The sequence below is a fragment of the Amycolatopsis marina genome (assembly GCF_900111885.1).
Lineage (GTDB): Bacteria > Actinomycetota > Actinomycetes > Mycobacteriales > Pseudonocardiaceae > Amycolatopsis > Amycolatopsis marina.
This window is the reverse complement of record NZ_FOKG01000014.1, coordinates 169,317-217,028: the sequence shown is the minus strand read 5'-3', so window position 1 is coordinate 217,028 and position 47,712 is coordinate 169,317. Positions and strand designations below refer to the sequence as shown.

The window sequence follows — 47,712 nt, the reverse complement described above, 5'->3', positions numbered from 1 at the left end:
GGCCGCACCCGCTACCGACCCCCCGCCGCCCTCGACGAGTTCGTCCGCATCCGGGATCGAGAGTGCCGCACACCGGGGTGTTACCGGCCCTCGCAATCCTGTGAACTCGACCACAGCCTCGACTGGCACAAGCACGGCACCACCACCGAAAAACGCCTCATCAGCCTCTGCAAAAGACACCACCGTCTGAAGGACCAACCCGGCTGGAACTACACCGTCAACCCCGCCGACAACACCCTCACCATCACCACACCCACCAGCCACCCACACACCACCCGACCACCCCGCCTCCACCAACCCGTCAAGTACAACCCACCGTCAAGAGACTCATGAAGTCGGTTGTCCGAAGACGCTGTCGACATAGTCCTTGAACTGAATCGTGACCGAGTCGCGTTCGGACGGCCAGCTCCCGGCGACGACGGTTCTCGTCGCGCCGCCCGTCCCTCGGATCCTCTGGGTGACGGTGATCGGCGCGCCACCGCCGATCTGGGCGGGCATCTTCAGGTCGACGCCGGTCAGGAACGGCAGCACACTGAAGGGAAACAGCGGCTCGTCCAGGTGTGTTGCGCCGTCGCAGTCCTTGTCGAACACGAACGCCCCGATGATCTGCCGAGCGCGTGGCGCCGTGGCCGCGTTCAACACGTTCACGCCATCGAACTCGAGTCGGTCATCTGCCGAGTGGCCCGGTTGATCGGCCCACCATTCCCGATTGCGCACCACTGTGATCGCCGTCGAGTCTGAACACTTGTCGACGTAGTCGGCGATCCCGCCCGGTCCCGACACCTGCAGCCGCAGGAATCGGTCACTACGTTCGAACTTCTCGAAATAGTAGTGGTAGGTCTGCTGTCCTTCGCGAACGAGCACCAGCTCGTAATGCTTCCGTCCATTGACCCTGATGGGCCCGAACGAACCACTCTCGTCCACCTGCGCCACGTACCGGGGACCCCCCGGCTTCCGGGCTCCGCTGTGCGGGTTCAGCTCCCACACCTGCAGCGTGCCCTCGGCTCCCGAGTTCTGCGGGAAGAAGACGGCCCTCCCTGCGATCTGGACCGAGCCGGGCGGCTCAGGCACCACCCGTGACGTCAGTGGTCTCCTGCCGACAAGGAACCTGTAGATCTCCGCGAACCCCTCGGCCGAAGTGGCTGTCTCGGTGTGCCCCAGCTCCGTCTGGTAGACGTTGATCGCGCCACCGATCGAGCCAGTGGGCTGCAAGCTCCCCCACAACGCGAGTGTCCGAACGCCTCCGGGCGGGGTGCTGCTCGACCGGCCGTCGATGTTCACGTACTTTCCGCACCTCGGCGGCCCGCTCGGACGACGCCAGGTAGGAGTGCATGACCGTCGTACCACGGGAATGCGCGAGAACGTCCACTCGCGACGCTCCGGTCCGGCCGCGGACCTCGGCGACGAAGCGCTCGAGACCCGCTATCGCTTCTTCGTTGCTCGGCACGCTGGTGTCGTACTCGTAGGCGTAAAGGTGGTCATCACGAAAACCGTTGCTGGAGAAGCGCTTGGCGTTGGACTGCCACTGTTGCGCAGACCCCTGCTGCCCGTGCACGAAGATCACCGGCACGCGGAGATCCGCCACAGCGGAAGGTGGCAGCACGATCAGCGCGGCCACGAGAGCCAGGATCGCCGAGAGGACCGCCGCCAGCGGCCGCATCAGCGCCTTCCGATTTCGCTCGACAATGCCGTGCGCCAGTTCTCCCTGGCGTCGGGCCGCAGCAGATAGCCGCTGCGCACGTTGTCTCGGTCGACGGCTTTCACCTGTCGGAGATAGCCACCCCGGTGCGGGTACAGCTGGGAAAGAGTCTCCTCATCGAAGGGCACGTGCGCACCGAAAAGACGGCAGAAGGACTCGCCGGTGTTGTCCCCCGAGTTCAACGCCGTCGGCACCGCTGCCTGGGACAACCGGATCCCGCCCAGTGCGATCCCCAGCGGGTCCCGCTTCTTGGTCACCCCGTCGGCTTCGAACTCCAACGGCGCCGCCGTCGGTGGCGGCATCCCCCGCTCGACCCACCCTGCCAGGTGCTTGTAGGCCGCGGCGGTGACATGGTGCATCGGGATCCGGCTGAACGGCGGCCGGTCGCAGTCGTATTCCGGAGCACCGCCGAGGTCGCGTTCGGAGATCGGAGCACGGTAGACCTGCCCCGCATATCCGGAGTGCGCGGCACCCGCCACCTCCCACCGGCGGAACTGCCGCGTGTCCGCCGGCCGGGCCGCCGAGCGGACATCGGTCTCGGACAGCACCTGGAACACCGGTTCGGCGCCCACCCTGGAAGGCGCCGAACCGACGACGAAGGCGTAGCCGTCGAACACCGGCTGGACCTGCGGCAGCACCCTGTCGTACAGCACCGTCATCCGGCCCGCCGACTGCGAGGCCCCCACAGCCAGCAGCGATTCGACCTCCAGCCCGCCCATCGGCGACCCAGGGCCCCGCGCGTCGATCGCGGCACCCGCCTGCGTGAAGATGTCGTAGGACAACTCGTCCCCGGTGTACGCGCCGCCGCCGGTCACATCGAGGTGCCCGTAACGGGCCGGGCTCCACCCGCGCAACTGGTCCACGCCAACGCGCTGTGCGGAGACACCGATCCACGCGGAGCCCGACCGGGTCACCGAATCCGCGTTCCAGAGCGCGTCCAGGTCGTAGCCCGCCGTCACGTTCTGCCACTCGACAAGGGCGGTGCCGTTGAACTTCCCCGGATTCGCCGGTCTCCGTACCACGATCCGAGTCGTGTACGGCACGTCCGTCGCCACCCGCGCACCGTCGATCCCCCACCCGTCCGCGAGCCCCGAAAGGTAGAACTCCTCCTCGACATATCCCCTTGCGGCGAGATCAGCTGTGGTGGAGAAGAACGGGTAGGTGTCCTCAACCCGGTCGGCAAGCGGGTCGCCAGGCACGGCTCCCGGCACCGGGCCGACGACCACAGCAGGCGCGGCGGAGTCGGCGGGCACGGCTGCGGCCACTGGCGCCAACACCCCGCCGGCCAGGCCGAACAAGAGGGTGATCGCAGCTGCACGCCGCGAAGGACTGCTGTTCATACCGGCTCCCACGGGTGAAGTGAGTGTGCGGAATTCGCAACCTAGCCGGGAACCTGCTCGAGAGACCACATCGTGCGGAAACCGTGAGACCGCCGTCGCACAATGTGAATTCGTCACCCGGCCGGTCGCAGCACCGCTCTGGCCGCACGTTCCGCCAGATCGCCGTCGATCCGCAGGCAGTTCAGGAGTTCGGCGTACAGCGCGGATTCGACGATACGGACGTAGAGGAATGCCAGTTGGTCGAGATTGTCCGGGGACCATTCACGCGCGTCGTCCGCCTCGATCAGAATGTCCTTCTGCATTCGCACCACCCGGCGATGCACTCCGTCCGGTGCGATGAACAGAACTCTTGCCGCCGTTTCCGGCTCCCCACTGAGGAACGCGCGGAACGCCCGGGACCGGCGCAGGCTGCCGGTGAAGTGCCGGGTCACCTCGATGACGCCGTCGACCCCGCCGCGGCTGCGCTGCCTGCGGGCCCGCATCAGCAGCCGCTCCCCCAACCGCCAGAGCACGTCAGCGAGCAGGGCGTCCCTGCTGTGCACGACCCGGTACAGCGTGGCGCGGCTGATGGCCAGGTGTTCCGCGAGCGGGTCCATGTCCACGGTGCCGTACAGCAGGAAGTACCTGCAGGCCCCCCGCACGACGTGCTCCCTGCTCACCACCCGGCGCGGACCTATTTGCCCCGCCATCGCGATCCTCCGCTTCCGCCCGGCGGCGCCGCCGGGCCCGGCTATATCGTCGCCCGAACGGTCGCCACGTGGCGACCGTTTCGGTCCCGGTTTTTTGTCGGCCCCCGCTGCGACACTCCTGCCAACCAGCAAACGAGGGGGAACGATGAACGAAGTGCCCAGCACCTTCGCGCCGAGATGGCCCCGAGACACCCGCAGCGAACCGCCCGCTGTCGGAGACGAGCGGGAGGTGCTGACCTCGTTCCTCGACTGGCACCGGGAGACGTTCGCGCTCAAATGTTCCGGCCTTTCCGCCGACCAGCTGTCCGAGCGGAGCGTGCCCCCGTCGACGATGTCCCTGCACGGCCTCCTCCGGCACCTGGCCGGCGTCGAGCGCTGGTGGTTCCGGCTGCAGTTCGCCGGGGAGGACCTGCCGCTGCTGCACTACTCCGACGACGATCCCGAACAGGACTTCGACGACCTGGCCGGTGACGTCACCGAAGCATTCGGCATCTGGCGTGCCGAGTGCCTTCGGTCCAGGGAGATCGTGGCCGCGGCCGCACTCGACGACACCGGTATTCGGCGGGCCACCGGAGAGCCGATCTCGCTGCGCACGATCCTGGTCAAGCTGATCGCCGAGTACGCACGGCACAACGGGCACGCGGACCTGCTTCGCGAACGGATCGACGGCAGCACCGGTATGTAGCCGACACGGCACCTCAGCCGCCGCACCAAACCCCGGTGCCGTAACCTTGACCTCGGTTGGTTGAGCCAGCAGCCGCCTGGAGCCCGAGTTCAGGCCGGCGGCGTGCGCCACGACCGTTCGCCCTGGGTGGCTCCTCGACACAGCATCCAGGTGTGAAGGAGACACACGATGAGCGCGACCACTGGCGAGACCGGCCGCCCACCAACCTCTCAGGACAGCGCATTGCGGGTACGAACCCGTCATGCCGGTGCGATTCCGGTGATCGCGGTCGAGGGTGAGGTCGACCTGAGCACGGTCGAATCGGTGCGGGATGCGGTGCACTGTGAACTGAAGGCCACGCAGCCGCAGGGGCTGATCCTGGACCTGACGGGCGTCACATTCCTGTGCTCGACCGGTTTGCAGCTGCTGGTCGACGCCGACCGGCGGATGCAGGACAACGGAGGCGCCCTGTGCGTGGTCGGCGCCCGGCGCGAGGTACTACGGCCACTCCAGCTCACGGGGCTCGACGAGCACCTGCACGTGTATCCGACGCTGGAGGAGGCGCTCGCCCAGCTCCCGACTACGGAGTGAGCGGCCGCCGTCCTTCGACGGGCACCGCTACGTCAGGGTGTTGCCGCCGTTGACGGCGAACTTCTGTCCGGTGACGAATCCGGCACGGTCCGAGGCGAGGAACGCGACGGCCTCGGCAACGTCGGCGGGGACACCGAGATGCCCCAGTGGCACGCCCGCGGCGTACGCGGCCTTGTCCGTTGCCGGGGTCCCGTCGTGCCGTTCGGTCGGTATCCAGCCGGGAGCGACGAGGTTGACCGTGATCCCGTCGCCGCCCAGTTCCCGTGCCCAGGAGCGGGTGAGGCCGAGCTGGGCGGCCTTGGCCGCGACGTAGGCGCTGGAGTGCGGAACGCCCAGTTCGACCACTTCCGAACCAATGTTGATGATCCGGCCGTGCCTCCGCCGCCGCATCTCCGGAAGGACCCGCTGCAGCAGTAGCAGCGGGCTCTTGACGAAGAACTCCAGTTGGTCGAGCACGTCCTGCCAGCGCAGGTCCTCGACCGGAAGCAGTGGCTGCGGGCCGGTCGCGTTCAGCACCAGAACGTCGATCGGCCCGAAGGTGGCCCGCACTCGCTCGTGCAGGTTCCCGACCTCCGCCTCGTCGGTGACATCTGCCCGGAAGACCTCGGCCCGACCGCCGCCATCAGTGATCTCCTGCCGAAGCGTTTCGGCCGAAGCGGTGTCACGAAAGCAGTTGACCGCCACGGCGAAGCCGTCGCGGGCGAGCGCGCGGACGATGTCCGCGCCAAGGCCCCTGGAGGCACCGGTCACCAGTGCCACGGCAGAGTCGGTCATCGAGATCCTCCAGGGACGCGGGGCGTCCAGGATATCTGGAGCGATTCAGTCCGACCTCGTGCCACCTCCGGGTGGTGCCAGGATCGGAAGGTCGTCCTTCCAGTCCATACCTGTGGCAAACATGGCTCGCATTGCCTGGGTACGGCCGAGCCAGGCGTGGAAGAAGGCATGCTGCTGACCGTCGGAGCCGGTCGTGATATCGGCTCCCCCCGGCCCGTCCAGGGTCTCGTCGAACGACGTGCGGTCGAGCCACCGCCCGCCGGTTTTGGTGTACGGCCCGGCCAGTGCGGACGCGGTCGCGTAGGAGGTGTGGTAGTCGGAATTGGTGTAGCTCTTGACCGAGTAGAACAGCACGTAGTGCGAGGGCCGCCGGATCAGCACCGGAGCCTCGATCACGTCGTCCTCCTCCGGCAGATCACTGCGCAGCAGTTCTCGCCGATCACCGGTGAGTGTGACGCCGTCCGGCGCGACGGGCTGCAGCCAGATGATCGACGGTTGATCACCCGGGCCGTTGCTCTTGTACAGCAGGTAGAGTCGCTCGTCGTCGTCGACAAAACTGACCGGGTCGATATCGCCTCCCTCCTCCGGCTTGCACACCAGTGGCTCCTCACCAAGCGGGGCGAAGGGACCCACCGGGTTTTCTGACAGCGCCGCCCCAAGGCACCTCGTGCCGTCCGAGGCACGACGCCCCGTCAGGTACATCAGGTACTTCCCGTCAGGCCGCCGGAAGACGTCGGGGGCCCAGACGCCCGCTTTCTCGTCCATCCATGCGGCGGGCTCGGGCATTGCCTCGCCGATGATCGTCCATTCGCCGGTCGGCGACAACGCCGTGGCGACGGGCACCCTGGTCTCGTGCGAGCCGGTCCCGTAGGCGTAGTAGCGATCGGCGAACTGATTGACCTCGGGGTCGGGGAAGTCCTTTCGCAACAGTAGTTTCGGCGCGAGTGGGGCAGCGTGCGCACTCGGAACGGCGGAGAACGGGACGGCCAGCACAACCACCAGGAGCACGCACAGTCTCTTTCTCATCACACAGCGGTACCCCTGCTGTTCGACGTGCACACTCCTGCTCGCGCGTTTAACCCACTCCGGTGACAACTGGTGCCCTGCGCGAACCTATGGTTGCACCGCGAACCTACGATCATCAGGACCCACAACAATAAGTTGATCTTGACCGGACCGGTGGATCAGGCCGGGGACAACACTGGGGATGCTGTGATTGAAGGCCGGAGCGCCGCACTCGCGATCGTGTCGGCGTTGGTGCTGGTGGTCGCCGGATCGGGCCCCGCATTCGCCGGTGAACGGGCGCTGCCGCCGAAGCTCGACGTGGCCGCGGCCATCCAGGCGCTGGAGCGCGAACAGATCCACCGCGCACCGGGTGCGATAGCGACGTACGACGAGGAACTGATCCGCGCAGAACTGACCCCCGACGTCCGGGTGTTGGTGAGCCCGTACTCCGGAGAGATCGACGCCGCAGGCAACTACGCCACGCACGACGAGCACTCGGAACAGGTCACCCGCCCGCTGCGGAAGTGGGCCGAGGAGTCCGGGGTCACCCTCGTCCACGTGGAGGGACTCTCGGTCAGGTCCAGGAAGGGCATGGCGGTACCGGACACGGGCGAGGAGCTACGCCAGTTCCTGGGCCACCTCGACGTCACCGATGCGCTCTGGACGATGCTCCGGTACATCAAAGACGGTACCGAGCCGGACGAGAACGTGGCGGCGATCGATCCCGTCGTCGAGCCGACCCGGCAACAGGTCGACGAGCTGGCCGTCCGTCTCGAACGCGAACGTGTCCACAACGCAGCCGACCGCGCCGACCCCATCGATCTTCCGCTGGCACTGATCGAGGAGAAGACCGGCTTCACGCTTCGGGTAGCAGCGCTGCCCGCGGTGCCCCGCGGCGAACCGCTCGTCGATTATGCTCCCGCCCTCGCGGAGCGGTTCCCCCACGACGTCGTCCTCGTCGCTCACGGCCCATGGCTGGAGGTCGCCGGCCCGCAGCAAATCGCCCTGAGTGCGGCTCGCGACTACGCATATGGCCGCTACCAACGAGCGACGTTGCGGTTGGGCATCGTCATGAGAGACCGGATCGGCACAGTGCTACTGCGAGCGGAGGAGCTGCTCGAGAACCGCGCGTTCAGCCGCCCGCAGCCCAAGCCACTGCGTCAGGTGATCATGGACATCGCGCCGTGGGTGCTGCTCGGCTCGACCCTCCTGATCGGTGGCGCCTCGCTGTTGAGGTGGGGTGTCCGACGCGTCGAGCTCGCACGCACCGAGCGTGCCGACGTGCGCGACGCCAGTGCCGAGACCTACGCCGATATCGCGAGGCTGGGCGATCTTTTGCTGAGGTCCGAGGGCGATGCCGCGGCAGCCGAGCGGCACAGTACGGCCGTCACGCTCTTCGAGCAGGCTCGCACAGCCGAGGCGATGGCCGAGGTACGAAAGGTGGTTCACGAGGGCCTCGAATGGCAACGGAACACCGACCGGTCCGAGCGGAAGGGGACGCCGTGAACCGGATTACGTCCTGGGTCGTCGCCGCGGCGGTCATCGGACTGATCGGCTTCTTCGCGGCGATGCAGCCGTGGCGGTCGACGAGTGATCTGGCTCGCTCCATCGCCGGATCGCTGCGCGAGAGCTCTGTCCATGTGGCCGAGGACGCGCCGGGGCTCGTGAATCCCGACCGTGCTCGGACGGTGATCGGCGACCGGGCGATCGTCGCGGCGATACTGGGAACAGCGCCGCTGCAGGAGTACGCGGACAGCGACCAGCCGAACCGGGACCTGTGCAAGGACATCGCCGAGCTGGCGCCGACCAACCTCGTCATCGTCTTCGCCGCGGACAAGGACGGCGAGTACGACAGCGCCTACTGCAACGGCCCGGACTTCCCCGACCCCACCCAGACCGACGAGGACGCCGACAGGTTCGCACTCGGCGTCATCATCGCGGCCGAGACCGCGTGGAGCTACCGGACGACCGAGACCGACCGGACCCCCGAGATCGAGGAGTACGTCCTCGCGTTCGACGCCGAGGCCGGCGAGCAGTACGGGAAGTTGCCCCGCAGGGGAACGGTTCCCGATCTGCCGACCTTCGGCAGGCTCGCGCTGACGGCGGCGGCTATGGTCGCCTGCACCGTCGTGCTGTTCCTGATCCTCCGATCCGCGGCGCTGGCCGCGCGGCGGAAGGCCAGAACCGAACGGGCCCGCTCCCGCCTCAGATCGGCTCTCGACGCACGGTTGAACCGGCTGGCCGACATCGTCCTGCACGAGCCCGGCGCGGCGAATGCCGAGGCAGCGCAACGATACGTGGAAACGCTGCACCGATTCCGCGAGGCGGACGAACGCGGCCAACTGGACGAGGTACGGGCCGAGGTGGACGAACTGGAGAAGGAACTGCGCAGATGACGTGGCAGTGGTACACGCTCGGCGCGCTGGTGCTCGCGGCCGGGGCCGCCGCTCCGGTGCTCTTCCAGCACAACAGGCGCACAGCGGGCGGCAAGGAAGCCATCTCGGCGCGTGCCCGGGCCGCACTGCTCGGCCACTACGTCGAGGACCCGGTGGTGACCGCGGACCCCGAGGCCGTGCGCTTGCTGCGCGCGGGCCGGGAACGCTGGAACAGCGCGGGCGCCGTCCTCGCGACCGCGAACTCCGTTCAGGACTACAATCTCGCCAAGCAGATTGCCGACGAGGGCCTGGCAGCCGTACGGGCAGCGCACGCCCGCATCGGCCTGCCAGGTCCCGGCAGCTGACCTAGTTCCCGCGACGGGATTCGAAAGCCAGGCTCCTGTGGAGGAACTCCGCGGTGTGGGAGCCGCGGGCCCCCACCAACTCGGCGGGTGTGCCCTCGAAAAGCACCTGTCCGCCCCCGCTGCCCCCTTCCGGACCGAGATCGATCACCCAGTCGGCGTTCTTGATCACGTCCAGGTTGTGCTCGATCACGATGACGGTGTTCCCGCCGTCCACCAGCCGGTCGAGGATCTCCAGCAGGTGCCCGACGTCGGACATGTGCAGTCCGGTCGTCGGCTCGTCCAGCACGTAGATCGTGCCTGCCTTGTGCAGTTCGGTCGCCAGCTTGAGACGCTGGCATTCCCCGCCGGACAACGTGCTCAGCGGCTGGCCCAGCGTGAGGTAGTCCAGCCCGACCTCGTTGATCGCCCGTAGCACCTCGTGCAGTTTCCGTTCCGGGAAGAAGTCGCCCGCCTCCGCGGCGGTCATCTCCAGCACGTCGCTGATCGACCGGCCCCGCAGGGTGTGCTTGAGGACGTCCTCGGAAAACCGCCGCCCGTCGCAGACCTCGCACGGTGACTTCAGGCCCTCCATGAACGCGAGGTCGGTGTAGAGCACCCCGAGCCCCTGGCAGTTGCCGCAGGCGCCCTTCGAGTTGGCGCTGAACAACGAGGGGCTGACGTTGTTGGCCTTGGCGAAGAGCTTCCGGATCCCGTCCAGCAGTCCGGTGTAGGTCGCGGTGTTGGACCGGCGGGAGGTGCTCACCGCGGACTGGTCGATGACGATCGCGTCCGGATGCGCGCCGAGAAACGCGTCGTTGACCAGCGAGCTCTTGCCGGAGCCCGCGACACCGGTCACGACCGTGAGCACCCCGGCCGGGAAATCCACCGTGACGTCTTTCAGGTTGTGACTGGTGGCGTTGGCGACGGGCAGGGCACCGTCGTGCCGTCTTGGTTCGGTCTTCAGCGGCAACGCATTCGTCAGGAACCGGCCGGTGGGTGTGTCCGCCTTGGCGAGTTCTGCGACGCTGCCCTGGAACACCACCTCGCCGCCCTTCGTGCCCGCGGCCGGGCCGATGTCGATCACGTGGTCGGCGAGTGCGATCACGTCCGGGTCGTGCTCGACCACGAGCACGGTGTTTCCCTTGTCGCGCAGCTTGACCAGCAGTTCCTTGAGCCGGTGCACGTCCCTCGCGTGCAGGCCGACGCTGGGCTCGTCGAAGACGTACATCATGTCGGTGAGACTGCTGGAGAGGTGGCGCACCATCTTGATCCGCTGGGACTCCCCGCCGGACAGCGTGGTGGTCTCCCGGTCGAGACTGAGATATCCCAGACCGATCGCGACGAGGTTGCCGATCCGGTCCAGCAGTCCTTCCAGCACGGGTTTCGCCGTGGGGACGTCGAGGCGGGCAAGCACGTCCACGAGGTCACTCGCCTCCATCGCGGTGAGGTCCGCGATGTTGTGGCCCGCGATCCGCGAGCCGAGGGCCGCGCTGCCCAGCCGGGTTCCGCCACAGGCCGGGCAGCGGGCCGAGGTGACGAACCGCTGGAAGATCTCGCGGTTGCGCTCGGACATCCCGTCCTTCTTGATGTACAACCTGGTGAAGCGATCGACGAGGCCCTCGTACTTCGAGTTCATCGTGCCGCCCTGCCACTCCACCGTCATCGTGGCCTGGCCGTGCAGCAGGGTCTTCCACTCGTCGTCGGTGTACTCGGCGAGTGGCTTGTCGTTGTCGAAGAAGCCGGAGTTGGCGTAGATACCCCAGTACCAGTTGCCCACGGCGAAGTCCGGATGGCGGATCGCACCCTCGTTGAGGGATTTCGACCGGTCGAGGAAGACGTCGAGATCGAGCTGCACGGTCCGGCCGAGGCCGTCGCACTCCGGGCACATTCCCTGCGGGTCGTTGAAGGAGAAGACGTTCGAGTACCCGGCGTGGGGCTGCCCGGCACGGGAGAACAGCAGGCGTAGCAACGGGTTGATGTCGGTGATCGTGCCGACCGTCGAGCGGGAGTTCCCGCCGAGCCGCTTCTGGTCGATGATGATCGCGGCGGAGATGTTCTCGATCGAGTCGACGTCCGGTTGCCCGTTGCTCGGCAGGAAGTTGCGCACGAAGGCGGTGAACGTCTCGTTGAGCTGTCGCTGTGCCTCGGCCGCGATGGTGTCGAAGACCAGCGACGACTTTCCCGAGCCGGACACGCCGGTGAACACCGTGATCTGCCGCTTCGGAATGCTCACCGAGATGTTCTTGAGGTTGTTCTCTCGCGCGCCGATCACCTGGATGAGGTCGGTCTGCAACTGTTCTCCTTCGTCAGGCAGGGGGACGTAGGTGTGGCTCAGCGACATTCGCTCAGCGGAAGGCGTCGACGTTGTCCACCGCCCATTCGGCGTAGGTCTTCGCGCGGCGGCCGGTGAGCTTCTCGACGGTGTCGGTCGGTACCTGCGGGTGGGCTGCGGACTGGGCAAAGCCGTCGAGCAACCAGTCGGTGACGTCGGCGGGCACGCCTGCGCCGATCCACTCCTGCCGGGCCTGCGCCCGGGTGAGCTCCTGGAACCGCACGTGCCTGCCCAGTGCGGTGCCGATGGCCTCGACCTGCTCTACCTGGGTGATCGCCTCGGGGCCGCTCAACGTGTACTTGGCGCCGACGTGCCCGTCCTCGACGATGACCCTGGCGGCCACCGCGGCGATGTCCCCCAGGTCGATCGGGGTCTGGGTGGCGTGCCCGAAGGCTTCGCGAACCACGCCCTCGGTCCGGATGGACTCGGCCCAGCCGAGGGTGTTGTTCATGAACACGCCGGGCCGCAGGTACGTCCACGCGAACCCGGCAGCCTCGACAGCGCGCTCCACGATCGCGAAGTCCACCCCGCTCGACCCTGGCTGCGGCTCGTCGTCGGCGTTGCTGCCCGAGAGCACCACAACCCGGCGCACACCGGCCTGCTTCGCCAGTTCGGTGAACTCGCGCACCGTCTCGGCCAGCGGCGCGAGATACACCGTGTCGACTCCCGCGAGCGCCGCGGGCAGTGTTTCCGGCCGCCCCAGGTAACCCTTCGCCACCTCGACCCCGGACGGCAGCGCTGCCTTCTCCGGGTTGACGGTCAGTGCCCGTACCGGCACTTCCTCCGCCACCAGTTCGTCGACCAGCAGCCTGCCGACGTTTCCTGTCGCTCCCGTGACCAGAACCGGCACTGTCACCCACCTCTTGTCGTATGCCGTACGAGATATCTACCGTACACCATACGGGAATATAGGATCCAGTTCGTGACCTACGGTGACCAGACGACGAGCGGACAGCGACGATGACGGTCGAACACAGCGGCAAGGGCGACCCGGACCGCAGTCTCGCGCTGCTCTGGCGCGACCGGACCACGTCGCCCGAGCCGCCGCGTGGCCGGAAGCCCGGCCTCTCCGTCGACCGGATCGTCGCCTCGGCGATCGCGGTGGCCGACGCCGACGGCCTCGCGGCGACCTCGATGCACCGCGTCGCGAAGGAGCTCGGAGTCGGGACCATGACGCTCTACACCTACGTGCCGGCGAAGAACGAGTTGCTCGACCTGATGGTCGACGCGGTGCTCAGCGAGCGGGAGTTCCCGGCGCCGGGCGAGCCAAGACCGCCTGACTGGCGCGACCAGGTGATCCTCTACTCCGACCGGACACGTGCCATGTACCGCCGCCACCCCTGGCTACGGCAGGTGTCCACCGTGCGGCCCGCGCTGGGGCCAGGGGTCATGGCCGGGGACGAGTACCTGCTGTCCACCGTGGCCGGGCTTGGCCTGAGCCCGCGCCAGGTCGCCGCCGCGGCGAGCAGCATCGGCACCTACGTGGACGCGCACGCCGCTCTCGAGGCCGACAACATTCACCTCGCGCAAGTCACGGGCGAGTCCGAGGACACGTGGTGGCACCAGCGGATGTCGTTCTGGGAGAACTACTTCGACACCGAACGCCATCCGACGATGACCGAGGTCTGGAGCAAGGGCGGCTTCGAGGCCAGCGCCGTCGACCAGGCCATGGAAGCGTACGAGTTCGGTCTGAACCGGCTCCTGGACGGTATCGAGGCGGCCAGCAAGCCATAGCGTTGCCGGGACATGCCGATCGATCAACAACAGCACCAGGAGGACTCTTGCCCGAGTACCGCGCCTGCTTCGACGCCAAGATCGAGTTCAGCAACGGCGGCGACCTGAGCGTCCGCGAGTTCCGGGTGGACGTGCCGTCACCTGACGTCGGCGTGACCGAGATCGGTGCGCTCTTCGTCGCCTCGCTCGGGCTGCTGATGACCGATTCGGTCGAGCTCAGCAATGTGCGGATCATCGAGGAGCCGCACAAGGGAACTCGTGGAGGCCCCGCTGATCACGGCTCCGCCCCCGCCGGGAAGCAGGGGCGACTGGTCGAGCTCAGCCACGTGATCCGCGCGGGGATGACGACATATCCTGGGCTTCCCGCGCCCAGCATCGAGCCGCACCTTTCCCGTGTGGCGTCGAGGGAGCACTACGCCGAAGGCACCGAGTTCGCCATCGACACGCTCACCCTGGTCGGTAACACCGGCACCTACCTCGACGCGCCGTACCACCGGTTTCCCGGCGGCGCCGACCTCAGTTCGGTGAGCCTCGCCGGGTCCGTGGACCTGCCCGCGGTCGTCGCCCGCGTGACCGGCTCGCGGCAGTACGGCGTCGACGTCGGAGCACTGGCGGCGCTGGACGTCCGCGGCGCGGCCGTCCTACTGCACACCGGTGACGACGCCAGGTTCGGCACCCCGGCGTATGCGGAGGAACGGCACTTCCTCACCCGAGCGGGCGCGCAGTGGCTCGCCGACCACGGCGCCGCGCTGGTCGGCATCGACGCGCTCAACATCGACGACATCGACGACGGCGAGCGGCCGGCGCACACCGTGCTGCTCGCCGCGGGCATCCCCGTCGTCGAACACCTGACCGGCCTCGATCAACTGCCCCCGACCGGCGCGACGTTCACCGCCGCGCCACTGCGCATCGAAGGATTCGGCACCATCCCCGTCCGCGCCTTCGCCCGCCTCCCAGTCTGACTCCGGGTCGGCAGTTTCGGGGCTGAGTTGGCAGTTCCGTTGGAGATCGGGTTTGCGCCACACCTGCCCGAGGTACTCCCAGACCATGTGGGCCGCGCTGATGCTTCCGGTGATCCTGATGGTGACGATGCTGATCATGCAGTGGCTGGAAAGTCGCATGGTCGGCACCTCGCCGCAGACCCGGTTGCACGAACGCTGACCCCGTGCAAGGCCTTGTCGCAGACCCGAAGCAGGCGGCGGCGCAGGTGGAGTAAGCCGTGGCAGGCACGCTGCTGTGGTCGCTCGGCAGCGTCGCTTCAGCCTGTACGTCAACTTCTTCGGGGATCACACCAAGACCTGGTGCTTCTCAACGGAGATCAACGCCGAGTAGGTCACACGACACCGAGGTGCACGCGCACCTGTTTCCCCACCCGCACCCCTGTGTACCTTCGGCTGCCGAAGGATCTGCCGGGAGCGCGGGAGGAAGCCGGAGTGACGTTTCTCGGGGTCGACATCGGGACGTCGAGCAGCAAGGGCGTGCTCGTCGAGCACGACGGAACGGTGCTGACCAGCGCGGTACGCGAACACCAGGTGCAGCGGCCCGTGCCCGGCCACGTGGAGATGGACGCCGAGATCTGGTGGGCACGGTTCGTCGCGATCACCAGGGACCTGCTCGACACGGCGGACCCCGGCGAGGTGGAGGCCGTGGGGGTCAGCGGCATGGGTCCCTGCGTACTGCTGACCGACGCCGCGGGAACCCCGGTGCGCCCGGCGATCCTCTACGGCGTCGACACCCGCGCCACCGTCCAGATCGCCCGGCTGGAGGCGGAACTGGGGCGTGTGGAGGTCCTGCACCGGTGCGGAAGTGTGCTGTCCACGCAGGCGGTCGGGCCGAAGATCGCCTGGGTCGCCGAGCACGAGCCCGCCGTGGCCGCACGGGCACGGCGGTTGTTCACCGCGAGCTCCTTCCTGGTGCACCGGCTGACCGGCGAGTACGTACTCGACCACCACACCGCGAGCCAGGCCGTGCCGCTCTACGACTCACTCGCGCAGGACTGGTACGCGCCGTGGGCCAAGCACGTCGCACCGGGAATCGAGCTGCCGCCGCTGCGCTGGCCCGGTGAGATCGCGGGTCGCGTCACCCGGTCCGCGTCCGCCGCGACCGGGCTGCCCGCAGAACTGCCGGTGATCACCGGGACGGTGGACGCGTGGTCGGAGGCCGTCAGTGTCGGCGCGCAGGAGACCGACGACCTGATGCTCATGTACGGCACCACGATGTTCCTGATCAACACGGTGCCCGAGCGGCTGCTCGTGCCGGAACTGTGGAGCACGGTTGGCGCGCTCCCCGGGACGCGCAACCTCGCGGGCGGGATGGCGACCTCGGGTGCGATCACCGAATGGCTGCGCACGTTGTTCGGCTCGCCGGACTACCCGACGCTGCTCGCCGAGGCGGACGCAGCCGGGCCGGGCGCGCGGGGTCTGCTGATGCTGCCGTACTTCGCGGGCGAGCGGACACCGGTCGCGGATCCCGACGCGCGGGGCATGATCGCGGGGTTGACCCTGGAGCACACCCGGGGTGACCTGTACCGGGCCGCGCTCGAAGCGACCGCGTTCGGGGTGCGGCACAACGTCGACGCGATGCGGGCGGCAGGCGGCGACGTGCGGCGCATCGTGGCCGTCGGCGGGGGCACGCAGGGCGGGCTGTGGACGCGCATCGTCTCCGATGTGACCGGGCTGGAGCAGGAGGTCCCGAGCGTCACCATCGGAGCGAGCTACGGCGCGGCGTTCCTCGCCGCAGGCGCCGTCTCCGACGTGTCGATCACCACCTGGAATCCGGTGCGGGAACGGATCGCACCCGATGCCGGCGTGGCGGACCACTACGCCGAGCTGTACGGGCTGTACCTGCGGTTGTATCCCGCGACCCTGGACGTCGCCCACACGCTTGCCCGGCACCGGCGGGACTCCCCCGCCGACTGAGTCCCCCGGCCGCTGTTTGACACCCGGCCGCCCCGTGCTCAACGATCACGAGCACAACTGCATCCGCGCCCACTCGGGGGAAGCCGGTCGAACTCCGGCGCTGACCCGCAACGGTAGGCCGTCTCCGCGACGGCGAGCCCGAACACCCGGTGGGGGCGAACTACTCCTGGTACCCGTCGAGGTCTGCGGGCCGGAGCCCTGATCGGATGCCGCTTCGCGCGCAGGGCGGCGGAGGCGTCCGCACCTTGGCTTGGCTCGTGGGCCGTTCACCGAAGGCACACGACATTGGCCGCACCCGCCCTGCCACAGCCACGGACGCGCCCATCGGCACAGCGCGGAGACCGCAGGCGTCCCCTCGCTCCCCTCGTCGCGGTGCTGTGCGCGGCACTGGTCGTCTCGGTGCTCTGCGGGATCGCGCTCGGCGCGGCGCGGGTGGGCTTCGCTGACGCCATCCGGTTGATCGGTGCGGGATTCTCGGGTGGCTGGATCGACGCGGCCGAGCTGTCGACCTACCAGATCGTCTGGGAGGTCCGGCTGCCGCGCGTGCTGCTGGCCGTCGTGGTCGGAGCAGGCCTGAGCACCGTCGGAGTGGCGAGCCAGGCGCTGGTGCGCAACGCGCTCGCCGATCCGTACGTGCTTGGCGTGTCCTCCGGCGCGTCGGTCGGGGCGACCGCGGTGATCGTGTTCGGGGCCTTCGCGGTGCTGGGGATCTACGCACTGTCGATCGCCGCCTTTCTCGGCGCGCTGGCCGCCACCGTGATCGTCTACCTGGCGGCACGGTCGCCGCTGGGCATCACTCCCCTGCGACTGGTGCTGACCGGTACCGCGATGGCCTACGGCTTCTCCGCGGTCACCACGGTGCTCGTGTTCCTCGCTCCGCGTGGGGACGCGGCCCGCTCGGCGTTGTTCTGGCTGCTCGGCAGCCTCGGCGGGGTCACCTGGCATTCGCTGCCGGTGGCGGCGGCGGCCGTGGTGCTCGGAATCGGGTACCTGATGCTCTCGGCCAGGCAGCTCAACGGGCTGGCGATGGGTGACGAGACGGCGTCCACCCTCGGCATCGACCCGGCCCGGTTGCGGCGCCGACTGTTCGTGGTGAGCGCGGCGGTGACGGGCTGCCTGGTCGCGGTCAGCGGCGCGGTCGGCTTCGTCGGGCTGATGGTCCCGCATCTGGTCCGCATGCTGGTGGGCGCCGACCACCGCCGGGTGCTCGCGATCGCCCCGCTCGCAGGCGGTGTGCTGGTGGTGTGGGTCGACCTGCTGGCCAGAACTCTGGTGGCACCACAGGAACTGCCGCTCGGTGTCATCACCGCCGCGGTCGGTGTCCCGGTGTTCGTCTGGCTGATGCGCCGTCGCGGTTACGTGTTCGGGGGCAACTGATGGAGTTGCGCGTCGAGAATCTCGCCGTTTCGGCCGCGGGACGCACGCTGGTCGCCGGTCTGCGGCTGGCTGTGCCGTCGGGCACGGTCGTCGGGCTCGTCGGACCCAACGGCAGCGGCAAGTCCACGACGCTGCGGTGCGTGTATCGAGTGCTGCGGCCCTCCGCGGGCTCCGTGCTGCTCGACGGGGCGGATCTCTGGCGACTGTCCGCAAAGGACAGCGCGCGGAGCGTGGCGGCGCTGACGCAGGACCACCACGTCGAATTCGATTTCACCGCCGCCGAGGTGGTGGCCATGGGCCGGTCACCGCACAAGAGCATGCTGGACCGCGACACCGAGGCGGACCGGGAGATCTGCGCGGGCGTGCTGCGGCAGGTCGGCGCGGCCCACCTGGCGGAGCGGAGCTTTCTCACCCTCTCCGGCGGTGAACGGCAGCGAGTGCTCGCCGCGCGGGCGCTGGCCCAGCGGCCGAAGGTGCTCGTCCTCGACGAGCCGACCAACCACCTGGACATCCGCCACCAGCTGGAACTCCTCGCACTCATCCGGGAGACCGGGGTGACGACGCTGGTCGCGCTGCACGACCTCAATCTCGCGGCCACGACGTGCGATCGCATCTACGTGCTCGACGAGGGGCGGGTGGTGGCCAGCGGTACGCCGCACGAGGTGCTCACCCCCGAACTGGTGGCGGAGGTCTTCGGGGTGCACGCGCATGTGGTGACGCATCCCGATTCCGGTGCGCCGCAGCTGATCTACGCCCACGCGCTCACCACGGACCGAACCCGATGAAGGAGAAGACGCACACGATGTCCGCACGACGTTTCCGGCGGCTGGCACTGGCCGCAGCCGTGCTCCTGCTGACCACGGCGTGCGGCGCCCAGGTGCGGCCGGTCGCCGAGAGCGGCGCGGCCGAGGGCTACCCGGTGACCGTGCAGAACTGCGGCAGGAACCTCACGTTCGAGGCCGCGCCGGAGAAGGTCGTCGCCTACGACAGCGGGATCGTGGAGACGATGTTCGCGCTCGGACTGGGCGATCGTCTCGCCGGATACGTGGTCTCGCACGGACAGGACGAGGACATCGCCACCTCGCCGTGGCGCGCGGACTTCGAGCGGGCGAACCGGCTCGGCGCCGACACGATCAGCAAGGAGCTGATCCTGGACGCGGACGCGGACTTCGTCTACGCGGGCTGGAACTACGGGTTCCGCGAGGACACCGGGCTGACACCGGACAAACTCGGGGAACTCGGAATATCGTCCTACGTGCTCACCGAGTCCTGCCGCAACGGGCACACCGGTTCCTCGCGTGGAATCATGCCACCGCTGGAGGCGCTGTACACCGACCTGCGCAACCTGGGACGGATTTTCGGAGTGAGCGAGCGGGCCGAGCAACTGGTCGCCGAGTACCAGGCGACGGTGCGTGCGGCCGAGGAGTCGGTGCCCGCCGACCGGGAACGCCCGACGGTGTTCCTCTACGACTCGGGCACGGACAAGCCGTTCACCGCGGGCCGGGGCGCCGCCGCGCACGAGGTCATCACGCGCGGCGGCGGCCGGCACATCATGGGCGGGCTGGACGACAGCTGGACGACGGTCGGCTGGGAGGCCGTGGTCGAGGCGGACCCCGACGTCATCGTCATCAACGACTACAGCCCGCCCAGCGCGGCGGACAAGCAGGCGTTCCTGGAAAGCTATACGCCGTTGGCCGAGGTGTCCGCGGTGCGGCACAAGCGCTTCCTGGTGCTGCCGTACGCCGCGCTCGTGCAGGGCCCGCGCAACCCGGCCGCCGTCCGCACGATGGCCGACTACCTGAACTCGCTGCCCGCGCGGTAGAGCTCGGACAGCCGCTCGAAGTCGACCTCCAGTTCGGCGGGATCGCCGCCGTCGAGGTGGACGTGCAGCGCGTCGAGCATGGCGTGCCAGCCCGTGCTGTAGTCGACCGCCGGATCCCGCCGCACCGGACGGTGCGACAACGTCAGCAGCGTTCCTGTGCCTTCGGCGCTGAGTTCCCAGCGGACGACCGACTCCGGCTCGCCGGGCCACAGCCAGGTGTGCTCGAGGCAGCGCTCGGCCTCGACGACGCGCACCTCTCCGGTCGCGGTGCCCTCCTCGCCGAAGTCGAACACCACCGCACCGCCAACGATCGGCTCGATGGTCACGCCCGGCAGCCACGACGCCTGCTGCGCCGGATCGGTCAGGGCCTGCCATGCCCGCTCGGGCGCGTGCGAAAGGTGGCGTTCGAAGCGAATCTGCCATTCACCGCTTCCGTCGACACCGAGCGTGCCGCGCCGGTCGCGAAGGTCGGGAGCGTCGTCCATGCCTGTCGGCTGGGGTGAGTTCACGGGGTGTCCTTCCACTGCTCGTCGAGGTGCCGGCCGAAGGCGTCGAGACGATCGGCCCAATTGCCGCGGGTGCGCTCGATCCAGCCGGCCGCCTCGTCCAACCGGCTGGGTTCGAGCCGGTACACGCGCCGCTGGGCATCACCACGCCACGTCACCAGCCCGGCGTCCCGCAGCACCCGCAGATGCCGGGAGATCGCCGGGCGGCTGACGGAGAACTCGCCTGCCAGGTCACCGGCAGTGCGATCGCCGTCCGCAAGGAGTTCGAGCAGCCGTCTGCGGAGCGGATCGGCGAGTGCGTCGAAGACCGAGGTGACCACCCGTCTTTTGTAACAGAAAGTCTACGTAACTGCCAAGTTACAAAGGCCTCGCGTCGCACGTGCATGTGAGCATTGCCAGACTGCTCCCGTGCGGATACTGGTGGCGGAGGACGAATCGGTGATCGCCGACGCGGTCGCGGAGGGACTGCGCAGGCACGCGATGGCGGTGGACGTCTGCTACGACGGCGCCGCGGCACTCGAACGCGTCACGGTGCACCGCTACGACATCGTGGTGCTCGACCGGGACCTGCCCGTGGTGCACGGCGATGTGGTGTGCCGCCGGATTGTCGAGGCAGGTGGCGAGACGCGGGTGCTGATGCTGACCGCGGCGGCGGGGATTCGCGACAAGGTCGACGGGCTGGGGCTGGGCGCGGACGACTACCTCACCAAGCCCTTCGCGTTCGCCGAGCTGGTCGCGCGGGTGCTCGCGCTGGGCAGGCGGGCGCGCGCGGCCCTGCCACCGGTGCTGGAACGCGCCGGAGTGACGCTGGATCTGCCGCGCCACAGCGCCTCGCGCGACGGCAGGCTGTTGCGGCTCTCGCCCAAGGAGTTCGCGGTGCTCGAAGTGCTGCTACGCGCTGAGGAGACCGTGGTCAGCGCCGAGGAACTGCTGGAGAAGGCCTGGGACGAGCACGCGGACCCGTTCACCAACTCGGTCCGGGTGACAGTCGGAACACTGCGGCGCAAGCTCGGACCGCCGCCGGTGATCGAGACGGTCATCGGCGCCGGTTACCGCTTCGCGGGCTGATCCGGCGGCAGCCGGACCACGACGGTCAGCCCGCCGTCCTCGGGGTTCGGGACCGCCTCGATGCTGCCGTCGTGGGCCGAGACGATCGAGCGGGCGATGGAGAGCCCGAGTCCGGCCCCGCCCCGGCTGATCCGGTCCCCGCCCCGTCGGCGGAACGGTTCGAACAGCACCTGGACCAGTTCGGCGGGGACCGGCTCGCCGGGGTTGCGGACGGTCAGCGCCGCATCGTCGGCGACGATGACATCGAGGCGTCCGTTCGGGGTGTTGTAAAGAATCCCGTTGCGCAGCAGGTTGGTGATCAGCCGTTCCAGGAGCACGGTGTCGGCCTGCACCACGCGCGGCTCGGTGTGCACCTCGATGGTGACCTCGTGGCGTGCCGCCAGCTCCCGGAGCGAGTCGGCGAGGCCGCGCACGAGTTCGTCAAGGCGGGCCGGCTGGGTGCTCACGACTCCCCTTTCGGATTCCACCAGCACGAGCAGCCCCTCGATCAGGTTCTCGTTGCGTTCGTTGATGGCGAGCAGGGCCGCGCCAAACCGGCGAAACTCCTCGCTCGCGTCCGGAGCGGCGAGCGCGACCTCGATCAGGGTGCGCTGCGCGGCCAGTGGGGTGCGAAGTTCGTGGGATGCGTTGGCGGCGAAGCGGCGCTGGCTGTCGTAGCCGACCGCGAGCTGGTCGAGCAGGTCGTCGATGCTGCCTGCGAGCTCGTCCAGCTCCCGTGGTTGCCGCTCCAGGCGGACCCGTTGGCTGAGGTTCTGCGGTCCGCAACGGCGGACGGCGGCGGTCATCGCGGGCAGGGGACGCAGCAGGGCGCGCAGCAGAAACCAGCAGCCGAGGGCGAGGAACGGCGTGATCGCGAGCAGACCGAAGACGGGTCCCCACGCGTCCAGATCGTCCGGATTGAAGTAGAAGAGGCCGAGACCGCGGACGCCCTCAGAGATTGTGGGCGCAAGGCTGAGCTGATGACCGAGCACGCCGATGAGAATCCCCAGCACGAACACCACCGCGCACAGCAGCGTCGCCCTGGCGCGCAGGCTTGGCAGCAGTGTCCTCATGAATGCCCCGGCTGCTTCATGGGCAGGAACCTATCGGTTGTGCCTCCGTCCGCCAGTCGGCGTCCATATCGGATCGCCGGGGTCTCCACCCAGCGGTACAGCAGGCACGCGATGCCCAGCGCGATCAGCGATGCGCCGAGGGCCTTGATCGTGCTCGGCTCCGGGACGAGCGGGCTCATCACCGAGGCGGCCATCGACTGGCTCAGGTACAGCGAGTAGGAGCGCTTGCCGACGAAGGCCATGGGTTTGCAGGACAGTGCACGTTGGACCGGTCCAGGAGCGATGACGGCCGTCAGCAGCAATGCGACAGCGACCGCGTACAGCGGGACGACCAGGGTCCAGCCGCCGCCGAGCAGGGTGCGCAGCGGCCCGATGTTGAACTGCAGGACCAGGAATCCGGCGACGACCAGCGCGATGGCGGCGGGGTGGGTCAGCGGTCGCAGGATCGCGAATCCGGTCGGGTGGTGCAGGACCAGCGCGAGCAGGCAGCCGACGAGGATCGACGCGTAGTGGACGGTGAGCGGGCTCCACTCGGCGGCCAGCAGCAGACCCGCGATCGCGGCGGGCACCAGCAGTAGCCTGCACCCGGTGGCCTTAACCCCGACGGCCGCGGTGAGCAGGAACAGCACCGGCCAGACGAGGTAGAACTTCTCCTCGACACCGAGCGTCCAGGAGATGCCGAACGGGGTGTTGTAGTCGACGAGTTCGTTGCAGAAGACGAGGTACAGCGGCAGTGCCTCGGCGAGCCTGCTGCTGGTGAACCGCCCGCCGAGCGTGACGAAGAGCGTGGTCAGGCCGAGCAGGAGGAAGTAGACCGGCATGATGCGGAAGGTCCGGCGGAGGTAGAAGCCGCGCAGCGAGATCCGGCCGGTGTCTCGCTCCTCGCGCAGCAGGAGCGTGGTGATCAAAAAGCCGGACAGGGTGAAGAAGAGCTGCACGCCGATCCAGCCCTGCAACCGGTCGAAGACGGGGCCGCCGTGGTGGAAGAACACCACGGCGAGCGCGGCGAGCGCGCGCAGCCCGTCCAGTGCGGGCAGCCGGGTCAGGGCCAGATAGCGGTCGTGGGTGAGCATCGGCGGTGGCATGACCGCAGTTCTAGCCAGCGACCCCGATCGGCCCGATAAACATCGTCCTTATCGGATCTTTATCCCGCACTTTCCCGGGAAAGTGCGGGGATACCCGCCCCTGACCTGTGCCCGCCTCGCACTTTCCCGGGAAAGTGCGAGGGCACACTTCCGCCGTCGTTCACGTTCGTGTGATGACCCGGCCATCTCGGCTACCTAGCGTTGCCCACACCCCGGCCGCGCCCACCCGCGCGGTCGTGTCCAACGCTTGGAGTTCCCGTGCACGCTGACACGCCCGATTCACCGTCGATTTCGGAGCTCGCCGAGCGCCGCCTGTCCCGCAGGACGGCATTGGCCGGTGGCCTGGCCACCGCCACCGTCGCGTTCTTCGGCGCCTCGGCGCCGGTCAGCGCGAGCACGACGAAGGACGTGAGCCGCAACGGGGGCAGGCGGCTGCTCGGGTTCCCGGCGATCACACCGAGCGTCGCCGACGAGGTGGTGCTGCCGCCCGGGTACCGGTACCAGGTGCTCTTCCCGTGGGGCCACCCGATCGTCCCTTCCGGACCGCGGTTCGACGAGAATGCCGACAACAGTGCGACCGAACAGGCCGCGCAGGCGGGCGATCACCACGACGGCATGTGGTTCTTCCCGCTCAGAGGGAGCCGTTCCGGTCTGCTCTGTGTGAACCACGAGGCCACGACCGAGCAGTTGCTGCACAGCGACGGCAGGGCCAACTGGTCGCCGGAGAAGACGGCCAAGTCGATGGCGGCGCACGGGGTGTCGGTCATCGAGGTCGAGCAGGACCGCAGGGGCGGCCGGTGGGAGCTGGCCGAGTCGAGGTTCGCCCGGCGCATCACCATGACGACGCCGGCCGAGATCACCGGACCGGCCGCGGGCCACCCGCTGCTGCGCACGGGCGCGGACCCCGAAGGCGTGCGGGTGCTGGGGACCCTGAACAACTGCGCCAGCGGGCCGACACCCTGGGACACGTACCTGACGTGTGAAGAGACGATCAACAAGTACTTCTACTTCGGCGAGCAGCCGCCGGAGGCCGGATCGGTGGAGGAGCGCTACGGGATCGGCTCGGAAAGCCCGTACCCCTGGTACACCACAGAAGACCGGTTCGACATGCGGGTGGAACCGAACGAGTACAACCGGTTCGGCTGGGTGGTGGAGGTCGACCCCTTCGATCCGGCGTCGACGCCGAAGAAGCGCACGGCGCTGGGGCGCATGGAGCACGAGAACGCCGTCGTGGTGCGTGGCAGGCGTGGTGAGGCCGTCGTCTACATGGGCGACGACACGCAGTTCGACTACTTCTACAAGTTCGTCGGCGCGGAACCGATCAACAAGGCGCTCAAGCGCGGGCGCAGTCCACTCGACACGGGCACGCTGTATGTCGCGAGGTTCGAGGAGGACGGTTCCGGCAGGTGGCTGCCCCTGGTACACGGCAGGCCGGGCCTGACCGAGGCGGACGGCTTCGCCGACCAGGCCGAGGTGCTGATCCACACGCGCCTCGCGGCGGACGCGGTGGGCGCGACGCCGATGGACCGGCCGGAGTGGTGCACGGTGCAGCCGCGCACCGGGGCGGTGTTCTTCACCTGCACTAACAACACGGCGCGGACGGAGTCGGTGAACGCGGCCAACCCGAGGCTGGAGAACCGCTTCGGGCACATCATGAAGATCGACGAGTGCGGCAACCCCAGCGCGGAGACGTTCGACTGGGACGTCTTCCTCCTCGCCGGCGACGAGGCCAGTGGCGCGACGGTGCCGCCGGACCAGGCGTTCGGCTCGCCGGACGGGCTGTGGTTCGACAAGGACGGGCGGCTCTGGATCCAGACCGACGGCGCGCAGCCGAAGGTCGACGGCGCGGAGCAGAACAACCAGATGCTGGTGGCCGACACGCGCAGGGGCGACATCCGCCGGTTCCTGGTCGGTCCCCCGCGCTGCGAGATCACCGGCATCACCGCCACCCCGGACGGCCGGTCACTGTTCGTGAACATCCAGCACCCCGGCGACTCCGGCACCCCGGACACCCCCCGCGCCAGCTCGAACTGGCCCGACTACAGCGCCACCGGCCGCCCCCGCTCGGCCACGATCGTCATCACCAGGGAGGACGGCGAAGTGGTCGGCGGCTGACGGGCTACCCCTGGCCGTACGTTGGCAGCGCTGCCAGGTAACGGGGTTTTCCTACAGTTCTGGGTCAATGACCATGCCGCGTGTCCGTCGCCGGATGAGCGCGGCCAGATCCTCCAGCAACCCAGCTAGTTCCGCCCCTTTCTCCGGGGTGACGCGTCCGGCAGGGAGGTCGTGGGCCACGTCGTCCAGTAGCCACTGGGTCTGGCGGAGGAGAACGGCCAGCGTGGCGTCGTCGGGGATACTCACCGCCGGGCCGCCGTGAGTTCGGGGTGCAGCACCGAGCAGACAGGGCAGACGCGGGCGTCGGGGGCTCGGTCGTATACCGAGGGCGTGAGCAGCCAGCCGCAGGCGGAGCGAGCGTAGGTCCAGGATTCGGACCTTTCCCACGCCAGCACGACGTGCCGCTGCTGTGCGACCGTCGCCCACCGCGCACCTCCGGCAGTACTCACGTGGACTCCACGGCATCCGCGCACCGGGCGCAGTCGTGGACCGGAGGCGACTTCCGACGCGAGCCCACCTGGTACGTCCCACCGCACAACAGACGCACCACCGAACCGTCCGGAGGGCGAACGGGACACCCGCTGCGGTGACGAACCCCGCCGATCACCGGGCAGTAGGCGGGGGCAGCGCTGCCGTTGTGGCTATTGGTGCTGGTCACACAGCAAGACTGAGGTGATTACGCTCCGCTGAACACGGCCAATCACGAGGGCAGTTTCGGGGGGTGGATCCAGCAGGCAGAATCGTCCTGGTGACGGAGACCGGCCGCGAGCCGAACGACCAACTACGCGCCGCCCGCGAGGCAACGCCCTCCCCGCGCGTGCCCGGCGCGGGGATGAGCCGGCCGGAGCTGGCCGACGCGGTGAACGCCTGGCTCGTCGCCCACACCTCCCGCCACGCAGTCGTGGACGAGCACTACGTGGCCCGGCTGGAACGCGGAAAGATCCGCTGGCCCAACACCGACTACCGCTCCGCCTTCGCCGCAGTACTCCACCGGCCAGAAGCCGCACTCGGCTTCCGCCCATCATCCGCACACCGCCAACCCATCCGTCGGCTACCCGGCGATCAAAGGTCACTAGATCCCAACGCGTCGCCAGGTTGTGCTCCTGCCACCCGCGTCCGCCTGGGCGATCATCCCTCGGACGACGAGTTGGCGGCGCTCGATCTGGCCCGGCGAGTAGCAGTCAGCGACGTCGGAGACGAGACTCTGACGCGGCTGGAAGCAGTGGTCGACGAGTTGGCGACCGCCTACCCGCGTGCCACACCCTCCGACCTCCTGCACCGCGTCCGGCAACACCTCGACTACGTCAGTCACCTCATGGACGCGCGGATGACACTGGCACAGCGCCGTCGCCTGATGGTGACTGGCGGATGGCTTTCGCTGCTCGGGGCGACGGTCAACATCGATCTTGGGCAAAATGCGTCCGCCACGGCCAGGCTGCGGACGGCGGCGAGTCTGGCCCGACACGCGGAACACCCCGAGATCCGCGCCTGGTGCTACGAGACGGAGGCGTGGCGAGTACTCACCGACGGCGACTACCGCCGCGCGGTGGACCTGTCCCGCGCGGCACAGGATCTGGCTCCCGTGGGTAGCTCGGCGGCGATCCAGGCGACCGCACAGGAAGGACGGGCCTGGTCCCGCCTCGGGCAGGCCGGCGAGACCTACAAGGCGTTGACGCGTGTGCACAAGCTGGTCGCGCCACTGCACAGACCGGAAACCCCAGAGCACCATTACCGCTACGACCCGGACAAGTCCGTCGCCTACACAGCGACGACACTCGCATGGCTCGGCGACCCAGCGGCTGAGCGATATGCACGTGAGGTCATCCACCGGCTGTCGCCGTCGGGCGAGGTGACCCGCTGGCCCCGCCGAGTCGCAACGGCGCACCTGGACCTGGCACTCACACTGCTGATCACCGGAGAACTCGACGAAGCATGCACCGTGACGGTGCAAGCACTGGAATCGGGACGGGTAGTGCCCTCAAACCACTGGCGCGCATCGGAAGTGGTGCACGCGGTAGAAGCTCGGGGCCTGCCGGAGGCCGTAGTGGTGCGCGAGGCGTACGAGGAACAGCGGAAGAGATAGCCGCATCTAGCGCAAACCGATACGGTTAGTAGAAATGAAGTGAGACGCAACTGCCTGAATCGGCCCCCGCTGTACTCCTCACACCTTCCCTTCTCTCGATGCATATTTTGTTATATAAAGCGCGGTGAAACACAGACGGGTTTTAATCTTCAGGATCGCGTACGCGCGCCCGCGCACTAGCAAGCAACTCATCGTAGTTCGAACTAAATGGCTGCACCAGTTTCGACTCCAACAACGACTCGATGTCCCACAGAACACGCTGCTCCGCCTGATCACTGAAAGTGCCCTGTTCAGATGAGTTGATCCGACTCACCCACGCAAAAATCACGATCGCCTCATCTTCACTTAACTCTAAGACTACCTTTTTTCCTGTCGCCATTCCTGCAAACCTCCACGACTAAGGAAATTTCGAAGTTGGGCTCTTCCTCGGTTAGATCTCGCCCCAATGCAGGCTGATCCAGTCCTTCGACAGCTTTATCTGCGGCCTGCACCTGAACAACTCGTTGTTTCGTTCCCTCGATGTCTGGTTTCGCTTTGACGATGGGCATTGTAGATGTCCGTCGATTTCGATGCGGCTGATGGGGTTTCCGTTGGTGAAGGCGTAGCGGTTGCCGGTCCGGGGTCAGCCCCGAGATTGAGGTCGGCCAGTGCCCCGTTGTAGCTGTCCCGCGTCAGGAACCGGTTCAACCCGGGGTTGTAGTCGCGGAAGCCCATATCGTACGAGCCCGAAGAGGGGTCCCAGCGTTTGCCGTTGAACCGGTAGAAGTTGTACGGCTCCTCACCCGGGTTCTGCGCATCCGGCTTATCAATGCCGGTGAACGCTTCCTCGTCGTCCTTGCCGTAGGCGGTGTAGCCGTAGGTCGCCCGCGTGTCGCCCGTCTCCGAGGTCAACGTCTCCACATCGGTGTGCGGGTTGTAGCCGTAGAACGAGTCCTCGGTGACCTCCGGACCCGTGCCGTCGGTGTCGTGCTTGACCTGCGACAACCGCGCACCCCAAGCGGAGTAGGCATACGAGCGCTGGATCTGGCCGCCGATCTCCTCGGTAATGACCTTGTCCGTCAACCCCAGATACGCGAACTCCGTCGTCTCCCCATCCGCCGTCTTCGTCGTCGTCCGGTCCAACGGGTCGTAGTCGTACGTCGTGGCGTCCAGGCCACCGGTATCGTCGATCTTCTCGTGCTCGATTCAGACCGTCCACCGTTACTGCATGTCTGGAAGTAGCCAAATAGAGCTAAGTTGACTATGGCGTTGGCCAACAACAACACCTTGAGCGATCTCAGTTTGTTCTTGATCCGGGGTTGAGTCGTATGAGACTCGAACCCACCCAGATTCAGTGTCCAGCCATGTACACCAACTTCCAACAGGGACCAGGGAGACCGAAATCCCTTCGCCTAGCTCAGCAGCCGGTTCAAAGAATAACGCCCCGTGTCGCCGACTAGGCGAACCCAGATTCGACTCGATCCAGTTCGCTTTTGGATGTAAGCCCCACGCAAACAGGAGTTGCCCTGTGGTGACAGACATTTCAATTTGAAGCGTACCAACGGAAAGGCTCGCAACCCCAGCATTACCAATACGGCAACGGAGATCGTCCAGGTCGCTCGACTCGAATCGAAAGCTATACTCGGCCTCCTCGTAAATCAGCGCACCTTGAAGCGGCTTTCCGCTCTCTAATCTTATCTTCATCAGCTTCCGCCAGTGGTGAAGTTAAAGTGTAAAATGGTGTTCGATTGCGTGTTCACTACGAGTTCCCAGTTGCCGGCAGATCCTCTGAACGAACCAGGGACATCCCATCGGATGGAATTAGGGGCACCACCCGGGTCGATGACGGGACTACCTCCGCTAACGATCTCTCGAATAGTTAGAGGAGAGTTCATATAGGGGCGAGCCATCCTCCCGTCCTTTAGATAATCACCAAGATGATTGGCGACCGAATTAGTCATCTTGAGATTCTCCACGTCGACCCTGCGAGCCATATCCGCGACTTCGCCTGCAGCGCCGACCGCGCCTCCGACCTTACCTACACCCTTGGCTACCTTTGAGAAGGGGATCATGTTGGAGGCGAGCCAAGCGCAACCCTCGGCGCTGCCTTCAACACAGTCGGCAACGTCTGCGAACGGAGAAAGCTCGTAGAGAAGCTTCACAAACGGTTTAGCATCATCGAACGTAGGATGGCTTGTGGTGCCCGCGTAGCAGCCATCCCGGCTTTGGTTGATCAGCGTGCATACCTTTTGCCAGGCCATCTGGCTTTGTCCTGCCAACGCAACGGCATCCAGTTTTGAAAGCTTCCCGGCGCCCTCGTAGCCGAGCGGGCGTAAGGAACGCTGTTCTTCTTGGGTTAGGTCACGACCAAGGGCAGGTTGATCGATCTTGTCTGCGGCCTGCACCTGAGCAACTCGTTGCTTCGTTCCCTCGATGTCTGGCTTCGCTTGGACGATGGGCATTGGTAGATGTCCGTCGATTTCGATGCGGCTGATGGGGTTGCCGCCGGTGAAGGCGTAGCGGTTGCCGGTCCAGGGGTCGGTGCCGAGCCCCAGGTCAGCCAGTGCCCCGTTGTAGCTGTCCCGCGTCAGGAACCGGTTCAACCCGGGGTTGTAGTCGCGGAAGCCCATATCGTACGAACCCGAAGAGGGGTCCCAACGTTTGCCGTTGAACCGGTAGAAGTTGTACGGCTCCTCACTCGGGTTCTGCGCATCCGGCTTGTCGATGCCGGTGAAGGCTTCCTCGTCGTCCTTGCCGTAGGCGGTGTAGCCGTAGGTCGCCCGCGTGTCGCCCGTCTCCGAGGTCAACGTCTCCACATCGGTGTGCGGGTTGTAGCCGTAGAACGAGTCCTCGGTGACCTCCGGACCCGTGCCGTCGGTGTCGTGCTTGACCTGCGACAACCGCGCACCCCACGCCGAGTAGGCATACGAACGCTGAACCTGCCCGCCAATCTCCTCAGTGACGACCTTGTCCGTCAACCCCAGGTAGGCAAACTCCGTCGTCTCCCCATCCGCCGTCTTCGTCGTCGTCCGGTCCAGTGGGTCGTAGTCGTACGTCGTGGCGTCCAGGCCGCCGGTGTCGTTGATCTTCTCGTGCTCGATCGTGCGGTCGAACCCGTCGTAGGTGAGCCGCTCGATCACCTGCCCCGCCGCGGTCACCGTGTTCAACCGGCCGTACGGGTCGTAGTTGTAGGCCGCCGTCGTGCCGGCGCTCGTCGCCGACAACAAACGGTTACGGTCGTAGTTGAACGTCGTCGTCGTACCGTCGACCGTCTGGTCGATGACGTTGGAATTCGCGTCGTGGGCGTAGGTCTCGGTCTCCAGCACCGCCCCCGTACCGGCGGCCTTCTTCGTCACCGACGCGATCCGGTCCTGCGGGTCATACCCGTACTCCCGCACCTCATCCAGATACGCGGAGTGATCATCGGCATTCTGGACCTTCGACGCATCCCGAATCCGATGCCCGTTCGCGTTGTAGCCGAGGAAGTGCTGCGCTACCAGCGTGCCGTCGCCCTTGGTCTCGACCTGCGAGGCGAGTTGCCCGTCGAGGTGGTAGCCGTAGTCGACGGTGTTGCCGTTGGCCTTGGTCTCGAGGTCCACCTGCCCGCGCGCGGTGTAGCCGTAGGTGGTGACCTTCGGGTCCTGTCCGGTCTCCGTGTTGGTCACCTTCGCCACCAGATCCCGCGGGTCGTACTCGAACGCCGCGTCCTGCGTGTCGTGATCGCGGCTCAGCGGGTTGCCGTTCGGGTCGTAGCTGAATGCCGTGGTGTTCTGCACCGCCCCGGCCAGCTTCTCCTCCACCTTCGCCAGCTGGTTGAGCCCGTTGTAGCCCATCGCGTACGCGTCGACGTTCGCTCCGGGACTGCTGTCGGTGAGTGAGGTGAGGTTGGCGTTGGCGTCGTAGGTGTAGCTGAACGTCTTCGCTTCGGTGTCGGTGTCCCCGGAGTTGTCGCGCACCAGCTTCACCGAGTCCGCCGCGACCTGGCCGTCAGCCTTGTCGGTCAGCTCCACGTTGTGCGAGTTGCCCTTGGTGAAGGCGTGCGTGCCGAGGCTGACCCACTCCCCCGCCTGCTGGGTCTGATTCACGGCCGTGGTCGTCTCGCCCCCGCTGTGCCGCACGGTGTAGGGGGCGTTGGTGGCCTGTGCGCCCGGGTAGCGGGCGAACACCTCGTAGTCGCCGTCCTGGGGCACGTTGAGCGTCCACGTGACACTCGCGTCTCCCGTTCCGGCCGGCGCGGTGCGGTAGTCGTAGCCCTGGAACCCGGCCCCCTCACTGCTGGTGGCCCAGTTTCCCGCCACCTTCAGGTTGGGGGTGTCGGAGTTGTCCACCAGCACCACGTGCTTGCCGACCGGCACGCCGTCGTCGCTGCGGGACTTCAGTTTGCCGTCCGGGTAGTAGTCCCAGCTCATGGTGCGGGCCGACGAGCCGCCCGCGCTGGTGAAGGTGCGCGCGGTCTGCTGGCCGAGGTTGTTGTAGTCGTAGGTGGTGGCGATGTCCCACGGGTCGGTGGAGCCGCGGATCCAGCCGTTGTCGAAGTAGGAGTAGCTGGTGCTGTTGCGCACCGACTGCCCCGCCGACGGCGGCGCCGAGACCTCGGCGAGGTTGCCGACCTTGTCGTAGGCGTAGCGGGTGATGTCGGGCGTGCCGTAGCGGGCGTCGCCGGGATCGTGTGGCGAGTGCTTCTCGATGGGCCGGTTGAGCTTGTCGTAGACGGTGCGCGCGGCGAAGTCGTCCGGGTCGTCGGCGGTGTCGACCCCGCGCGGGGTGATCACCCTGGTCTGGTTGCCGACCTGGTCGTACTCAACGCGGGTTGTGCGCACCACGGTCTTGCCGTCCACGGTGGCATGCGGAGCACGGACCTCCACCACCGAGGAGCGTTCGTCGTAGACGTAGGTGGTGGTGACCTTCTCGGCGTCGGTGCTGGTGGTGACGTTGCCGTCGAGGTCGTAGGTCTGGCTGGTGACGTGGCCGAGGGCGTCCGTTGTGGACACCTGCCGGTGGTTGCGGTCGTAGGCGATCTTCGTGGTGTAGTCGGCCGCGTCGGTGGTGGCGTTCTTGCGCGGGTCCACCACCGTCACCAGGTTGCCGACGTTGTCGTAGGTGTAGGAGATCGTCTCCCCCGCGGCGTTGGTGGCCGCGGTGAGCTGGGAGATCTCGTCATAGGCGTAGCGAGTGACGAAGTCGTCCGGATCGGCTGGTGTGAGGGTGCCCAGCGGCTGGGTCTCGGCCAGCAGGTTGCCGATCGTGTCGTAGCTGAACGTCGAGCGCCGCTCGGGTCCGTCCGGAGTGTCCTTCGGCTCGGTCGCGGCGGTGAGCTGGTCGGCCGGGTCGTAGGTCGCCGTCGTCGTCGCGCCGTTGGGCGCGGTGGACTGTGTGACGTTGTCGTTGGCGTCGTACACCGGCGCCGGGGTCGTGATCAGCTCCCCAGCGTCGGCGTCCTTCGGCACCGTGGTCTCCAGTGGACGCCCGAACACGTCGTAGGCCGCCGTGGTGGTGGCACCGGCCGCGTCGGTGGCCGTGACCACGTTGCCCCGCACGTCGTAGCCGACGGTGGAGGTGTTCGCCAGCGCGTCGGTGGTGGCCCGCGGGTAGCCGGCCGCGTGGTAGTCGGCGAACGTGGTGGTGTTGCCGTTCGCGTCCGTGGAGGTCAGCAACTGCCCGTGCGGGTCGTAGGTGTAGACCGACCGGTAGTCGTCCGCCACATCAGGCGTGGCGACGCCCTTGGGGTCGGTGACCGTGGTCAGGTTGCCGTTGCCGTCGTACCCGAACGCCCAGCGTCTGCCCTCCGGGCTCACCTTTCCGGTGAGTTCCGCGGTGTAGCCGCCCAGTGCGGTCCGATACTCCAATGTGGTCGGTGGCGTGTTGTTCGCCACGGCTTCCGCGTCCCGGATCGACGTCGGGTACCCGGTCTTCGGGTCGTAGGTCCACGTCGAGACCGCCCCGTTGTCCTCGGTGAGCGACACGACGTTGTTGTCGGCGTCCCACGTCATCGCCGTGGTCTCGTTCTTGGCGTTGGTCGTGGAGGTGGGCCTGCCGTAGCCGTCCATCCGGTAGCTGGAGTTGTGGCCTTCGGCGTCGGTGACCGTGGACGTCATCTCCGATCCGGCGGAGCCGTCGGGGTCGGCGTAGGCGAACCCGGTGTCGTGGCCCAGCCGGTCGGTGAGGGTCTTGGCCTTCCACTTGTCCTTCGGGTCCTCGGGCGCGGTGTAGTACGCCAGATCGCTGGTGTTGCCGCGCGGGTCGGTCACCGCGACGAGCTTGACGTTCTTGTTGCCCTGCTCCGCGTCATAGGCGAACCGGAACGTCTTCGCCAGCGGGGTGCCGGCCCCGTCGACCATCTCGGTCAGCAGGCCCTTGTCGTCGTAGCCAAACGTCACCTTGCGCCCGGAGACGTCGGTCACCGACTGCACCATGTCCAGCAGCTTCGGGTTCCTCGTCTCCCCCTTCTCCCAGTAGTCCAGCGTCAGGCTCTGCCTGCCTGCGGGATCGGTGACGTAGGCCAGAAACTTGCGCGGCTGGTTGTTCGACTTGCGCTCGGTGTAGGTGAAGTTCTGGGTGTTGCCGTTGCGGTCGGCGACCGCCGACAGCCAGCCTTCGTCGTCGAAGAAGAACTTCGTGCGGTCCGGCCGGGTCATCATCCAGCGCCGCGAGGTGTCCTCACCGGACACCCGCGCCAGATGCAGATGCACACCCGCGGGTTTGTCGTACGTCCACACCGCGGGGTCGGTGGAGTCGTGCTTGTTCAGGGTGAACTCGTGACTCGTGCCGTCCCCGTCCGGCATGGTGACCAGCGACGGATAGTCCTGTCCCCTTGGGTGCAGGTCCAGCGATGTTCCCAGCCGCGTGACGCCCGACGCCGCCAATGACCAGCCGTAGCCCATCGAGGTGGCCGAGGTGTCCATGCTGTTGTAGGTCATCCGCAGGAACGTCGACAGCCCCCGCCCCGGGTTCGACAAGGCGTCGTAGGAGAACACCGTGTTCCCGGCGTACTGGTTGACCAGCACGTTCGATCCCGCACCCGTGGACTTGCCCACGTAGGAGTAGAACTTCTCCAGCCCGAGCTCGTCACTGGTCGGGTCCTCGACCGTCACGTTCTGCGGCAGCGCGGGAATCCCGCCCGTGCCGGACAACCAGCTGCCGTCGGTGGTGTCGCGCAGGTCCCAGCTGAGCACGAACTGCTCACGCTTGTTCCCCGCCGCGCTCTGGATCGGCGTCTTCACCCGCGCCTGCACGGTCACCGTGCCCATCGGCGGAACATCCGCGGGCAGCGCGGTCTCCAGCCGGTTGCCGCCGGTGGTGACATCGGTGCCGTCCGGCAGGCCCCAGCGGTAGGACAGCACCCGGTTGCCCGAGGACCAGGTCGCGCCGGTGGTGTTGGTCAGCGTCACCGGCACCGTGTACTCGTCACCGGGGATCATCCGCATCGACGGTGTGTCCGGCGCGTAGTAGGTGGACTCCGCCGTCGGCTCGGTGTAGGTGACCACCAGGTTGGGCCGCAACTGCGGCTCCGCGGCCTCGTCGGACAGGAACAAGGCTCGCTGCTCGACCGCCGTGTCGTTGAGCCGCACCAGCATCCCGTGGTTCGACGCCGGATCGTTGACCCAGCTCTGCACCAGGCCGGAAACGTCCCACCAGTTCCACTTCGGATCGTTCGTCACGGTGGTCAGCTGGTCGGCCATCGTGCCGTAGGTGCCGCCGCCCGCGGTCCATGCGGTCGCCGCCGACGCCCGCCGCCAGGTCGCCTCGCTCTCCACGAACGGCTCGTCCAGCTGGTGCACGTTGATCCTGGCCCCACTGCCCCAGGAGTAGAAACCCCACAGGCCGACCTCTGCCTCCTCGATCCGCGCGTTCGCCGGGATCGACGACAGATCGGGAAAGTTCACCACCGGCCGCGTCGTGGCGTAGGTCGACGAACCGATCCCCGCCGACAACCACTTCTGACCACCGAAGGTGTCCAGGTTCGTGTCCGGTTGTCCCGAGGACAACGTCGTCGCCTCGGACGTCTGCAGGATCTGCGTCACCCTGCCCGCCTTCGGCAACCGCGCGACCTGCGTCGGACCGGGGATCAACTGCCCGTCCCGGGTCTTGGCCACGATCATGTAGTAGTACGCCGCACCGAACGGATCCGGTGAGTCCGCGGGCGTCGGGCGTGCCGTCGTGTCGGAGAAGCTCGTCGCGTCCGGCGACAGCGGAGCGATCAGTGTGTACCGCGAAGGCGTGAACGCCTGGTACACCGTGCGGTGCACCTGGTACTCCACCACGTCATCGGCCGGGTTCGTCGGCTGCGGATCGACGTAGGGATCCCAGTTCAACTCCGCGCCCGTCGAACGGATCGTCGTCGGGTAGTGCAGGTTCACGCTCGGCCGGCCATAGGTGAGGACCAGCTTCGGCCGGTTCGCCACCTCACCGCCGTAGGCGAACTCCGCGGCCTGGTAGATCGCTCCGCCCCGGTTCAGCGCCTCGTCGGTCGCCTTGAGCATCAGCCCGTGGTTCTGCGCCGAGCCCGACACCCAGGACTGCGCGATGTTGCGCACGTCGAACTCGTGCCACACGTTCGCCTTGTTCGCCTGTTTGACCGCAGTGGACAGTCCGGCCTCGGCGAAGTCCTGGTTCGCGGAGTTCCAGGTCGCGGTGTCCTCCGACCAGGCCTGGGTGATCCGCCGCGCCTCGATCTCCACGTTGTTCACGGCGGTGTGCAACTCGCTGTCGTAGTACGTCCGCAGCCGCGCCGACGTCAACGACGTCCCGGCGGGCACCACCGAGGTGTCGAACTTCAGCAGGCTTCGCGCCACGCCCCACGGGTCCGTCCCGACCGAGAGCCGGTAACTCGAACCGTCGTTGCGGGTCGGGGTGTCCGACCAGATCTGCACGTCCTCGCCGGTGGTCGGCGTCGGCTCGATCTTGATGGTCGGATCGATCACCACCGGATACCGCCGCTCCGGCGCGGCCAGCCAATCCTTGTCCGCTGCGACCGTCACCGTGATGTTCGCGCCCTGCTGCTCGACGGTCTGCGTCACCTTGTCGCTGAACACCTTGCCGTGCGGCGACTTCTGATCCGCACTGCTGTCGAACATGAACGGTCGCGGCATCACGAACAACGGCGGCCCGTGCTCGCCGGCCGCCCCCTTGGCGAAGAACCCGATGGAGCCGTCCGGCTGCTGCCGCGCGGTCACCCCGCCCAGGCGCATCGTGAACCGGAAGACCGACTCCCCGACCGGTGAAGGCAGCACGATCCGCTCCTTCAGCGCCTCGCCGGTCACCTCGTACTCGAGGTCCGCGTTACCGAACGCGTCGGGATAGGTGACCGTGTCACCCTGCACCCGCGGCGACAACGCCCGCGACTCGCCGGCGATCCCCAGCGCCACCTGCTTGCCTGCCGCCTCGAACCGCACCAGCCGGTCGCTCTTGTCACCGAAGTCGCTGCGGAACCTGTTCTTGTCGTTGCCGAACCGGTACCCGTCCCTGGCTCGCTCGATCACCGTCGGGTCGATATCGGACCATCCGTCGCCGTCCCGGAAGTGCCGCGGCTCGGGCGAGATTTCGACCTCGGTCCGCCCGTCCGACATGGCGAAGACCTTTGTCGTCGCCGAGCGCTTGTCCACCAGTTCCTTGACGCGCTTCGGTGGCTCGGGCGGTTGCTCGGGCGCGGAAGCCGCACGGGGCGCCGGTTCCGCGGCGGCCGACTCCGGCGAGATCAGCCCGACCACCGAATTCCACAAGCGACCCAGACCGAGGTCCGTGCCCCCTGCCGACGTCACCGGCGGCCCCACCGGCATACCCACCGTCAGCAGTGCCACGAACAGCGCCGTGATCAGGGCGCGCGACAAGAAACCCCGCTTGCGGGACGAACGCATCAGAGATCCCCTCAGCTTGCAATGAGCGGCATCCCCGACAGACACCCAGCCATACCGCGGCTCCTTGAACAGGCAACCATCCGGGAACGCGGCAAGCGATCAACCAACAGGCGTAAGAACCAGGTGAAGAAATGAGCCACGTGGCGGTACGGCCGGTTGGTGCTAGCGGTGACACCGCCCACGTTCAGAAGTAATGAAACTTAGGTTAGTCTGCCCTTCGTACTGCTCGCCTGCGTAGCGAGCACGCCCCAGCGAAGGACTTCACCGATGAACGCAACCTTGGGAAGACGGCGCCTGCGTGCGCTCGGCGCCGCGATCGCCGCCACCGCCATCGGTCTCAGCGGCTGCGGTACCGCGTCCACGACCGAGACCGCGCCCGATTCCCAGGGCGGTGACGCCTTCCCCGTCACGATCGAGAGTGCCCTCGGCACGGCCGAGATCCCGCAGCGCCCGGAACGGATCGTGACGCTCGGCCAGGGCTCCGCCGAGACCGCGATCGCGCTCGGCCAGGCCCCGGTCGGAATCGAGAGCTACGAGTGGGGCAGCGACGACACCGGTTACCTGCCCTGGATCCACGAGGCCGTGACAGCCGAGGGCGGGCAGCTGCCCACGCAGTTCACCGGTGGCGAGGACATCGACTTCGAGGCCATCGTCGAACTCGCCCCCGATGTCATCCTCGCGCCGTGGTCGGGCATCACGCAGGAACAGTTCGACATCCTCAACGACATCGCACCGACCGTCGCCTACCCGGGCAAGGCCTGGAGCACCGACTGGGACGAGCAGATCAAGATCATCGGCAAGGCGCTGGGCAGGACGGCCGACGCGGACGAGCTCATCACCGGAATCGAGCAGCGGTTCGCCGAAGCCGCGGCAACGCGGCCCCGCTACGCCGACGTGACGTTCTCCTACATCTACACCAACGGCCCCGGCACCCTCGGTGTGTTCCTCCCCGATGAGCAGCGCGTCGCGATGGTGTCGAAGCTGGGCCTCACCGTCGATCCCGTCGTGCAGACCCTGCCAGAGACCGAGGGGACCGATTCCGCTCTGATCGGACTGGAGCAGGCCGACAAACTGCGCGACAGCGACCTGGTCTTCACGTTCTACGCCAATCCGGAGACGAAGAAGGAGATCGAGGCCCAGCCGCTGTACAAGAGCATTCCGGCCGTCGAGCGGGGCAGCGTCGTGGCCAGTGCGGACAACTCCTTCGTCACCGCCTCCTCCATCATCAACCCGCTGACGGTCCCCTGGGTGATCGACCGCTACCTGCCCGAGATCGATGCCGCGATCGCCAAGCTCGACCGGTAGGCTGTGTTCAACAAGCGCGCGGTCGCGGGCCCACGGCACGCGTTGATCCTGTGCGCCGGACTCGCGCTCCTGGTGACCGCAGCCGGACTGAGCCTCATGCTCGGCGGCAAGGCCACCTCCGCGGCCGACGTGTGGCACGTGCTGACCGGGACCGCCGACCCGTTCCTGACCACGGTCGTCGAGAGCCGCTATCCGCGCACCGCACTCGGCATCCTCGCCGGTGCGGGGCTCGCCGTCGCGGGCACGCTCCTGCAGGCCATCACCCGCAATCCATTGGCGGAGCCGGGCCTGCTGGGGATCAACATGGGCGCCGCGGCAGCGATCGTCACCGCCACCGCGTTGCTCGGCGCGCAGAGCGGAACCGCGACGGTGTGGTGGGCGCTGCCGGGGGCGATCGTCGCGGGCGCGGGGGTCTATATCATCGGCACGGCGGGCGCGGGCACCGGACTCGTCCGGCTGGTGCTGGCCGGCGCGGTGGTGTCCGCCGTGCTCGGCGCCTACATCCAGGCCATCACCCTCAGCCTGCCGGACGTGTTCGACAGCTACCGGTACTGGGTGGTGGGCTCGCTCGCGGGCCGAGGCTTCGACACGCTGCTTTCGGTACTGCCGGTCACGCTCGCCGGAGGCATGCTGGCCCTGGTGCTGGCGCCCGCGCTGAACGCGCTCGCGCTCGGCGACGAGGCGGCGGTCTCGGTCGGCGCCAATGCCACGCTCGTGCGAGCGGGCGGCCTCGCGGCGGCGACCCTGCTCAGTGCGGGCGCGACGGCGGCCGTCGGCCCGATCGCCTTCGTCGGTCTCGCGGTACCGCACATCGTCCGCGCGCTCGCCGGGATCGACTTCCGCGTCCAGATCCCGTGTGCCCTCCTGCTCGGCCCCAGCCTGCTGCTGCTCGCCGATGTGCTGGGACGGGTGCTCGTGCGTCCGCAGGAACTCATGGTCGGCGTGGTCGCCGCGTTCGCCGGCGCGCCGTTCCTGCTCTACGCCGTGCGGCGGATGCGGGGTGCCATGTGATCGTCCACGCGGACCTGTCCCGGGGCGAGCGCCGCCCTGTGGTGCGGCTGGGTGGTGCTGTCACGCTGCCGGTGCATCGCAGGTCGGTGCTATTGACGGTCGCACTCGTACTCGCCGTCGGCCTGGCGTCGGTCGCGACGCTGACCATCGGGAAGGCGGGTATCCCGCTCGCGGAACTGCCTGCCGCGCTGGCCGGGGGCGCCGAGGGCAGCGCCGAGTTCGTGCTCGAACGGCTGCGCGGACCCCGGCTGGTCGTGGCGATCGGCACGGGGCTCGCACTCGGGATGGCCGGAGCACTCTTCCAATCGGTGGCAAGGAATCCGCTCGGTAGCCCCGATGTGATCGGAGTCGGCTCGGGAGCGGGTGCCGGGGCGGCCTTCTTCGGCCTGCTCGCGCCCGGATTGATCCCGGTTCCGGTCGGCGCCGTACTCGGTGGTGGCGCCGCGGTGCTGCTCGTCTACGTGTCGACAGGCAGTGGTTTCCGGCATCCGGGACGGTTGATCGTCGCGGGAATCGGCGTCGCGGCGATGTCCGCGGCGTTCACGCACTACGTCGTCTACGTGGCGGCGCGGGACAGTGCGAATGTGCTGTCGGCCTACCTGAACGGGAGCCTCGCGGCCCGCTCCTGGGAACACGCGGGCACGATCTGGCTGGCACTCGCCGTCGTCGTACCGGCCGTGCTGATGCTGGCGGGGCGCGTCGCCGTGACCGAGCTGGGTGACGAACTGGCGGACAGCCTCGGAGCCGGGCCACGCTCGGCACGGGTCTGGGCGATCGTCGCCTCAGTGGCCCTTTCGGCGGCGGCGGTGAGTGTGGCCGGACCCATCGCGTTCGTCGCACTCACCGCGCCGAACATCGCCAAGCGGTTGTCGGGCGCGCCCGGCGCGAATCTCGTGTCCTCGGGGCTGACGGGCGCCCTGCTGCTGGTGCTCGCCGACCTCGCCGCACAGCACTCGCCGATCGGGGAGCGGCTACCCGTCGGGATCTTCACGATGGCGATCGGCGGTGTCTACCTCGGGCACCTGCTGATCCACGAGTGGCGGAAGGGTGTGCTGTGAACGGAAAAGGACTGGATTTCCTGCGAGCCGACCAGGCGACACTGGGGTACGGCGGGGTGCCGGTCGTGCACGACCTCAGCCTGGACGTCCCGCAGGGCGAGTTCACCGTCCTGATCGGCCCCAACGGTTGTGGCAAGTCCACTGTGCTCAAGTCCATGGCACGAGTGGTGCGGCCGCAATCTGGCCAGATCCTGTTGCACGGAAAGAACTTGCGCAGTTACCGGGGCAAGGCGGTGGCGCGGCGGTTGGCATTGCTGCCACAGAGTCCGGTGGCACCTGATCGGATCACGGTTCGTGACCTGGTCCGCCGAGGGCGCTACCCGCATCACCGCCCACTGCGGCAGTGGAGCCCGGCCGATGATGTGGCCGTCGCGCGGGCCCTGGAGCAGACGGACCTGGCCGGCAGTGGGAACAGGCAGCTGAGCGAGTTGTCCGGCGGGCAGCGGCAGCGGGCCTGGTTCGCGATGGTCCTCGCGCAGGACACCGACATCGTTCTGTTGGACGAGCCGACCACGTTCCTCGACATCGCGCACCAGTTCGAGGTGCTCGAGCTGTGCGCGCGGCTGCATCACGAAGGGCGCACGGTCGTGGCGGTGCTGCACGATCTGAACCAGGCGGCGCGCTACGCCACGAATCTCGTCGTCATGGCCGAGGGCCAGGTCGTGGCGGCGGGCGATCCGGCGACGGTGCTGACCACAGAACTGGTCACCGAGGTGTTCGGCCTCGACTGCGACGTCGTGCCGGATCCGCATGCGGGCACGCCGATGGTCATTCCGCTTCCCCTGCGGGATCGCGTTCGGCCTTGACCCGCTCCCACTGCTCGGTGAGCACGTCGTGGTATCCGTCGAGCCAGGTCATGTAGTCCCGCATGTTGACCAGGCGGTTGCGGCTCTTGGCGTCGAGATGCGGCAGCCGGTCGAGCGCGGTCTCCGCCAGCGCGCGCTGCTTCTTCAGGTAGTCCCGCTCGTTGCGCAGGAAGCTACCCCACACGTCCTCGTCCATTGTGTACATCCGCGCCTTGGTGTCGCCCGGAACCCGCTGGACGAAGCCGACCTCGGTCAGGCTCCTCAGGTACACCGACGTCGAGCCCCTGCTGACACCCGCACCCTTCGCGATCTCGTCGGCGGAGACGCGGTCCTTGCCGCACACGAGCATGAAACCCACGATCCGGCCTTCGGACCTGGCCGCGCCCTGTGAGCGCCAGAACTGCGCGAACTGCGCGATGAACCAGTCGACGAACTCGTCCGCGCTGCCCGTTTCGTTCACCCTCCGAGTATCGCTCAGGAGCTGGTCAACGGGCTGTTCAGGTGCCACAAAACTGCCAACTCACGCCCCGGAACTGCCAACTCGCGATGGCGCTTTCCGGTCTCACACCGTCCCACGGGCGTGAAATCGGCGGTGCAGTTCCCGGATCGGTTCTGCCAGTTCGGGTACCGGGCCGTCCACGACCATGTCCGGAACGATCTCCCTGATCGGCAGCGCGCGCACGGGCGGCGGTGGCACCCCCAGTTCGGCCAACCAGGACGCCGTTTGCTCCGACGAACTCGCGTACACGATCCGGCCGAGACCGACCCAGCCGTGCGCGGCCGCACACATCGGGCAATGCTCGCCCGAGGTGTACACGGTGGCCGCCGACCGCTGATCCGGGGTCAGGTGAGCCGCCGACCAGCGGGCCAGCTCGAACTCGGGGTGCCGGGTCTGATCGCCGCCGGCCACGCGGTTGTGGTCCTCGGCGAGCACTTCGCCCTCGGCGGAAACGAGGACCGAGCCGAACGGCTCTTCGCCCGCTTCCAGTGCCTGTGTCGCCAGCTCCACACAACGGCGCAAGTACGGCAGCTCAGCGTCGTCGATCATGGCGATCAGCCGAGGGGCTCGTAGTCGATCTCGAGGAAGTCCTCGACCTCGGTGAGCCAGCGTTCGGCCACGAACCCCGTGTGCACGGGGTGCTCGTTGTAGTTCGTGTACGCCGTCTGGTCGGCGAACTCCATCGAGAAGCCGAACCGGAAGTCGTTCTTGGGGCTCGTCTGGCGCAGTTGTTCGAAGCGTTCGACACCGGGGATGTCGGCGAGCGCGAGCGCGGCCTTCAGGAACCCAGCCTCCTCGTCGGACCCGGGGGCATGACGGAGCCGGAACGCGACCGTGTGACGAATCATGCGACCCACCCTATCCGGACCGACACCTTCCCCATCGCACTTTCCCGGGAAAGTGCGATGGGGAAGGCGCTGGACCTGGGGCGGGGCTTTCCGGGTCTCGCACTTTCCCGGGAAAGTGCGAGACCGCGTGGTACTTGCGGACATCCCAAGCCAGTGCGTCGGCTCAGGCGAGGTGGTGGACTTCTTGGAGGCCGTAGACGGGGGTTGGAATGTTTTCGTGGCGGGCCTTGAGTTGCAGTGCCAGGTACAGGGAGTAGTGCCTTGACTGGTGCAGATTTCCGCCGTGGAACCAGAGGCCTTCCTGCTGGGTCGGCTTCCACATGTTGCGCTGCTCCCCCTCCCACGGCCCCGGGTCCTTGGTCGTGCCCGACCCGAGGCCCCAGCACTTGCCGACCTTGTCCGCGACGTCCTGGCCGATCAGGTCGGCCGCCCAGCCGTTCATCGAGCCGAACCCCGTCGCGTACACCACCAGGTCGGCTGGCAGTCGCGTGCCGTCCGCCAGCACCACCTCGTGTTCGGTGAGCTCGCGGACCTGCCCGTGCGCGAGCTTGATGTCCCCGTTCGCGACGAGTTCACTCGCACCCACGTCGATGTAGTACCCGGAACCGCGGCGCAGGTACTTCATGAACAGCCCGGAACCGTCATCGCCCCAGTCGTGCCGGAAGCCCGCCTTCTCCAGGCGCTCGTAGAAGTCGGCGTCGCGCTCGGCGATCGCCTGGTACACCGGGATCTGAAACTCGTGCATGATCCGGTATGGCAGGGAGGCGAACGTCAGATCGGCCTTCTGCGTGGTCATCCCCGAGGCCACGGCCCGCTCGGAGTACAGGTCGCCGAGCCCGAGTTCCATCAGCGAGTCCGACTTGACGACGTGCGTCGACGACCGCTGGACCATCGTCACGTCGGCGCCCACCTCCCACAGCGCGCCGCAGATGTCGTGTGCGGAGTTGTTCGAGCCGATCACCACGGCGCGTTTGCCCGCGTACGCCTCCGGCCCGGGGTGCCGGCTGGAGTGGTGCTGGTCGCCGGCGAAGCTGTCCTGTCCGGGGAACGTGGGAACATTCGGTTTGCCGGACATCCCGGTGGCGAGCACCAGGTGCTTCGGCCGGAGCGTGACCTGCTCCCCGTCCCGATCGACGTGAACGGTCCACTGCTTCGTGCGTTCGTCGTAGGAGGCCGACGTGCAGGTGCTCGACGTCCAGTAGGGCACCTCCATCACCCGCGTGTACATCTCCAGCCAGTCACCGATCTTGTCCTTCGGCGCGAAGACCGGCCAGGTGTCGGGGAAGGGCAGGTACGGCAGGTGGTCGTACCAGACGGGGTCGTGCAGACAGAGCGTCTTGTACCGGTTGCGCCATGAGTCCCCCGCTCGCGGATTGCGCTCGATCACCAGCGCGGGCACGCCGAGCTGGCGCAGGCGCGCGCCGAGCGCGATCCCGCCCTGGCCGCCGCCGACGACCACCACGTAGGGCTGCTGGGCGTAGCCGAGCTGGGCGTCCTCCCGCGCCCGCCGATCGGCCCAGCTGAGCCGATCGCGATCAGCACCGTGCACCGCGCCGAGCGGGCGGCTCGCACCCTTGTTCTCCTCGTGCCCCTTGATCTCGTGCACGGTGGTCAGCAGGGTCCACGCGCCCTCTTCGGTCAGTCGCAGGTGCCCGAGACCGCGGCCGACGGCCGTCTCGAAGCCGATCCACGCGGAGGTGACGCCGTCGGCTTCCTCCGCGGGCTCGATGGTGCGAAACCCGGACGGATCCGTGTCGGCCAGCCGGGCGCCGAGCAGGTCCGCGACACCCGCACGGCCCTCCACCGTCTTGATGTTCCAGGTGAACGCGACGAGGTCGCGCCAGAAGCTGTCGGTGGCGAACATGCCCGCGGCCCGCCGCACGTCACGGGCGGTCAGCGCGGCCTCGAACTCCGCGAGCCAGTCGTCCACCCGCTGTTGTGGCGTGGCGTTCTCGCGCACGGAGTCCTGCCGGATGTCGGGCTGGACGGTCTGCGTCATCGCAATTCCTCTCGCCGGGCCTTCCTGTGACTCACAGCACACGACACGGACGAGGTGGCGAACAAGGGTTGCAGCGCGTTGCACGCGCCATGGCGCAGCTCACAGCACAGCGGCTATCGTCACGGGAGGGCCCAAGGACGGGAACGGTGATCGTGAGCGGTTTCGGTGCGATCGAGCAGGGCACGGACCTGCAGGCGTACGCCCGCGCCCTGGCCAGGACCCACCACGCCGTCCTCGGTGGCTCCCGCCCTCCGATGCGCCCGCGCGACCTCGTCGCCAGGTCGTGGTCCAGGGTGCTCGCGCTCGGTCTCGATCCCGACGGGCGGAACACGCGGGACCCGTTGTCGGTGGCGGAGGTGGAGCGCCTGCGCAGGGAGTCCCCACTGAGTTCGGTCATCACCGAGCTGAGGGGACTGATCTCCGCCGTCGCGGACGCGTCCCAGTTCCTGCTGGTGGTCACCAACGGCGAGGGCGTCATCCTCTGGCGGGAGGGCGCGGCGCGCACCAGGATCCGCGCGGACAGCCTGGGGTTCGTCGAGGGGGCGCTCTGGACCGAGTCGGCGGTCGGCACCAACGCGATCGGAACCGCGATCGCCGAGGCTGCCCCGGTGCAGCTGTTCTCCGCCGAGCACTTCGAGCAGCCGCAGCATCCGTGGTACTGCACAGCCGCCCCGATTCACGATCCGCGCACCGGCGAACTCCTCGGCATCGTCGACGTCAGCGGCCCGGCGATGACTCTGCACCCGACCATCGGCGCGCTGGTCGAGACCGCCGTCCGGCTCGCCGAGCTACGACTCTGGCGCCACCACGAGCACCGGCTCGAACAACTGCGAACAGCAGCCGCACCCCGGCTCGCCGCGGTGGACGGCCCGCTGTTGCTGGTCGACGAGCACGGCTGGGTCGCCCACAGCACGGGCATCACGGTCCGGGACCGCATCGCCGTGCCCCGTGGCGATCGGGCGATCGCCGTACCGGGGCTGGGGCTGTGCCTGCCCGAGGCCGTCGCCAACGGCTGGCTGGTGCTGCCCGCTGGCAGCGACAACACCGTGCGGCTGCTGCTCGATCTCTCCGGGCAGCCGCTGATCGAGGTGAGTGGCAGTGGCGCACCGTGGCGCAGCTCGCCGACCGCCCGGCACGCGGAGATCCTGCTCCTGCTGCACCTGGCCGGGTCGGCCGGACTGAGCGCCGCCGCGCTGAGCTCGGCACTCTACGGCGATGCCGACCACGTGGTGACGGCCCGTGCGGAGGTGTCCCGGCTGCGCAAGATTCTCGGCGCGGTCGTCGACACGCGGCCGTACCGGCTGGCGGACGGAGTCGAGCTGCGAGTGGACTTCGGCCAGGCCGAGCACCTGCGTGACTGCGCCCTTGTCCACGACTCCACCGCTCCCGGACTGCGGCGGGTGGCCGACCGGCCGGTGCAGCACGTGGTTCCGTAGGGCGGGCCACTCCACGTGTCGTTCCCCCGCAGCGGGGTAGGCCTGTGGAATGTTCTTCGACTCCTGGGGCGGGCTCGGCAGGGTGGTCCTCGTGGGGATCCCCGCCTACGTACTGCTGGTGATCGTGCTCCGCCTCTCCGGCAAGCGGACGCTGGCCAAGATGAACGCCTTCGACCTGGTGGTCACGGTGGCACTGGGGTCCACACTGGCCACCGTCCTGCTGACCGCCGACGTCGCGCTCGCCGAAGGCGTGCTGGCACTGGCCCTGCTCGTCGCGGCCCAGTTCGTCGTCGCATGGCTGGGCGTGCGCGTGCCCGCGATCCGCGGGGCCGTGCGCTCGGACCCGACACTGCTGCTGTGGCAGGGACGGCTGCGACCCGACGCCCTCCGGGAGCAGCGCGTCAGCGAGACCGAGGTGCTGCAGGCGATCCGGTCGCACGGTATCGGCGGGCTGGATCAGGTGGCCGCGGTGGTACTGGAGACCAACGGCAAGCTCAGTGTGATCCCCATCGCGAAGGCGGGCACCCTCGACGCACTGAACAACGTGCCGGACGTGCCCGGCGAAACGTGACAGTACGGCGAGTCAGTCCCGGCCGGTCGGCACGACCAGCACCGAGTCGCCGAATACCCGCAGTGCGGCAGGATCGCCACCGTCGTCGACGATGACGGTGTGCTCCCGATCGAGCGGAGCCCAGTAGGAGACCGGTGCGCTGTCCACCTTGGAATGGTCCACGAGCACATAGGACTCGTGGCCCGCGTTGCAGCATCGCGTGCTTGAGCTGAGCCTGTTCCAGCGTCGGCAACTTGACTCAGTCGGGACGCCGCTCGTCAGCCGATTCGCTCTTCTAGACAGACTGTGACACTGTCACCGGCGCCCTTCCCGATCGCCGTGCGGATATCGGCCTTCACCGGCAGCTTGTGCGTCCCGTCGCCCATGGCCATGAACGAGCTCCGGAACGGGTGCCCGTCGATCGTCCCCCTGACCTTCACCAGCCCGCGCGTCCCGAAGAACTCGACCGAGTCGGGCATCACGACGTAGGTCCATCCGCCCTTGGCCGTGCTCTTGCGCAGGGTCGCCGTGAACTGCTTGTCCAAGCTTCGCTGCTCGTCCGGTCTGTTCATCAGCACCTGGTCCTTCGGGTCGGAGCACGCACGTCCGCGCAATCCTCCCGCAGCGGACCGATCAGTGGGAATGTCCGTCCGAGTGCCCAGACGAGTGCGAGGATTCCGACGTCGTGGGTCGCCGGGTGGCCGTGGACCCGCCCGGAACGGGTTCGGGTGTGGAGGTCGTCCCGTGGTGACCTCCGGTTCCGGGTTCGCCGTGACTGTCGTGTTCCGCGCCGC

At 67.9% G+C, this 47,712-nt stretch carries 45 protein-coding genes and 1 riboswitch (1 of these 46 cut by a window edge); of the genes, 20 read left to right on the top strand and 25 right to left on the bottom strand.

What is annotated here, in order from left to right; translation table 11 throughout:
* The 5 genes from BM199_RS34265 to BM199_RS22725 all read right to left on the bottom strand — a co-directional run.
* Positions 1 to 264, bottom strand: a 264-nt coding sequence (locus BM199_RS34265; protein WP_218160408.1) for a hypothetical protein, incomplete at its 3' end; no start/stop codon positions are given.
* Between the two features lie 63 nt (positions 265 to 327).
* Positions 328 to 1,071, bottom strand: a complete 744-nt coding sequence (locus tag BM199_RS22740; protein WP_143101893.1) for a hypothetical protein — start codon at positions 1,069 to 1,071, stop codon at positions 328 to 330.
* The gene (locus tag BM199_RS22735; protein ID WP_091675321.1) at positions 1,064 to 1,660 is read right to left on the bottom strand and encodes an esterase/lipase family protein; all 597 of its coding nucleotides are present in this window, start codon (positions 1,658 to 1,660) and stop codon (positions 1,064 to 1,066) included. The genes BM199_RS22740 and BM199_RS22735 overlap by 8 nt, the downstream gene beginning before the upstream one ends.
* Positions 1,660 to 3,039 (bottom strand): alpha/beta hydrolase domain-containing protein, encoded by a 1,380-nt coding sequence (locus tag BM199_RS22730; RefSeq protein WP_245788556.1) that lies wholly within the window; start codon positions 3,037 to 3,039, stop codon positions 1,660 to 1,662. Before BM199_RS22730 ends, BM199_RS22735 begins: the two co-directional genes overlap by 1 nt.
* A 113-nt stretch (positions 3,040 to 3,152) precedes the next feature.
* Complete coding sequence (locus tag BM199_RS22725) at positions 3,153 to 3,728, bottom strand: QsdR family transcriptional regulator (protein ID WP_091675320.1); 576 nt, start codon at positions 3,726 to 3,728, stop codon at positions 3,153 to 3,155.
* A 145-nt stretch (positions 3,729 to 3,873) separates the two neighbouring features.
* Here BM199_RS22725 and BM199_RS22720 point away from each other — a divergent pair, with 145 nt between their 5' ends.
* Together BM199_RS22720 and BM199_RS22715 are read left to right on the top strand one after the other, a co-directional pair.
* A complete protein-coding gene (locus tag BM199_RS22720; RefSeq protein ID WP_091675319.1) occupies positions 3,874 to 4,413 on the top strand; it encodes a DinB family protein in 540 nt (179 codons plus the stop codon).
* Positions 4,414 to 4,581: 168 nt separating this feature from the next.
* Positions 4,582 to 4,983, top strand: coding sequence for an anti-sigma factor antagonist (locus BM199_RS22715; RefSeq protein ID WP_091675318.1), 402 nt, complete (start codon positions 4,582 to 4,584; stop codon positions 4,981 to 4,983).
* A 27-nt stretch (positions 4,984 to 5,010) separates the two neighbouring features.
* On the opposite strand, the gene BM199_RS22710 is transcribed toward BM199_RS22715, so the two are convergent.
* Positions 5,011 to 5,757 (bottom strand): SDR family oxidoreductase, encoded by a 747-nt coding sequence (locus BM199_RS22710; protein WP_091675317.1) that lies wholly within the window; start codon positions 5,755 to 5,757, stop codon positions 5,011 to 5,013.
* A gap of 45 nt (positions 5,758 to 5,802) precedes the next feature.
* Positions 5,803 to 6,783 carry a glycoside hydrolase family 43 protein gene (locus BM199_RS22705; RefSeq protein WP_143101892.1) on the bottom strand — a complete coding sequence of 327 codons (981 nt, stop codon included), beginning with the start codon at positions 6,781 to 6,783 and terminating at the stop codon, positions 5,803 to 5,805.
* A 186-nt stretch (positions 6,784 to 6,969) separates the two neighbouring features.
* Between BM199_RS22705 and BM199_RS22700 the strand changes: the two genes are divergently transcribed.
* From BM199_RS22700 to BM199_RS22690, 3 genes are read left to right on the top strand one after another with little or no spacing between them, the layout of a single operon-like run.
* Positions 6,970 to 8,268 (top strand): hypothetical protein, encoded by a 1,299-nt coding sequence (locus BM199_RS22700; RefSeq protein WP_143101891.1) that lies wholly within the window; start codon positions 6,970 to 6,972, stop codon positions 8,266 to 8,268.
* Positions 8,265 to 9,158: a hypothetical protein gene (locus tag BM199_RS22695; protein WP_245788554.1), complete on the top strand. Its 894-nt coding sequence runs from the start codon at positions 8,265 to 8,267 to the stop codon at positions 9,156 to 9,158. The genes BM199_RS22700 and BM199_RS22695 overlap by 4 nt, the downstream gene beginning before the upstream one ends.
* Complete coding sequence (locus tag BM199_RS22690; protein ID WP_091675313.1) at positions 9,155 to 9,502, top strand: hypothetical protein; 348 nt, start codon at positions 9,155 to 9,157, stop codon at positions 9,500 to 9,502. Before BM199_RS22695 ends, BM199_RS22690 begins: the two co-directional genes overlap by 4 nt.
* A 1-nt stretch (position 9,503) precedes the next feature.
* Here the strand turns inward: BM199_RS22690 and BM199_RS22685 are convergent, their stop codons facing one another.
* Positions 9,504 to 11,822: an ATP-binding cassette domain-containing protein gene (locus BM199_RS22685; protein WP_177242746.1), complete on the bottom strand. Its 2,319-nt coding sequence runs from the start codon at positions 11,820 to 11,822 to the stop codon at positions 9,504 to 9,506.
* Between the two features lie 4 nt (positions 11,823 to 11,826).
* On the bottom strand, positions 11,827 to 12,663 hold the full coding sequence (locus BM199_RS22680; RefSeq protein WP_091675312.1) for an NAD(P)H-binding protein: 837 nt from the start codon (positions 12,661 to 12,663) through the stop codon (positions 11,827 to 11,829).
* A 110-nt stretch (positions 12,664 to 12,773) separates the two neighbouring features.
* Here BM199_RS22680 and BM199_RS22675 point away from each other — a divergent pair, with 110 nt between their 5' ends.
* The 6 genes from BM199_RS22675 to BM199_RS22650 all read left to right on the top strand — a co-directional run bounded on the left by BM199_RS22675 (position 12,774) and on the right by BM199_RS22650 (position 19,664).
* Complete coding sequence (locus tag BM199_RS22675; RefSeq protein WP_091675311.1) at positions 12,774 to 13,547, top strand: TetR/AcrR family transcriptional regulator; 774 nt, start codon at positions 12,774 to 12,776, stop codon at positions 13,545 to 13,547.
* A 47-nt stretch (positions 13,548 to 13,594) separates the two neighbouring features.
* Positions 13,595 to 14,509, top strand: a complete 915-nt coding sequence (locus BM199_RS22670; RefSeq protein WP_091675310.1) for a cyclase family protein — start codon at positions 13,595 to 13,597, stop codon at positions 14,507 to 14,509.
* A gap of 420 nt (positions 14,510 to 14,929) precedes the next feature.
* Complete coding sequence (locus BM199_RS22665) at positions 14,930 to 16,465, top strand: FGGY-family carbohydrate kinase (protein ID WP_245788552.1); 1,536 nt, start codon at positions 14,930 to 14,932, stop codon at positions 16,463 to 16,465.
* Between the two features lie 53 nt (positions 16,466 to 16,518).
* A riboswitch (cobalamin riboswitch) is annotated at positions 16,519 to 16,633 on the top strand.
* Positions 16,634 to 16,837: 204 nt separating this feature from the next.
* A complete protein-coding gene (locus BM199_RS22660; protein ID WP_245788560.1) occupies positions 16,838 to 17,842 on the top strand; it encodes a FecCD family ABC transporter permease in 1,005 nt (334 codons plus the stop codon).
* The gene (locus BM199_RS22655) at positions 17,842 to 18,627 is read left to right on the top strand and encodes an ABC transporter ATP-binding protein (RefSeq protein WP_091675309.1); all 786 of its coding nucleotides are present in this window, start codon (positions 17,842 to 17,844) and stop codon (positions 18,625 to 18,627) included. The genes BM199_RS22660 and BM199_RS22655 overlap by 1 nt, the downstream gene beginning before the upstream one ends.
* A gap of 17 nt (positions 18,628 to 18,644) precedes the next feature.
* Positions 18,645 to 19,664, top strand: a complete 1,020-nt coding sequence (locus BM199_RS22650; RefSeq protein WP_091675344.1) for an ABC transporter substrate-binding protein — start codon at positions 18,645 to 18,647, stop codon at positions 19,662 to 19,664.
* Here BM199_RS22650 and BM199_RS22645 read toward each other — a convergent pair.
* Both BM199_RS22645 and BM199_RS22640 read right to left on the bottom strand, forming a co-directional pair.
* Positions 19,637 to 20,173, bottom strand: coding sequence for an SRPBCC family protein (locus BM199_RS22645; RefSeq protein ID WP_218160407.1), 537 nt, complete (start codon positions 20,171 to 20,173; stop codon positions 19,637 to 19,639). The genes BM199_RS22650 and BM199_RS22645 overlap by 28 nt on opposite strands.
* Positions 20,170 to 20,490, bottom strand: a complete 321-nt coding sequence (locus tag BM199_RS22640; protein ID WP_091675307.1) for an ArsR/SmtB family transcription factor — start codon at positions 20,488 to 20,490, stop codon at positions 20,170 to 20,172. Before BM199_RS22640 ends, BM199_RS22645 begins: the two co-directional genes overlap by 4 nt.
* Before the next feature lie 88 nt (positions 20,491 to 20,578).
* Between BM199_RS22640 and BM199_RS22635 the strand changes: the two genes are divergently transcribed.
* A complete protein-coding gene (locus BM199_RS22635; RefSeq protein ID WP_091675306.1) occupies positions 20,579 to 21,238 on the top strand; it encodes a response regulator transcription factor in 660 nt (219 codons plus the stop codon).
* On the opposite strand, the gene BM199_RS22630 is transcribed toward BM199_RS22635, so the two are convergent.
* Entirely contained in the window at positions 21,220 to 22,290 is a 1,071-nt protein-coding gene (locus BM199_RS22630; protein ID WP_091675305.1) for a sensor histidine kinase, read from the bottom strand. The genes BM199_RS22635 and BM199_RS22630 overlap by 19 nt on opposite strands.
* Complete coding sequence (locus BM199_RS22625; RefSeq protein ID WP_091675304.1) at positions 22,287 to 23,375, bottom strand: acyltransferase family protein; 1,089 nt, start codon at positions 23,373 to 23,375, stop codon at positions 22,287 to 22,289. Before BM199_RS22625 ends, BM199_RS22630 begins: the two co-directional genes overlap by 4 nt.
* 258 nt (positions 23,376 to 23,633) lie before the next feature.
* On the opposite strand from BM199_RS22625, the gene BM199_RS22620 reads away from it, so the two are divergent.
* Positions 23,634 to 25,490: a PhoX family protein gene (locus tag BM199_RS22620; RefSeq protein WP_091675303.1), complete on the top strand. Its 1,857-nt coding sequence runs from the start codon at positions 23,634 to 23,636 to the stop codon at positions 25,488 to 25,490.
* Positions 25,491 to 25,541: 51 nt separating this feature from the next.
* Here the strand turns inward: BM199_RS22620 and BM199_RS22615 are convergent, their stop codons facing one another.
* Entirely contained in the window at positions 25,542 to 25,736 is a 195-nt protein-coding gene (locus BM199_RS22615; RefSeq protein WP_091675302.1) for a hypothetical protein, read from the bottom strand.
* Positions 25,733 to 25,939, bottom strand: coding sequence for a hypothetical protein (locus tag BM199_RS22610; protein ID WP_091675301.1), 207 nt, complete (start codon positions 25,937 to 25,939; stop codon positions 25,733 to 25,735). Before BM199_RS22610 ends, BM199_RS22615 begins: the two co-directional genes overlap by 4 nt.
* A gap of 299 nt (positions 25,940 to 26,238) precedes the next feature.
* Here BM199_RS22610 and BM199_RS22600 point away from each other — a divergent pair, with 299 nt between their 5' ends.
* On the top strand, positions 26,239 to 27,573 hold the full coding sequence (locus tag BM199_RS22600) for a helix-turn-helix domain-containing protein (RefSeq protein ID WP_143101890.1): 1,335 nt from the start codon (positions 26,239 to 26,241) through the stop codon (positions 27,571 to 27,573).
* A 142-nt stretch (positions 27,574 to 27,715) separates the two neighbouring features.
* Here BM199_RS22600 and BM199_RS22595 read toward each other — a convergent pair whose 3' ends face one another.
* From BM199_RS22595 to BM199_RS22585, 3 genes are all read right to left on the bottom strand, one after another.
* Entirely contained in the window at positions 27,716 to 27,952 is a 237-nt protein-coding gene (locus BM199_RS22595; RefSeq protein ID WP_091675298.1) for a hypothetical protein, read from the bottom strand.
* A 95-nt stretch (positions 27,953 to 28,047) separates the two neighbouring features.
* A complete protein-coding gene (locus BM199_RS22590) occupies positions 28,048 to 28,695 on the bottom strand; it encodes an RHS repeat-associated core domain-containing protein (RefSeq protein WP_177242744.1) in 648 nt (215 codons plus the stop codon).
* Between the two features lie 560 nt (positions 28,696 to 29,255).
* Positions 29,256 to 37,406 (bottom strand): DNRLRE domain-containing protein, encoded by an 8,151-nt coding sequence (locus BM199_RS22585; protein WP_091675296.1) that lies wholly within the window; start codon positions 37,404 to 37,406, stop codon positions 29,256 to 29,258.
* Positions 37,407 to 37,673: 267 nt separating this feature from the next.
* On the opposite strand from BM199_RS22585, the gene BM199_RS22580 reads away from it, so the two are divergent.
* The 4 genes from BM199_RS22580 to BM199_RS22565 are packed head-to-tail and all read left to right on the top strand — an operon-like array spanning position 37,674 to position 41,586.
* A complete protein-coding gene (locus tag BM199_RS22580) occupies positions 37,674 to 38,711 on the top strand; it encodes an iron-siderophore ABC transporter substrate-binding protein (protein ID WP_091675295.1) in 1,038 nt (345 codons plus the stop codon).
* A gap of 3 nt (positions 38,712 to 38,714) precedes the next feature.
* Positions 38,715 to 39,722, top strand: coding sequence for a FecCD family ABC transporter permease (locus tag BM199_RS22575; protein WP_245788550.1), 1,008 nt, complete (start codon positions 38,715 to 38,717; stop codon positions 39,720 to 39,722).
* Entirely contained in the window at positions 39,719 to 40,780 is a 1,062-nt protein-coding gene (locus BM199_RS22570) for a FecCD family ABC transporter permease (protein ID WP_218160406.1), read from the top strand. The genes BM199_RS22575 and BM199_RS22570 overlap by 4 nt, the downstream gene beginning before the upstream one ends.
* The gene (locus tag BM199_RS22565) at positions 40,777 to 41,586 is read left to right on the top strand and encodes an ABC transporter ATP-binding protein (protein WP_091675294.1); all 810 of its coding nucleotides are present in this window, start codon (positions 40,777 to 40,779) and stop codon (positions 41,584 to 41,586) included. The genes BM199_RS22570 and BM199_RS22565 overlap by 4 nt, the downstream gene beginning before the upstream one ends.
* On the opposite strand, the gene BM199_RS22560 is transcribed toward BM199_RS22565, so the two are convergent.
* From BM199_RS22560 to BM199_RS22545, 4 genes are all read right to left on the bottom strand, one after another.
* Positions 41,549 to 42,046 (bottom strand): GbsR/MarR family transcriptional regulator, encoded by a 498-nt coding sequence (locus BM199_RS22560; protein WP_218160404.1) that lies wholly within the window; start codon positions 42,044 to 42,046, stop codon positions 41,549 to 41,551. The genes BM199_RS22565 and BM199_RS22560 overlap by 38 nt on opposite strands.
* A 102-nt stretch (positions 42,047 to 42,148) precedes the next feature.
* Positions 42,149 to 42,634 (bottom strand): nucleoside deaminase, encoded by a 486-nt coding sequence (locus BM199_RS22555; RefSeq protein WP_091675293.1) that lies wholly within the window; start codon positions 42,632 to 42,634, stop codon positions 42,149 to 42,151.
* Between the two features lie 5 nt (positions 42,635 to 42,639).
* Positions 42,640 to 42,933: a Dabb family protein gene (locus tag BM199_RS22550; RefSeq protein WP_091675292.1), complete on the bottom strand. Its 294-nt coding sequence runs from the start codon at positions 42,931 to 42,933 to the stop codon at positions 42,640 to 42,642.
* Between the two features lie 163 nt (positions 42,934 to 43,096).
* Positions 43,097 to 44,932, bottom strand: coding sequence for a flavin-containing monooxygenase (locus tag BM199_RS22545; protein WP_091675291.1), 1,836 nt, complete (start codon positions 44,930 to 44,932; stop codon positions 43,097 to 43,099).
* A 146-nt stretch (positions 44,933 to 45,078) separates the two neighbouring features.
* Between BM199_RS22545 and BM199_RS22540 the strand changes: the two genes are divergently transcribed.
* Both BM199_RS22540 and BM199_RS22535 read left to right on the top strand, forming a co-directional pair.
* A complete protein-coding gene (locus tag BM199_RS22540; protein ID WP_425425571.1) occupies positions 45,079 to 46,368 on the top strand; it encodes a GAF domain-containing protein in 1,290 nt (429 codons plus the stop codon).
* 49 nt (positions 46,369 to 46,417) lie between these two features.
* A complete protein-coding gene (locus BM199_RS22535) occupies positions 46,418 to 46,939 on the top strand; it encodes a DUF421 domain-containing protein (RefSeq protein ID WP_091675290.1) in 522 nt (173 codons plus the stop codon).
* Positions 46,940 to 46,951: 12 nt separating this feature from the next.
* On the opposite strand, the gene BM199_RS33965 is transcribed toward BM199_RS22535, so the two are convergent.
* The 3 genes from BM199_RS33965 to BM199_RS22525 form a co-directional block, all read right to left on the bottom strand.
* Positions 46,952 to 47,101, bottom strand: coding sequence for a hypothetical protein (locus BM199_RS33965; protein WP_177242743.1), 150 nt, complete (start codon positions 47,099 to 47,101; stop codon positions 46,952 to 46,954).
* Positions 47,102 to 47,196: 95 nt separating this feature from the next.
* Positions 47,197 to 47,490 carry a DUF1905 domain-containing protein gene (locus tag BM199_RS22530; protein ID WP_091675339.1) on the bottom strand — a complete coding sequence of 98 codons (294 nt, stop codon included), beginning with the start codon at positions 47,488 to 47,490 and terminating at the stop codon, positions 47,197 to 47,199.
* A 61-nt stretch (positions 47,491 to 47,551) separates the two neighbouring features.
* Positions 47,552 to 47,712, bottom strand: partial view of a hypothetical protein gene (locus tag BM199_RS22525; RefSeq protein WP_091675289.1) — the 3' portion only. It continues 490 nt past the right edge of the window; 161 of the gene's 651 nt are visible here — the last part of the coding sequence; the start codon falls outside the window, past its right edge — the gene reads right to left on this strand; it ends in the stop codon at positions 47,552 to 47,554.

Bases quoted from the DNA above. Each gene is read 5' to 3' on its own strand.
- BM199_RS22735 (WP_091675321.1), bottom strand. From the start codon at position 1,660: ATGCGGCCGCTGGCGGCGGTCCTCTCGGCGATCCTGGCTCTCGTGGCC.
- BM199_RS22705 (WP_143101892.1), bottom strand. From the start codon at position 6,783: ATGAGAAAGAGACTGTGCGTGCTCCTGGTGGTTGTGCTGGCCGTCCCG.
- BM199_RS22545 (WP_091675291.1), bottom strand. From the start codon at position 44,932: ATGACGCAGACCGTCCAGCCCGACATCCGGCAGGACTCCGTGCGCGAG.
- BM199_RS22675 (WP_091675311.1), top strand. From the start codon at position 12,774: ATGACGGTCGAACACAGCGGCAAGGGCGACCCGGACCGCAGTCTCGCG.
- BM199_RS22650 (WP_091675344.1), top strand. From the start codon at position 18,645: ATGTCCGCACGACGTTTCCGGCGGCTGGCACTGGCCGCAGCCGTGCTC.
- BM199_RS22715 (WP_091675318.1), top strand. From the start codon at position 4,582: ATGAGCGCGACCACTGGCGAGACCGGCCGCCCACCAACCTCTCAGGAC.
- BM199_RS22725 (WP_091675320.1), bottom strand. From the start codon at position 3,728: ATGGCGGGGCAAATAGGTCCGCGCCGGGTGGTGAGCAGGGAGCACGTC.
- BM199_RS22555 (WP_091675293.1), bottom strand. From the start codon at position 42,634: ATGATCGACGACGCTGAGCTGCCGTACTTGCGCCGTTGTGTGGAGCTG.
- BM199_RS22710 (WP_091675317.1), bottom strand. From the start codon at position 5,757: ATGACCGACTCTGCCGTGGCACTGGTGACCGGTGCCTCCAGGGGCCTT.
- BM199_RS22690 (WP_091675313.1), top strand. From the start codon at position 9,155: ATGACGTGGCAGTGGTACACGCTCGGCGCGCTGGTGCTCGCGGCCGGG.
- BM199_RS22720 (WP_091675319.1), top strand. From the start codon at position 3,874: ATGAACGAAGTGCCCAGCACCTTCGCGCCGAGATGGCCCCGAGACACC.
- BM199_RS22585 (WP_091675296.1), bottom strand. From the start codon at position 37,406: ATGCGTTCGTCCCGCAAGCGGGGTTTCTTGTCGCGCGCCCTGATCACG.
- BM199_RS22550 (WP_091675292.1), bottom strand. From the start codon at position 42,933: ATGATTCGTCACACGGTCGCGTTCCGGCTCCGTCATGCCCCCGGGTCC.
- BM199_RS22730 (WP_245788556.1), bottom strand. From the start codon at position 3,039: ATGAACAGCAGTCCTTCGCGGCGTGCAGCTGCGATCACCCTCTTGTTC.
- BM199_RS22685 (WP_177242746.1), bottom strand. From the start codon at position 11,822: ATGTCGCTGAGCCACACCTACGTCCCCCTGCCTGACGAAGGAGAACAG.
- BM199_RS22595 (WP_091675298.1), bottom strand. From the start codon at position 27,952: ATGGCGACAGGAAAAAAGGTAGTCTTAGAGTTAAGTGAAGATGAGGCG.
- BM199_RS22535 (WP_091675290.1), top strand. From the start codon at position 46,418: ATGTTCTTCGACTCCTGGGGCGGGCTCGGCAGGGTGGTCCTCGTGGGG.
- BM199_RS22530 (WP_091675339.1), bottom strand. From the start codon at position 47,490: ATGAACAGACCGGACGAGCAGCGAAGCTTGGACAAGCAGTTCACGGCG.
- BM199_RS22580 (WP_091675295.1), top strand. From the start codon at position 37,674: ATGAACGCAACCTTGGGAAGACGGCGCCTGCGTGCGCTCGGCGCCGCG.
- BM199_RS22625 (WP_091675304.1), bottom strand. From the start codon at position 23,375: ATGCCACCGCCGATGCTCACCCACGACCGCTATCTGGCCCTGACCCGG.
- BM199_RS22655 (WP_091675309.1), top strand. From the start codon at position 17,842: ATGGAGTTGCGCGTCGAGAATCTCGCCGTTTCGGCCGCGGGACGCACG.
- BM199_RS22630 (WP_091675305.1), bottom strand. From the start codon at position 22,290: ATGAGGACACTGCTGCCAAGCCTGCGCGCCAGGGCGACGCTGCTGTGC.